The following is a 56,635-nucleotide window of genomic DNA, read 5'->3' on the forward strand; positions in this document are numbered from 1 at the left end:
CGTACAACGAACACGGCACGCTGATCAATTCCGGTGAGTTCGACGGCCTGGACTTCGCTGGCGCCTTCGACGCCATGGAAGTGGCCCTGCTGAAGAAAAACCTCGGCCAGTCACGCACCCAGTTCCGCCTGCGCGACTGGGGCATCAGCCGTCAGCGTTACTGGGGCTGCCCGATCCCGATCATCCACTGCGACAGCTGCGGCGATGTGCCGGTGCCGGAAGACCAATTGCCCGTCGTGCTGCCGGAAGATGTGGTGCCGGACGGCGCCGGTTCGCCCCTGGCACGCATGCCCGAGTTCTACGAGTGCAGTTGCCCGAAATGCGGCGCACCGGCCAAGCGTGAAACCGACACCATGGACACCTTCGTCGAATCGTCGTGGTACTACGCCCGCTACGCCTCGCCGCACTATGAAGGCGGCCTGGTGGAAAAATCGGCAGCCGACCATTGGCTGCCGGTGGACCAGTACATCGGCGGTATCGAACACGCCATCCTGCACCTGCTCTACGCGCGCTTCTTCCACAAGCTGATGCGTGACGAAGGCCTGGTGAGCTCAAACGAGCCATTCAAGAACCTGTTGACCCAAGGCATGGTGATCGCCGAGACCTACTACCGTCGTGAAGCCAACGGTGCCTACACCTGGTTCAACCCGGCGGACGTCGAACTCGAACGCGACAGCAAGGCCAAGGTCATCAGCGCCAAGCTGATCGCGGACGGCCTGCCGGTGGAAATCGGCGGCACCGAGAAGATGGCCAAGTCGAAGAACAACGGCGTCGACCCACAGTCGATGATTGACCAGTTCGGTGCTGACACCTGCCGCCTGTTCATGATGTTCGCCTCGCCACCTGACATGAGCGCCGAATGGTCGGACTCAGGCGTGGAAGGCTCGCACCGTTTCCTCAAGCGCGTCTGGCGTCTGGCTCAAGCTCATGTCACCCAGGGCCTGCCGGGCACACTGGACATCGCCGGCCTGAACGACGAGCAGAAAGCCATTCGCCGCTCGATCCACCAAGCTATCAAGCAGGCCAGCCACGACGTGGGCCAGAACCACAAATTCAACACCGCCATCGCCCAGGTGATGACGCTGATGAACGTGTTGGAAAAAGCCCCGCAAGGTACCGAGCAGGATCGCGCACTGGTTCAGGAAGGTCTGGAAACCGTGACCTTGCTGCTGGCGCCGATCACCCCGCACATCAGCCACGAGCTGTGGAATCGCCTGGGTCACGCCGACCCGGTGATCGACGCCGGCTGGCCGGTGCTGGATGAAAGCGCGCTGGTGCAGGACAGTCTGCAACTGGTGATTCAGGTCAACGGCAAGCTGCGCGGCCAGATCGACATGCCTGCCAGCGCCAGCCGTGAAGAAGTCGAAACCGCGGCACGCAGCAACGAAAACGTGCTGCGTTTCACCGAAGGCCTGACCATTCGCAAGGTCATTGTCGTACCCGGCAAACTGGTCAACATCGTCGCTAGCTAATTGGATCAGGCGGCCGATCCGGGATCGGGCGCCGAACAAAACCTCCGGGGCCGCCACGTCGGCCCACATGGTTTCAAGGGGAGCATTACATGATCAAACGTAACCTGCTGGTGATCGGCCTGGCCGTGATGCTGAGCGCGTGCGGCTTTCAACTGCGCGGCACCGGCAACTCTGATCTGACGATCAAGGAACTCGACCTCAAGGCGCGTGACACCTACGGCGCCACCGTGACTCAACTGCGCCAGGCCCTACAAAACAGCGGTGTCAGCGTCCACTCCGGCGCGCCCTACACGCTGTCGCTGGTCAGCGAGCAAGAGTCTCGACGCAGCCTGAGCTACACCAGTGGCGGCCGCTCTGCCGAGTATGAGTTGAGCAGCATCCTCACCTACCAGATCAGCACGCATGACAAACTGCTGCTGCTCCAAGACAAACTGCAAGTGCAGAAAGTCTATCTCCACGACGGTAACAACCTCACCGGCTCCGACCAGGAATCGGCGGAAACTCGCAAGGAAATGCGTCGTGACCTAGTGCAACGGATGATCCTGCGCCTGCAACTGCTGACCCCGCAACAACTGGAAGAAATGCAGCAAGTTGCCCAAGCCAAAGCCAAAGCTGAAGCCGATGCATTGGAAGCAGCACAGAAGGCTGAAGCGGAAACCCCGCAACAGTCGCCTATGCAACTGCCGAATCAGTAAGCCGTGTGGGGCGCCCAGGCGCCCCGCTCGCAAACTTCTATGAAACTCGCCCCCGCCCAAATCAGCAAACACCTGCAAGGTAACCTCGCGCCGGTCTACGTGATCAGCGGCGACGACCCGTTGCTGTGTCAGGAAGCCGCCGACGCCATCCGCACTGCCGCTCGCCAGCAGGGCTTTGACGAACGCCAGGTGTTCAGCGCCGACGCCAGTTTCGACTGGGGCACGCTGCTGCAAGCCGGCGCCAGCATGTCGCTGTTCGCCGAAAAGCGCCTGCTGGAACTGCGCCTGCCGTCCGGCAAACCCGGGGACAAGGGCGCTGCGGCGCTGATCGAATACTGTTCACGCCCCGCCGAAGACACCTTGCTGCTGATCAGTCTGCCCAAGCTCGACGGCAGCGCGCAAAAGACCAAATGGGGCAAGGCCCTGGTCGAGGGCGCGCAAACCCAGTTCGTGCAGATCTGGCCGGTGGACGCCAACCAACTGCCGCAGTGGATTCGCCAACGCCTGTCCCAGGCCGGACTCTCGGCCAGCCAGGACGCGGTGGAACTGATTGCAGCCCGGGTCGAAGGCAACCTGCTGGCCGCCGCCCAGGAAATCGAAAAGCTCAAGTTGATGGCCGAGGGTGGCCAGATCACCGTCGAGACGGTGCAGGGCGCCGTGGCCGACAGTGCGCGCTTCGATGTCTTCGGCCTGGTGGACGCAATCCTCAATGGCGAGGCGGCCCATGCCCTGCGCATGCTCGAAGGCTTGCGCGGTGAGGGTGTCGAACCGCCAGTGATTCTCTGGGCCCTGTCTCGGGAATTGCGCCTATTGGCCAACCTCTCGTTGCAATTCAGCCAGGGCGTGCCGCTGGACAAAGTGTTCAGCCAGGCCCGCCCACCCGTCTGGGACAAACGCAAACCCCTGATGAGCAAGGCTCTGCAGCGCTACTCGGCGCAGCGCTGGGGCCTGCTGCTGCTAGATGCCCAGCGTATTGATGCACAGATCAAGGGGCAGGCCGCAGGTTCGCCATGGAGCAGCCTGAGCCGCCTGTCGCTGTTGATGGCAGGCCAGCGCCTGGCCTTGCCAGCCGAGTAATCCCGACGCCCCCTTGCCACTGCTGACAGGCCCCAAAAGGGACTGGACAGCGACCGCAGTCTGGCCGATGATTTGCGCCGCACTCCCCTCCCCATAGAGAGATACCAGCATGAGCAAGCCATCCAAGCATGGCCCCAACAAGGCCAAATCCATCATTGCCCAGCCCTTGTTCCGCAGCCGCCAGGAACAACCGGCCAAAGGCAAAGGCAGCTACCGCCGCGAAGCCTTCCAGTCTAAAAGCTGGGAGGCTTCTTACTTTCTGGCCGCCTGAAGCCCAGAACCCCATTGGCGTGATAAGGTCTGCACCTGATTCGTATTCTCTGGACCTGTGCATGCCCTTTTGTCTTTCCCGTCGTTGGCACCTACGCCAACTGATTGCTGCCTCCAGCCTGATTCTGCTTGTCGCCTGCGCGGAAAAGCCTACCGCCGCAGATGCCCAGCCTTTGCCAAACATTCAAGCCGCGCCCCTGGTCGCTCCCGCCACCGTTGCCCCTCTCAACGTCGACAACCTGGATATCCAGCCGACCCAGACCTTCGCCGAGTGGCAGGCCGCTTTTCGCGTCGAAGCCCTGAATGCAGGCATTCAAGCCGACCTGTTCGACCGCGTATTCACCGGCATTACCCCGGACATGGGAGTGATCAAAGCCGACCGCAGTCAGCCAGAGTTCAGTCGCCCGGTCTGGGAGTACCTGGACGGTGCCCTGTCGCCCGTACGCGTGCGTAAAGGCCAGGCCCTGCTCAATCAATACGCCGATATCCTGCAACGGATCGAGCAGCGTTATGGCGTTGATCGCCAAGCGTTGGTGGCGGTCTGGGGAATGGAGAGCAATTTCGGCGAGTTCCAGGGCAACAAATCGGTGATTCGCTCCCTGGCCACCCTCGCCTACGAAGGCCGGCGCCCGGGCTTCGCCAACAGCCAACTGATCGCAGCCCTGCAGATCCTCCAGCACGGCGACATTCTGCCCGAGAAAATGCTCGGTTCCTGGGCCGGCGCCATGGGCCAGACCCAGTTCATCCCCACCACCTACAACACCCACGCTGTGGACTTTGACGGTGACGGCCGACGGGATATCTGGAACAGCCCTGCCGATGCCCTGGCCTCGACAGCCCATTACCTGCAAAGCTCAGGCTGGCAAAAAGGCCAGCCCTGGGGATTTGAGGTGCAACTGGCCAGCGGCTTCGACTACGCCCTGGCCGATGGCGTGATCCGCAAGCCGGTGGCGGAATGGATGCGCCTGGGCCTGACACTGCCCAACGATCGACAGGTTCCCGCCGGTGCCGAGCACCTGTCGGCTACCCTGCTGTTGCCGGCGGGCTATCGCGGCCCGGCATTCCTGCTGTTGGATAATTTCCGCGCAGTGCTCAAGTACAACAACTCATCGTCCTACGCCCTGGCGGTGAACCTGTTGTCCGAGCGGTTCAGTGGTTCCGGCCAGATCAATGGCAGTTGGCCAAAAGACGACCTGCCCCTCAGCCGCTCCGAACGGATCGACTTGCAGACCCTGCTCAACGCCAATGGCTACGAGGCCGGCAACCCCGACGGCATCATCGGCGCCAATACCCGCAAGGCCATTCGCAGCGCCCAACAATCCCAGGGCTGGCCGGCCGATGGCTACCCGACCCACAAGCTCCTGGAAAGCCTGCGCAACCGCTAAGCGTCATTGCAGCGAGGGTACGCCCTCGCTGCAGAGGCGGGCCATCAGCGAACCACCACGTCCTGCGCCAGGGCAAGCTCCTTGGCCCCGGCATCCAGCCTGACCAACGCGCCCAGGGGCAAGGTCAGGTTCGGATCGCAGTGACCACTGCGCCAACCGGCCAGCACCGGTATCTGCAAGCCGCCAAAGGTCTGCTTGAGCAGCCGGTACAGCGCCTCCGCCTCCACACCGGCCACATCCCCGACCAACACACCCCGTAACGGCTCAAGCTTGCCGGCCAGACGCAGGTGGGTGAGCAACCGATCAACGCGGTACAACGGCTCGTTGACGTCTTCAATAAACAGAATGCCGCCCGCAGTGTCGATTTCGTAAGGCGTGCCCATCGTCGCTGCAATCATCGACAGGTTGCCCCCTACCAACGGCCCCTGGGCAATTCCTGGCTCAAGGGTGATCAACGGGTAGGCCACGGGGTGGTTCAGGACGCTTCCGGCCTTCACCTGCCCCCGGAGCATGTTGAGAAAAGACGCTTCGGTCGGCGCTTGCTTGCCCCCGAGCAAATCCGCATTGAGCATGGGCCCGTGGAAGGTCACAAACCCTGCATAGCGATTGATGGCCATATGCAATGCCGTGATGTCGCTGTAGCCCACAAACGGCTTGGGGTTGCGTTTCAGCAGGTCGAAGTCGATCCGATCCAGTAACCGCGGGCTGCCATAACCGCCGCGCAGGCACAGGATGGTGGCGACCTCCGGATCGGCAAAGGCCGCATGCAAATCATTGAGCCGTACGTCATCGCTGCCGGCCAGGTACCCGGCCTGCTCGCTGACGCCAGGAAAAACCCGCAAGCGATAGCCTCGGGAGCGCATCCATTGCGCAGCCTTTTCAGTGTCGAGCGCGGCCGGGCCGGCGGGTGCAATCAAGCCGATGACGCCTTCAGCAGCCAAGGCCGGCACGGGCAGCAGCCCATGAAGAGCAACGGTGGTTTGGACAGTCATCCATGGTTCTCCCTGTGTGGTTTCAAGCATGCACAGTAGACAGGAACGAGGTTAAACAGAAGAGGCTGGACAGCCAGCAGCGCTGCAGGAATGCGCTGAAAGGACGGGAAGAAAGGTCATGAAAAACGCCCGCAAGGCATAAAGCCTTGCGGGCGATCAACATCAGGACAGCAGGCTTTTCGCCAGCTTCGCTTGCTCATCGGCGTGGTACGAGGAACGTACCAGCGGGCCGGAAGCCACGTTCTTGAAGCCCATTTTGTAACCTTCCTCGGCGAACCAGGCGAAGGTATCCGGGTGCACAAAACGCTGCACCGGCAAGTGGCTGCGGGACGGTTGCAGGTACTGGCCGAGGGTCAGCATGTCGATGTCGTGTTCGCGCATGCGCTTCATGACTTCGATGACTTCCTCGTCGGTTTCGCCCAGGCCCAGCATCAGGCCGGATTTGGTCGGAACGTGGGGCACCATCTGCTTGAACTTCTGCAGCAGAGTCAGGGACCACTGATAGTCCGAACCCGGACGCGCGGCCTTGTACAGGCGCGGTACGGTTTCCAGGTTGTGGTTGAACACATCCGGCGGCTCGGCGGCAGTGATTTCCAGAGCCACGTCCATACGGCCGCGGTAATCGGGAACCAGAGTCTCGAGCTGTACGTTCGGCGACAACTTGCGGATTTCGCGGATGCAGTCGGCAAAGTGCTGGGCACCGCCGTCACGCAAATCGTCACGGTCCACCGAGGTGATTACCACATACTTCAGGCGCAGGTCAGCGATGGCGATCGCCAGGCTTTCCGGCTCATTGACGTCCAGGGGTTTCGGACGGCCATGGCCCACATCGCAGAACGGGCAGCGACGAGTGCAGATGTCACCCATGATCATGAAGGTCGCGGTGCCACCGGAGAAGCATTCCCCCAGGTTCGGGCAGGATGCCTCTTCGCACACGCTGTGCAGCTTGTGCTTGCGCAGCAGTTGCTTGATCCGGTCGACTTCTGGGGAGACTGGAATACGCACGCGAATCCAGTCGGGCTTCTTCGGCAGTTCGGTGGTCGGAATGATCTTCACCGGAATACGCGCAACCTTCTCGGCGCCGCGCAGCTTGACGCCGGCCTCAACCTTGGCACGTGGGGCCGGGCGCTCGGTAACATCCAGCGTCGGGATCATGGTTTGCACAGCGTCTTGCGCAGTAGTCATATCAGTCGATTCCGCCCGTTAGGGTCGTCTGCTCAGCGTAGTCGAGGTGTTTGACGAGCTGCGCACGCAGCCGGGCACTTACCTCGGCAAATTCAATCGGCCCTGTGTGCTCGCGCAGCTGGGTCATCGCCAGGCCGGCGTAGCCACAGGGGTTAATCCGTCGAAACGGCTCCAGGTCCATGTCCACATTCAGGGCCAGGCCATGAAAGGAACAGCCGCGACGTATGCGCAGGCCCAGGGAGGCAATCTTTGCCCCGTCGACGTAAACACCCGGGGCATCAGGCTTGGCCGCCGCGCTCACGCCATAACTGGCCAATAACTCGATCAGGCACTGCTCCATGCGGCTGACCAGTTCGCGCACGCCAAAGCCCAGGCGGCGGACATCCAGCAACAGGTAGACCACCAACTGCCCGGGACCGTGATAGGTCACCTGGCCGCCACGGTCGGCCTGCACCACCGGAATGTTGCCCGGGATCAGCAGGTGTTCCGCCTTGCCCGCCTGGCCTTGAGTGAAGACCGGAGGGTGCTGCACCAGCCACACCTCATCCGGGGCGTCGCTGCCGCGTTCGTTGGTGAAACGCTGCATGGCCTGCCAGACCGGCTCGTAGGCCTGCTGGCCCAGCTCGCGAAAGCCCAGCGTTTGCGGCATCACAGCACCATGTGCACGACACCGGTAGCGCGCAGGGCACTATTGATGTCACGCAGTTGGTCTTCGCCGGTGGCCGTAATGTGCAGTTGTACGGTGGTGTACTTGCCGTTGCTGCTCTGGCGCTCGGCCAGGGACTTGATGTCCAGCGTGGCGTACTTGGCAAGAATCTCGATAACGGTGTCCTTGAAGCCGACACCCGTGTCGCCGATCACCTTGATCGGGTAGTCATCGACGGGGAACTCAATCTTGTGCGACTTAACGTCAGTGTCTGTCATGGCAGTAACGGCCTCGTAAGCCGTGGCGACGGACATGGCCCCCGCTCTACTTCAGAACGAGGGCCATGCAGGTCGACAATATCAGTTGAACAAGCCGTAGAAGAATAGACGGATGCTATCCCACATGCGGCGGAAGATACCACCTTCGTCGACCGCGTCCAGAGCGATCAGGTCGGCGCTGTGCACCACCTTGTCGTCCAGTTTGACTTCGACTTTACCAATCACGTCACCCTTGGCGATCGGCGCGACCAGTTGCGGGTTCATGGTCATGCTGGCGGCGAGCTTTTTCAGCTGGCCTTTTGGCAGGGTCATGGTCAGGTCTTGAGCCAGGCCGGCCTTGACTTGGTTGGTGGTGCCCTTCCAGACCGGCGCTTGAGCCAGTTCGGTGCCCTTCTGATAGAAGGTCTGGGTTTCGAAGAAACGGAAGCCGTAGGTCAGCAGCTTCTGGGTTTCAGCAGCACGAGCCTGTTCGCTGTTGGTGCCAAAGACCACGGCGATCAAGCGCATACCGTCACGCACGGCCGAAGACACCATGCAGTAGCCCGCTTCATCGGTGTGACCGGTTTTCAGGCCATCAACGGTCTTGTCGCGCCACAGCAGCAGGTTGCGGTTAGGCTGCTTGATGCCGTTCCAGAAGAACTCTTTCTGCGAGTAGATCGCGTAGTGGGCCGGGTCTTCGTGGATGATCGCGCGAGCCAGCACGGCCATGTCGTGGGCCGACGAGTAATGCTCCGGGTTCGGCAGCCCGGTCGGGTTCATGAAGTGACTGTTGCTCATGCCCAGGTCGGTAGCCGTCTTGTTCATCATGTCGGCGAACGCGTCTTCGCTGCCGGCGATGTGCTCGGACACCGCTACGCTGGCGTCGTTGCCCGACTGAATGATGATCCCGTGCAGCAGGTCGCTGACGGTGACTTGCGAACCCACCTTGATGAACATCCGCGAACCACCGGTACGCCAGGCGTTCTCGCTGACGGTCACCGGATCGTTTTCGCCGATCTGGCCGCGACGGATTTCCAGGGTCGCGATGTAAGCCGTCATCAACTTGGTCAGGCTGGCCGGTGGCAGGCGCTGGTCACCGTTGTTCTCCACCAGCACGTTACCGCTGCTGGCGTCCATGAGCACATAGGACTTGGCGGCCAATTGCGGTGGCGACGGCATGGCTTCGACCGCCCAGGCAGCGGGCGTGATGATCAGCGGGACAAGCAGGCACAGGCGTTTGGCAAAGGTGGTGATGTTCATCCGTCTCTCGAAGTTGCTAATGGAAACTTGCCCTGACGGGCAAAACTATTCAGACAGCCGGCTAAAAGGCTGTCACGTATTCAGTTGTTCACTCAGACCCTTGCCGGGCTTTTGTTGTTCGGCGAGCCAACAACTTGGGTCCACCCCGCAATACTGCAGGCGAACCCTAAATTTTCAGAGTAGTTACTCAGCAGTGACCACGCTCGGTTGCCCCAGGTTGGCCAGGCGCACACTGTTCTGCGCTTGCTGAGCCTCACCCGGCGTACCAAACGGCCCCAGGCGCACCCGATGCAGGGTCTGTTGGTTGCGCACGATCGAGCTGATAAACACCGGAGCGCTCACCATCCCGCTGAGTTTCGAACGCAGCAGCTCGGCAGCGTCCGGGTTGGCGAAGGCGCCGACCTGGAGATACTGGCCAGAGGCGGCAGATGCGCTTTTCTTGGTATCAAGCTGCACCGGCACGACGGCGGCCGCATGCTGCTGGGGCGGTGGCGTCCATTGCTCAACCGTACCGGTCGAAGCCGTTACCGTCGGCGCGCTGTTCTGCGCCACCTTGGGTTCGTTGAGCATCAACGGCGCTGGACGACCACGTTGGGCCCACCATTCCTGAGGGTCGATGCCCTCGACCTTGACCCGGGCAGTGCCGGTCTCGGCATAACCAAGCTTCTTCGCGGCGGCGTAGGACAGGTCGATAATACGGTCAGAGTAGAACGGCCCACGGTCGTTGACCCGCAGAATCACGGTCTTGTTGTTGTCCAGGTTGGTCACCCGGACATAGCTCGGCAGCGGCAGGGTCTTGTGCGCGGCACTCATGCCGTACAGGTCGTAGACTTCGCCATTGGCGGTGTTCTGGCCATGGAACTTGGTGCCGTACCAGGACGCCGTGCCCGAAGCCACGTAGCTCTTGGACTCGGCCATCGGGAAGTAGGTCTTGCCCAGCACCGTATACGGGTTGGCTTTATAAGGACCGGTATGCAGGGTCGGCGTGGCGTCGGGAATCCGCGAGACATCGACGTCCCACCACGGCGCACCGTCTTTGTGGGCGCGGTTGATATCCAAACCGGGGGCCGAACGGACCGCAGTCGATGATTTCTGCTGCGGCGCCCGACTCGTCGAGCAACTGACCACCAGCAAGGACAACGCGGCAAAAGCCACCAGCTTCAGGGGTTTGTGAATTGGCGATGCCCGCATTACTTGACGCCCCGTGCTTGGACCAGCTGTTCAGACAACTGATGTACGGCCATGGCGTACATCACGCTGCGGTTATAGCGAGTGATCGCATAGAAATTCTTCAGGCCCATCCAGTATTCCGGGCCGTTGTCACCTTCCAGGCGGAAAGCGGTGACCGGCATATCATCGCGCAGCGCATCATGACTCGACCAGCCCAGGGCTCGCAACTCCCCGACGGTTTTCGTCGGCTCGATGCCCGTGGTCAGGCCTTCGTCCACTTGATCGCCTCGCACATCGGCGCGGCTGACCACCGGTTCCCCGGAGACCCAGCCATGGCGCTTGAAGTAACTGGCAACGCTGCCGATGGCATCGTCCGGGTTGGTCCAGATATTGATGTGACCATCACCGTCGAAATCCACCGCGTAGGCGCGAAAGCTGCTCGGCATGAATTGCGGCAAGCCCATGGCACCGGCGTACGAGCCCTTGAGGGTCAGCGGGTCGACCTGCTCTTCACGGGCCAGCAACAGGAACTCGCGCAGTTCCTTACGGAAGAACTCGGCCCGCGGCGGGTAATCGAAGCCCAGGGTCGACAAGGCGTCGATCACCCGATAATTGCCAGTATTGCGGCCAAAAAAGGTCTCAACGCCGATGATCGACACAATCACCTGGGCCGGAACGCCGTATTCCTGTTCGGCACGGGCCAATACGGCCTCGTGCTGACGCCAGAAGTCCACCCCACGGGCAATGCGCGCGTCGGTGATGAACATCGGGCGGTATTCTTTCCACTGCTTGACCCGCTCAGCCGGACGGGAAATCGCATCGAGGATCGCCTGTTTGCGCTCAGCCTCGCGGAACACCCCCATCAGCTGCTCACCGGCGAAACCGTAGTCGCGGGTCATCTCGCCAACGAACTCGGCCACTTGCGGCGAACCTTCGTATTCGCCGGCCAACGCGTGCTGCGTTGCACCCAGGATGCCTACCAGACCGACCCACGGTGTGTACCGAGCGGCCCAGCCACGCACTGCTTGCATTGAATTCTTCACCTTAATCAAACCTGCGCGATCCACTTGCGATGGGTATGGATCGACATCAAAACCCCAAACGCTGACAGTAGTGTCACCAACGAAGTTCCTCCGTAGCTAATGAACGGCAACGGAACCCCCACAACCGGCAACAGGCCACTGACCATACCGATGTTGACGAAAACGTAAACAAAAAACGTCATGGTCAGGGCACCGGCGAGCAGTTTGCCGAACAACGTCTGCGCCTGGGCCGTGATCACCAGGCCACGGCCGATCAGCAACAGGTAGATCAGCAACAGCGCGCAAATGCCTACCAGGCCGAACTCCTCGCCCATGACCGCAATAATAAAGTCGGTGTGGCTCTCTGGCAGGAAGTCCAGGTGGGACTGGGTCCCCAGCAACCAGCCTTTGCCGAAGACACCGCCGGAACCGATGGCGGCCTTGGACTGAATGATGTTCCAGCCCGTGCCCAGCGGATCGCTTTCCGGATCGAGGAACGTCAGCACCCGCTGCTTCTGATAGTCGTGCATGACAAAGAACCACATGGCCACCGCCACCGGCACGGCCGCCGCCAGCACGCTGAGGATCCAGCGCCAGCGCAGGCCACCCATGAACAGCACGAAGGCGCCACCGGCAAGAATCAGCAGGCCGGTACCGAGGTCCGGCTGGCGCACGATGAGGATAAAGGGAATACCGATCAACGCCAGGCTGATGCCCACATGCTTGAGCTGGGGCGGCAAGGTGCGCTTGGCCAGGTACCAGGCAATGGTCGCCGGCATGATGATCTTCATGAATTCCGACGGCTGGAAGCGAATGACCCCGGGGATATTGATCCAGCGGGTCGCGCCCATGGCGTTGTGGCCCATGACGTCCACCACCACCAGCAACACCACGCCGAACACGTAGGCCAGGGGCACCCAGCGCGCCATGAAGCGCGGTTCGAACTGCGCGATGACCACCATTGAGACCAGGCCGATACCGAAGGACGTGGCCTGCTTGGCCAGCAAGTCCCAGCTTTTGCCACTAGCCGAATAGAGGACAAACAGGCTGCCTGCCGCCAGGGTCAGCAACAGGACCAGCAACGGTCCATCGATGTGCATGCGTTGCAACAGCGTCGCGCGGCGACGCATCACATCCTCGCTGGAGAGGATGCGATCGAAATTACTCTTCACGGGCCGTAGCCTCCGCGCTGATAGGGCTGCCGAACTCGGGTTTGATCAGGCCGTCCTGGCCGAGCAGCCAGGCATCCATGACCTGACGAACCACCGGAGCCGCCACACCGGAACCCGACTCACCGTTCTCGACCATCACCGAGACCACGATTTTCGGGTTATCCGCCGGGGCGAAGCCGACGAACAGGGCGTGGTCGCGGTGGCGTTCCTGGACCTTGGAGCGGTCGTACTTCTCGCCCTGCTTGATCGCGACCACCTGAGCGGTACCGCTTTTGCCGGCGATGCGGTACTGGGCACCGATCGACGCTTTGCGCGCGGTACCGCGGGCACCGTGCATCACCTGCTGCATGCCATGATTGACCTTCGTCCAGTCCGACGGATCACGCAGGATGATGTCGGCAATCGGGTTGTGGTCCACCGGCTTCTCGCCTTCGATGGTCTTGGCCAGGTGCGGGCGGTTCCATTTGCCTTTATTGGCCACCAGGGCCGTGGCCTGGGCCAGTTGCAGCGGCGTGGATTGCATGTAGCCCTGGCCGATCCCGAGAATCAGCGTCTCCCCCGGGAACCAGGCCTGACGCCGGGTGGCACGCTTCCACTCCCGGGACGGCATCAGCCCCGGGGACTCTTCGAACATATCCAGGGAAACCTTCTGGCCGATGCCGAACTTGTTCATGTAGGCCGACAGGCGATCAATCCCCAGCTTGTGGGCCAGGTCATAAAAATAGGTATCGTTGGAGCGCATGATCGCGGTGTCCAGATCGACATAGCCGTCACCGGTGCGGTTCCAGTTCCGGTACTTATGGTCGTAATTGGGCAATTGGTAGTAGCCCGGGTCGTACACCCGCGTCGACGCCGTGACCACCCCGGCATCCAGGCCGGCAATCGCCACCGCCGGCTTGATGGTCGAACCTGGCGGATACAGACCGCGCAGCACGCGGTTGAACAGCGGCCGGTCGATGGAGTCGCGCAGTTCGGCATACGCCTTGAAGCTGATGCCGGTGACGAACAGGTTGGGGTCGAAACTCGGCTGGCTGACCATCGCCAGCACTTCACCGGTGCTCGGGTCCAGTGCCACCACCGCGCCACGCCGCCCACCCAGGGCCAGTTCGGCCGCTTCCTGCAGCTTGATGTCCAAGCTCAGGACAATGTCCTTGCCGGGAATCGGATCGGTGCGCTTGAGCACCCGCAGTACCCGGCCACGGGCGTTGGTCTCGACTTCCTCGTAACCCACCTGCCCGTGCAGTTCCGGCTCGTAGAAACGCTCGATGCCGGTCTTGCCGATGTGGTGGGTGCCGCTGTAATTGACGGGATCGAGGGTCTTCAGCTCTTTCTCGTTGATCCGCCCCATGTAACCCACCGAGTGAGCAAAGTGCGCACCCTGGGGGTAATGCCGCACCAACTGCGCCACCACCTCGACACCGGGCAGACGGAACTGATTCACCGCAATGCGGGCGATCTGCTCCTCGGTCAGCTCGAACAGGATCGGCACCGGTTCGAACGGCCGGCGCCCCTGTTTCATGCGCTTCTCGAACAGCACGCGGTCTTCCGGCGTCAGCTCCAGCACCTCGACAATCACGTCGAGTACCTGCTGCCAGTCGCCGGAACGCTCTCGGGTCATGCTCAGGCTGAAGCTCGGCCGGTTGTCCGCAATCACCACACCATTACGGTCGAAGATCAGGCCACGGGTCGGCGGAATCGGCTGCACGTGCACCCGATTGTTCTCCGACAGCGTCGAGTGGTACTCGTACTGGATCACCTGCAGGTAATACAGGCGCGCGATCAGCACCCCAATCAGGCACACCACCGCAATGGCGCCGAACACGACGCGGCCACGCACCAGACGGGCGTCTTTTTCGTGGTCCTTGATGCGGATCGGCTGAGACATTAGGGGCGCGGGCTACTTGTGGTAAGGGTGCCCGGACAGAACTGTCCAGGCGCGATACAGCTGTTCACCGATCAGGATCCGCACCAGCGGGTGGGGCAGGGTCAGCGGCGACAGCGACCAGCGCTGATCGGCCCGGGCACAGACTTCCGGCGCCAGCCCTTCCGGGCCACCGACCATGAAGTTCACCGTGCGCGAATCCAGGCGCCAGCGATCCAGTTCCACCGCCAACTGCTCAGTGCTCCAGGGCTTGCCGTGAACCTCAAGGGTCACGATGCGCTCGCCGGGCCCGACCTTGGCCAGCATGGCTTCGCCTTCCTGGCGGATGAAACGCGCCACGTCGGCATTCTTGCCACGGGTATTGAGCGGTATTTCCACCAGTTCCAACGCCAGTTCGGATGGCAGACGCTTGGCATATTCATGCCAACCCTCTTCCACCCACTTGGGCATGCGCGAACCGACAGCAATCAGGCGCAGGCGCACAGCCGTTCCTTATTCCTGGTCTTTGTTGAGCTTGTTGAAATGCTCGTGACCGACCTCAGGGCTGTGGTGTTTGCCATCAGCGGCACGGCTCTGCTCGGCACCTTCCCAAAGGCGCTCCAGGTCGTAGAACTGACGGGCGTTGGAGGTCATCATGTGGACGATCACGTCGTCCATGTCCAACAGCACCCAGTCGCTGTCGCCCTTGCCTTCTTCACCCAACGGCTTCACGCCCAGGGCCTTCACGGCTTCGCGGACCTTGTCCAGCATCGCGCCGATCTGGCGGTTGGAGGTACCGGTGGCGATGATCATGTAATCAGTGATGCTTTGCTTTTCACGGACATCAATCACCAGCACGTCCTGAGCTTTGACGTCTTCCAGGGCGGCTACAGCAACCTTGACCAGCGCTTCACCCTTCAGGGGCTCGCCACTGATGACTTTTTCCGGCAGCGGGGCACTCTTGAACGTGCCTTTACGCTTAACTTTGCTTACGTCGTTGTTCGTCATATAAAACTCGTTTTGCTCGTATGTTCGGGCGCTTCAATACACGACTATTCGTGCTTTCAAGCGCGCCTTTTCAGTTCGACGCACGGTAAAGTCCGTGCGCATCGATGTAGGCCAGGACCGCGTCAGGCACCAGGAAACGTACCGACTTACCGCTGGCCAGCAGTTGACGGATCTGGGTGGCGGACACCGCAAGCGGGGTCTGCCAGACGAATGCAATCTGTCCGCTCGGCCCCTTGAGGGCCAATGGATCACTCTCCGAGCGCGCCGCCAGCAGGTTGCGCAAGGCATCCGGCGGTTCGCTATCGGCATCCGGGCGTTGCAGCACCAGGATGTGGCAATGCTGGAGCAACTCTTCCCAGCGATGCCAGGTGGGCAGGCCGCAAAATGCGTCCCAGCCCAGTAACAAGAACAACTGGTCATCCGCGGCCAGTTCGGCCCGCATCAGTTCCAGGGTGTCGATCGTGTAGGACGGCTTGTCCCGCTGCAGCTCACGGGCATCCACCACCAGAGGGGCCACACCCGCCACCGCACATTCGACCATCGCCAGGCGATCCAGCGCCGACACCTGCGGCATATCCCGATGAGGCGGCCTGGCACTGGGTGCCAGGCGCAGCTCATCGAGATTCATGGATTCGGCGACTTCCAGCGCACCGCGCAAGTGGCCGATGTGCACAGGATCGAAAGTACCGCCCAGCAGACCGATGCGTTTGCCCATCAAGTGCGCACGTGACCGTCGCCGAAGACCACGTACTTCTCGCTGGTCAGCCCTTCCAGGCCTACCGGGCCACGGGCATGCAACTTGTCGGTGGAAATGCCGATTTCCGCGCCCAGGCCGTATTCGAAGCCATCGGCAAAACGGGTCGAGGCATTGACCATGACCGAACTGGAATCCACTTCATTGAGGAAGCGCCGGGCATCACTGAAGTTTTCAGTGACGATGGCGTCCGTATGGTGGGAACCATAGGTGTTGATGTGCTCGATCGCCTGATCGAGGCTGTCCAGCACACGGATCGACAGGATCGGCGCCGTGTACTCGGTGCGCCAGTCCTCTTCCGTGGCCTCCAGCACGCCAACACCGAGGATGGCGCGGGTTTGCGGGCAGCCGCGCAACTCCACGCCCTTGTCGCGATAAATCGCGGCCAATGGCGGCAGTACACGCTCGGCGATGCTGGCGTGAACCAGCAGGGTCTCCATGGTGTTGCAGGGGGCGTAACGGTGGGTCTTGGCGTTGTCGGCGATACGAATCGCCTTGTCCAAGTCCGCCGCAACGTCGATAAATACGTGGCAGACGCCATCCAGGTGCTTGATCACCGGTACCTTGGCGTCGCGGCTGACGCGCTCGATCAGGCTTTTGCCGCCACGAGGCACGATGACGTCGACGAACTCCGGCATGGTGATCAGTGCACCGACAGCGGCGCGGTCAGTGGTTTCCACCACTTGCACCACCTCGGCCGGCAGGTCGGCCACGGCCAGGCCCTGCTGGATGCACAGGGCAATGGCGCGGTTGGAATTGATCGCCTCGGAACCGCCACGCAGGATGGTGGCATTGCCCGACTTCAGGCACAGGCTGGCCGCATCGATGGTCACGTTCGGACGGGACTCGTAGATGATGCCGATCACCCCCAGGGGCACGCGCATCTTGCCCACCTGGATACCCGAAGGCAGATAACGCATGTCGCGGATTTCACCGATGGGGTCAGGCAGCTTCGCCACCTGACGCAGGCCCTCGATCATGTCGTCGATACGCGCCGGGGTCAGCGCCAGGCGATCCAGCAAAGCGGGTTCCAGACCATTGGCCCGGCCGTTGGCCAGGTCCAGCTCATTGGCCGCCGTCAGCTCGGGTCGAGCGGCGTCCAATGCATCGGCAGCAGCCAGCAGCGCGCGGTTTTTCTGCACGGTGGTGGCACGGGCGATCACCCGGGAAGCTTCGCGGGCAGCGCGACCCAAACGGGTCATGTAGTCAAGAACGGACTCAGTCATGGTCTGGTGTGGTCTTGGCAAAGAGGAAAGCTGCTGATTATAGCTGTCGCGCCCGTCCACGGACAGCGGTCACAGGCGGATGGTCGAAATGGAGTGCAAATACCGAGCGTTAAGGGTGGTTTAAGCCTGGAGTTGCTATGATTCCGCCCCATTTCCGCCACAACCCTTCACCACCATGCCCAATCTGACCACCGCGAAACGGCCCACAGCCCTGCCTGACTGCTTTTTCGACCGTGATGCTCAGCGCGTGGCCCGGGAACTGCTCGGCAAGATCATCCGCCACAAGGTCGGCGATCTATGGCTGGCGGCGCGCATTATCGAGACCGAAGCCTATTACTGCGAGGAAAAAGGCAGCCACGCTTCCCTCGGCTACACAGAAAAACGTAAGGCTTTGTTTCTGGATGGCGGCCACATCTATATGTATTACGCCCGCGGTGGCGACTCCCTGAACTTCAGCGCCCAAGGCCCGGGCAATGCGGTCCTGATCAAGTCGGGCTACCCCTGGGTCGACGCCTTTTCCGGCCCCGCCAGCCTGACGTACATGCTCTCGAACAACCCGGACGCCCGCGGCCAGCCGCGCCCCGAACACAAGCTATGCGCCGGGCAAACCCTGCTGTGCAAAGCCCTGGGGCTCAAGGTTCCGGCCTGGGATGCCAAGCGTTTCGACCACGAAGCGCTCTGGGTCGAAGACATCGGTGAACCGATCGGCACGATCATCCAGACCACGCGCCTGGGGATTCCCAAGGGACGCGACGAACACCTGATGTATCGCTTCGTCGACGCCGCCTACGCCCCGTACTGCACGCGGAACCCTCTGCGCAGGGGCCAGGTCGAAGGACGCGATTACTACCTGATCGATTGAGCGCCCCCAGGCATCCGCCCCACGTTTAGAACCACGTATTCAGAACAATGGAGTTGAATTTATGGGCCCATGGCTCGATGGCCTGACCGGCTGGTTGACGGCGAACCCGCAGTGGCTGGCCGCTGCAGTATTCATAGTGGCCTGCATCGAATGCCTGGCGATTGCCGGGCTGATCGTGCCCGGTACGGTGCTGCTGTTCGCCATCGCCGTATTGGCTGGCAACGGCGCCCTGCCCCTAGGGGAAACCTTGTTGCTCGGGCTGCTCGGCGGGCTGCTGGGGGATCTGGTGTCGTACCTGCTGGGACGACGCTTCCACCAGGGCATCCGGCGACTGCCCGGCTTGCGCCATCACCCAGAATGGATCAGCGGTGCCGAGGCTTATTTCCAGCGTTACGGCATCGCCAGCCTGCTGGTGGGGCGCTTTATCGGCCCGCTGCGCCCCATGCTGCCCATGGTCGCCGGCATGTTCGACATGCCTTTTATGCGTTTCTTGGCGGTCAGCGCCCTGGCCGCAACGGGCTGGTCGGTGGCCTACCTGCTGCCCGGCTGGGCCACCGGGGCGGCGATTCGCCTGCCCTTGCCGGAAGGCTTCTGGCCTCAGGCGGCGGTCGTGGCCGCGAGTCTGGCCGTCTTGCTGGGACTGGGCATCGCCGGCACCCTGCGCCGCCATCGCCTGGCCACCTTAATGATCGCCGGCCTGAGCCTGTTGATTCTGCTGGGGCTGTTTATCGGCTATCCCTACCTCAGCCAGTTCGACCAGGGCCTGATCGCCCTGGTGCAAGAACACCGCAGCGAGCCACTGGACCGGATCATGGTGCTGCTGACACAGGTCGGTGAATTCCACGCCATGCTGATCATCAGTGCCGCCCTGATCCTGCTCTTGCTGGCCACCCGGCAATGGCGCCAGGCGCTCTTCGCCGGCGCCACCCTGCTGCTCACCGCCCTGGCCAACACCGGCAGCAAATGGTTCTTCGCTCGGGTGCGCCCTGAAGTCCTGACCGAACCATTGACCACCTACAGCATGCCCAGCGGCCACTCTTCCGGCGCCTTCGCTCTGTTTCTAACCTTGGCGGTACTGGCCGGGCGCGGCCAGCCGCCGCGCATGCGCCTGACCTGGCTGCTGCTGGGCTGCCTGCCGGCGGCGTCGATCGCCCTCTCGCGGGTCTACCTCGGCGCCCACTGGCCCAGCGACATTCTGGCGGGCACCATGCTCGCCGCCTGTATCTGTGCCGCCAGCCTGAGCCTGATCCAGCGCCAAGCCCCCTTGGCGCCCATGCCGGCCAAAGCCTGGTGGCTGGTATTGCCGGCGATGATTGCCCTGTGCGGATTCATGTCGATGCGCCATTTACCCCACGCCCTGATGCGCTATGCCTATTGAGGGCCGTGGACACCGCAGATAACGGCGGGCCACTCAGGTGAACAATTCGCCCTGTAACTGATCCAGCAATGCCTGAATCGCATCCAGGCGTTGCTGGGGATCGTCCAGTTGCAACAGGTCGATCTTGTCCAGTTCCGAAAAAGGCAACAGATAGGCCAACTGATTGGCCAATGATTGCTGGCCGCTGGCCTCACCGCCCATGTTCAGGGCTTCGACCATCGGGTGTTCGGCCAAGGCCTTGAGCAACGCGATCAGGTCGGCGTCTTCATCCAGCAGCGCACGCTCCGGCACCTCATCCAGCCACTGCACCTGGGCCAGGATCAGTTGGTCTTTCTGCACCTCACTGCTCAGCACCCGAAAACGCCGCCCGCCCTTGACCCGAATCCCCAGCAGCCCGTTGCCCTGCTGGTGAAAATCGGTGATCCGCGCTTCACAACCAATCAGCGCATGGCCCTCGGGGGCCAGGCCGACTTCCTGCCCTTCCAGGATGCAGACCACGCCAAAGCCGTCGCCCTGCTTCATGCAGCGGCCGATCATGTCCAGGTAGCGCGCCTCGAAGATCTGCAAATCGAGGATGCAGTCGGGAAACAGCACCGTGTTCAACGGGAAAAGCGCCAGGCTCATACACACATCCTTAAACCACCAATGACACCGCCAACGGCAGCAACACTGCCGTGGCCACCCCCATCAAACTCATGGCCAGCGCCGCGAAGGCGCCGCACTCGTCACTTTCCTGCAGGGCCACCGAGGTGCCCACCGCGTGCGCCGTCATGCCCAGGGCCATGCCCCGCGCCTCCGGACTATGGACGCCCAGGCGATTGAGCAACGCTGGGCCGACAATCGCCCCCACCACCCCGGTGATCAGCACAAACACCGCCGCCAGCGCCGCCACGCCGCCGATCTGCTCAGCCACCAGCATGGCAATGGGCGAAGTGACCGACTTGGGCGCCATGGTCATCAAAATCATGTGCTCGGCACCGAACCACCAGCCCAGCAGCACACCCAACCCGGTGGCCACCACCCCACCCACCACCAGCGTAGTAAAAACTGGCCAGAACAACTGGCGAATCCGTCGCAGATTGAGGTACAGCGGCACCGCCAGGGCCACCGTGGCCGGCCCCAGGAGAATGCTCAGAATCTCGGTGCTCTTGCGGTACTCGGCGTACGTCAGGCCGCAGCCGAGCAACACGCCAATCACCAGCAACATGGACACCAGCACCGGCTGCAGGAAGATCCAGCGGGTTTTCTCGAACGCCGCCAGCACCAGTTGATAGGCACCCAAGGTGATGCCGATGCCAAACAGCGGGTGATGAATCACTGCAGCCCAGGCGCCTTGCCAGTCGAGGGTCATTGCTCGCCCTCCTTGTGCACCTGGCGTTTGACCAGTTTCTGCATCAGCACCCCGACAAACCCCATGGAGATCACCAGGGACAACACCAGCGCCCCAGTGATTGCCCAGAAGTCCGCGGCAATGTCCCGGGCATAGACCATCACCCCCACTGCCGGCGGCACCAGCAGCAATGGCAGGTAACGCAGCAAGCTGCTGGCCGCTTGGTTCAGCGGCTCTCCCACTTCACCGCGGACCACCAGGTACACCAGCAATAGCAGAAGGCCGATGATCGGCCCCGGCAGCACCGGCACTATCAGGTGATTGAGCGCCGTGCCAAGCAATTGAAAGAGCACCAGCCATGTCAGACCTCGTAACAACATCCCGCGTCCCTCGCAAAAACCGTCGCGCATTATAAGCACGCGCCCGCTATGCACCGGCATTCGCCAAAAGCATGGAGGGTTGACCCGACCCAATGGCCATGTTGATCTAAAGTGGATGTCTGGGGCTCAGGCCCACGCCGCTTGAACACTACAAAAGCCGATGAACCAAGGAGAGTCTCAATGCCCTATGTTCCTGTTGCAGAGCTCAAAGATTATGTCGGGAAGGAACTTGGACGTTCCGAATGGCTCACCATCGATCAGGAGCGTATCAACCTGTTTGCCGAAGCCACGGGGGACTTTCAGTTCATCCACGTGGACCCGGTCAAGGCCGCGCAAACCCCATTTGGCAGCACCATTGCCCACGGTTTCCTCTCGCTGTCACTGATTCCGAAATTGATGGAAGACATCCTCGTCCTGCCGGAAAACCTGAAGATGGTGGTCAACTACGGCCTGGACAGCGTGCGCTTCATCCAGCCTGTGAAAGTCGACTCCAAGGTACGGCTCAAGGTCGAACTGACCGAAGTCCTGGAAAAGAAACCCGGCCAGTGGCTGCTCAAGGCCACCGCCACCCTGGAAATCGAAGGCCAGGAAAAGCCCGCCTATATCGCCGAGCCCCTGTCCCTCTGCTTTGTCTGAAGCCCCTGGGTGCGAACAGCCCGCGCTGTTTCGCACCGCCTCTCTATATATAAGTCACAAGCCTGCGGCATACTCGGTCCCCTAATTACCCGGATCCCCCTATGCGCTCACTTGTACCCCTGACGCTGACCCTGTTGCTTGCCGCTTGCGGCGATGGCGAATCCCTCCTGCCGCCCGATGCTCGGCTGCCGGACGGCGGGCGCTATCGCGGCGAGTTGGTCAACGGGTTGCTCCAGGGCCAGGGACGCATCGACTACCCCAATGGCAGTTGGTACGCCGGCCAGTTCGAAAACGGTCAATGGCATGGCCAGGGCGAATGGCACGGCAGCAACGGCGAGGTCTATCGCGGCCAGTTCCAACAGGGCCTGTTTCACGGCCAGGGCAGCCTGACCACCAAGGACAGCAGCTACAGCGGCGGTTTCAAGCTGGGCCGGCGTGACGGCGAAGGCACCCTCAAAGAAGGCGGCATGACCTATCGCGGCGAGTTCAAGGCCGACCTGTATTCGGGCCTCGGGCGCCTCGAACTGGAAGACGGCAGCCAATACCAGGGTCAGTTCACCCGGGGCAAACCCAACGGCGAGGGCCAACGCAGCGACGCCAGCGGCAACCAGTTCAGCGGCCGTTTCGTCAACGGCCAGTTGGAGGGCCCCGGCACCTTCAACAGCGCCGAAGGCGACATCTACGTCGGCGGATTCAAACAAAACCAGCTCAATGGCAAAGGCCGTTATGAAAACGCCGACGGCGACGTCTGGATCGGGCAGTTCAAGGAAGGTGCCCTCAGCGGTCGCGGCGAACTGATCGGTGTCGACGGCAGCCACTACGTGGGCCAATTCAGCGACTGGCGCTTCAGCGGCCAGGGACGCCTGAACCTCACCGACGGCAGCTTCTACATCGGCGGCTTCGACAGCGATAACTATCAGGGCCACGGCGTGCTGGTGCTGCGCGACGGCTCGGTGCAAAGCGGTGACTGGATCAACGGACTGCGGGTCCGCGACGCCGACGGCAAGCTGCTGCCCGACCCGCTGGAGCTCGGTTTACTGGCCCAGGGCCGCCTGCTGGACCAGGCCCTCACTGGCCTGCCCGCATCTACCCCGGCCATCGAACTCTACAGCCTGACCCTGGCCGGTGACGGCAAACAAAGCGTGTTCCTGCGTGAGGCCGACTACGTCAGCAACATGCTGGCCTCACGCTTCGGCGCCTACGGCCAGGTGCGCCTGGTGAACCATCGCGACCACCTGGCCGACCGGCCCATGGCCACCCGAGAAAACCTACACCGTGCGGCCCAGGCCCTGGCAGAACGCAGCGGCCCGGAAGACCTGGTGTTCATCTACCTGACCAGCCACGGCACCAGCGCCCATGAACTGGTGCTCGACCAGCCGCGCCTGGAGCTGGCCGACCTGCCGGCGGACGAGCTGGCCACCGCCCTCGCCCCGCTGAAGAACCGCGACAAGATCGTGGTGATTTCTGCCTGCTATTCCGGCGGTTTCATCCCCGCGCTGAAGGACGAACGAACCCTGGTCATGACCGCCTCCAAGGCCGATCGAGTGTCCTTCGGCTGCTCCGAGGAGGCGGACTTCACCTACTTCGGCGACGCCCTGTTCGCCCAGGCGCTGAACCAGACCGACGACCTGGAGCAAGCCTTCAAGCTGGCCCGGGCCACCGTCGCCGAACGTGAACAGGCCGACAACTTCGAAGCCTCCGAACCACAAATCTGGGCCCCAAAAGGCGTGATCGCCCATTGGCAACAGTTACGCAAACAGCAAGCACGAAAGGCACTACAAAGTGTCTCTATAGGCAGCACGGAAGCGAAGAGCAACTAAGCTGAAACTGTATCAAGGGGGAACTCATCATGTACTTGACGCCTCAGCACATTCTGCTCGCGGGGGCCTCCGGCCTCACCGGTGAGCACTTGCTCGACCGCCTGCTCAACGAACCCACCGTCACCCGCGTCCTGGCACCCAGCAGGCGCCCACTGGCCGAACATCCGCACCTGGAAAACCCGGTCGGCGACCCCGCCGTCTTTCTGCCACAACTCAGCGGCCGGGTGGACATCGCCTTCTGCTGCCTGGGCACCACCATCAAGCTGGCGGGTTCGGAAGCGGCGTTCCGCGCCGTGGACCTGGACATGGTAGTAGCCTTCGGCAAACGCGCACGGGAAATGGGCGCACGGCACCTGATCGTGATCAGCGCCTTGGGCGCTGATGCCAAGTCGTCGATTTTCTATAACCGCGTCAAAGGTGAAATGGAGCAGGCGCTGAAGGCCCAGGGCTGGCCACAACTGACTATTTGCCGACCTTCGTTGCTGCTGGGCGAGCGGATCGAACCACGCCTGAGTGAGCAATTGGCCGGCCCGTTGTCACGCCTGATTCCCGGTAAATACCACGGCATCGAAGCCTGCCAACTGGCCCGGGCCATGTGGCGCCTGGCCCTGGAAGAGCAAGACGGCGTGCGGGTCATCGAGTCGGATGAGCTGCGCAAACTGGGCAAGTGATGAAAGTGAGTTGAGGCTATCGCCGGCAAGCCGACTCCTACGAGGAGGCGGTTTGTCGGAGTAGCGCATTAAAGTCGTCCGTTATAGGCCGCCCGTGGCCTGAAACCCCACCCCCAAGACCGTCAAGACCGACAGCGGCAACAGCAGCGTGTCGAGCAAGGCGCTGGCCGGCAGATCTAGGCCCGGATAACTCGGCGCTTCGGCACCAAACCTGTCCATGGCGCAGCAACCGCCCTGCATCGCGTAGAGGTCCAGACGGGTTCCCGAATACACCACCGGCGCGCCCGGCTGCGCCGCATCGAGCGTACGCACCGTGGCACAACCGCCCAGTTGCAGGGCGATCAAGGCCAGCAACAGGCCCTTATTCATCGCTGCTCAAATGGTGCTCGCCCCAGCGCGGCAGCATGTCTTGAGGGATGTTCAGCAGGTTGAGAATCCGCGCCACCACAAAGTCCACCAGGTCGTCGATGGTCTGCGGCTGGTGATAGAAGCCCGGCGACGCCGGCAGGATGGTCACCCCCAGGTTCGACAGCTTGAGCATGTGCTCCAAGTGAATACTGGAGTACGGCGCTCGCGAGGCACCAGGATCAACTGGCGGCGCTCCTTCAAGGTCACGTCGGCGGCGCGTTCGATCAGGTTGTTGCACGCCCCCGTGGCAATGGCCGACAAGGTGCCCGTGGAGCACGGCACCACCACCATCGCTGCCGGCGAACCGGAGCCGGACGCCACCGGGGACATCCAGTCTTCCTTGCCGTAGACACGAATCTGCCCCGCCGCCGCACCGGTGTACTCGGTGAGGAAGGCCTGCATCATCTGGGTCTTGGGCGGCAGCGAGACATCCGTCTCGGTGGCCATCACCAACTGCGCAGCCTTGGAGATCAGAAAGTGCACCTCGCGGTCTTCCCGCACCAGGCAATCCAGCAAGCGCAGGCCGTACTGGGCGCCCGAAGCACCGGTCATGGCCAGGGTGATGCGTTCCGGACCGTTGTTCATCTCAAGGCCTCAGCCAGTTTGCCGTGCAGGCCGCCGAAGCCACCGTTGCTCATGATCACCACTTGGGTGCCGGGCTTGGCCTGGCTCTTGACCCGCTCAATGATGCCTTCCAAGGAGTCACTGACAATCGACGGCACCGAGCACAAGGCCGCCGTTGCGCCCAGGTCCCAACCGAGGTTGGCGGGGGCGTACCAGATCACCTGGTCGGCCTGGCTGACGCTCTCCGGCAAACCATCGCGGTGGGCACCGAGCTTCATGGAGTTGGAGCGCGGCTCGATGATCGCAATCAGCGGCGCTTCACCAATGCGTTTGCGCAGCCCATCCAGGGTGGTAGCAATGGCCGTCGGGTGGTGAGCGAAGTCGTCATAGATGGTGATGCCGTTGACCTCGGCCACCTTTTCCATGCGCCGCTTCACGTTCTTGAACGCACTCAGCGCGGCAATGCCCATGGACGGCACCACGCCCACATGGCGGGCAGCGGCCAGGCACGCCAGGGCGTTGGCGACGTTGTGCTGGCCGGTCAACGACCACTCCACCACGCCCTGGGCAACACCGTCGAACATCACTTCAAACTCAGAGCCGTCTTCGCGCAGCAGCTTGACCTGCCACTGCCCGCCGGCGCCAGTGGTTTGCACTGGCGTCCAGCACCCCATCTCGATCACCCGCTGCAGGGCCGGTTCGGTGGTTGGATGGATCACCAGGCCTTCACTGGGGATGGTCCGCACCAAGTGATGGAACTGCCGTTCGATTGCCGCCAGATCCGGGAAGATGTCGGCGTGATCGAACTCCAGGTTGTTCAGGATTGCGGTGCGCGGGCGGTAGTGAACGAACTTCGAGCGCTTGTCGAAGAAGGCGCTGTCGTACTCATCGGCCTCGATCACAAAGAACGGCGTGCCGCCCAGGCGGGCCGACACGGCAAAGTTCTGCGGCACGCCACCGATCAGGAAGCCGGGGCTCATGCCCGCGTGCTCCAGCACCCAGGCCAGCATGCTGCTGGTGGTGGTCTTGCCGTGGGTGCCGGCCACGGCCAATACCCAACGCCCCTGCAGCACATGGTCCGCCAGCCATTGCGGGCCGGAAACATAAGGCAGGCCTTTGTTCAGCACATATTCCACCGCCGGGTTACCACGGGACATGGCGTTGCCGATCACCACCAGATCCGGCGCCGGGTCCAGCTGGGCCGGGTCGTAGCCCTGGGTCAACTCAATGCCCTGAGCCTGCAATTGCGTGCTCATTGGCGGATAGACGTTGGCGTCGGAACCGGTGACGTGATGGCCCAGCTCTTTGGCCAGAACCGCCATCGAGCCCATGAAAGTGCCGCAGATACCCAGAATATGAATGTGCATAGTCGACCTCGTAAAACATCGCGGCAGGTTAGCCTAGAGGGCCGAAAATCGCACTCTTTAGCTGACCGGGAGGCCGATTAGCCGCCGCTGCGAGCCGGCCCACGATCGCAGGCAGGATCAGGCCGATGGTACCGCCCGCCTAGACCGACTGGCGGGCGATCCCGTGCTTGCGCAGCTTTCTATACAGGGTGTTGCGGCTGACACCCAACTGCTCGGCGCTGTGGGTCATGTGCCAGCGCTGCTGTTCCAGGGTCGCGAGCAGCGTCAGGCGCTCGGCATCGTCCAGCGGGTACTCGGACGGTGCGGCAGCGGGCTGCGGCGGGCGCGCTTGGCGAATGGACAGCGGCACATCCTCCAGCACGATCAGCCCGTCATCGCACAGGGCGGCCAGGGTTCGCAGCACCGTGCGCAATTGCCGGACATTGCCCGGCCAATCGAACCCCAGCAGGGCCTGGCGCGCCGCATCGTCAAGCTGCACTCGCTGTTCCCCCGCTTCTTGCGCCAGGAGAAAGTCCAGCAACTGGGATTTGTCGGTGCGCTCGCGCAACGCCGGCAAGGCGATTTCCAAGCCATTGAGACGGTAATACAAGTCTTCACGGAAACTGCCCTCGCGCACCCGCTCCAGCAGGTCGCGGTGGGTCGCGCTGATAATCCGCACGTCCACCGCCTGGGGCTCGCCGCCGATGGGCACCACCAGGCGATCCTCCAGAACCCGCAACAGGCGAGTCTGCAAGGCCAGGGGCATATCGCCGATCTCATCCAGGAACAGGGTGCCGCCATCGGCCTGCTGCAGTTTGCCGCGCATGCCTTCCTTGCGCGCCCCGGTGAAACTGCCGCCGCGATAACCGAACAACTCGCTCTCGATCAGGCTTTCCGGAATCGCCGCACAGTTGAGGGCAACAAAGGCTTTGTCCGAACGCTGGCTACCCTGGTGCACAGCCTTGGCGAACGCCTCCTTGCCGGAACCGGTCTCGCCATTGATCAACAGCGGCACGTCCCGCTCGAAGACCCGCAAGGCCTTGCGCAACCCTTCCTGCAACACCGCATCCCCCAGGCAAAGGGCACCCGGAGCCGGGCTTGGCGCCAGATCGACGACCTGAACCTGGGGTGCGGCCACCCGCGGCACACCCCGCGGCTGACCGCGCAACAAGGCGAACAAAGCACGCCCATCCCGGGTGCGCAGCGGCCAACTGGCGCTGGCATTGACGCTGGCCCGCCCCAGCAGTTCGTCGAGGGAGCAGTCGAACAGCGACTCCACCGGTTTGCCCAACAGACCGCCACGCCCATGGCCCAACAGGTTCAACGCGCTCTGGTTGACCGCGCAAACCCGCCCGTCGCCGTCAAACGCCAGCAGCCCCTCGCTGAACAGGCCCACGGACTCGGCCTGCAAATGGAAGCGCAGCAGCCACTGGTTGTCGAAGTAACGCAGGAAATAACAGCTCTCGATCATCTTCGCCGAGAGGTTGACCAGGGCCATGGTGTGGAACTGGCTCTGCCGGGAAACGTCTTGGCGCGCCGAGGACACGTCCAGCACCGCCAGCAGTTCGCCATGGGGATCGAACACCGGGCTGGCGGAACAGGTGAGGCCGGTGTGGCGACCGCGGAAGTGTTCATCCTGGTGAATGGTCAGGGATTGGCGCTCCACCAGGCAGGTGCCGATGCCGTTGGTGCCTTCGCAAGCTTCACTCCAGTTGGCGCCCAGCCACAGGCCGGCATGCTCGAAGATCTTGCGCTCGGTGGGTGCGGTGATGCAGTTGAGGATGACGCCCCGGGCATCGGTCAGCAGCACGGCGTGACCGGCGCCTGAGAGCTGCTGGTGCAGGCTGGTCATTTCGTTGCCGGCAATCTGCAGCACCGCCTGCAAGCGCTCGCGGCTTTCCAGCAAACGGCCGTGTTCCAGCACCGTAGGCGCCATGGCTTGGGCCGGATCGAGGTGGTAGTCCTCCAGGCAACGCAGCCAGGAACGGGCAATGGACGGGTCGCGACCCGGGCCCTGTAAATGGGCTTTGCCCTGGGCCACGGTCAACACTTGCTGGGCGTGGCGACTCAGATGATTGCTGTGCATTTCTTATTATTCTCCCCGTAGGGTCCGGTTGCAGAGCCGGCGTCAGGCGTCGGCACTCACAACTGCAAACCTGGACAACGCCCAGGTTTGCGGGGGTTTACGACTGCTGGGTCCGCACCTGGACCGGACCGAAAAGCACCTGAGGCAGCGGCGGCCAATCGGTATCGAGCAATCCCGTGGAAACGAGCATCCTCCTGCGCCGTCGGTATTGCAATGCTGGCGCGACCGGCAAGTCACAGACTGCGCCACAAGCGGTACAAAGTGTCACCCTGGCCGTACCACATCCGTCACGCGGTGCCGTTCCAGAGTCCTCCGAAACGCAGCTAAGCCCTTGATTCATCTGGCTCGCAACGCACTGGCCCGACCTTTGCTCTACGCTATTCAAGCGCAACAGCGCGTCCTCCCCAATAAGCACAAAAGCCAGGAGTTACCCACCATGCGTTACGCACACCCCGGTACTGAAGGCGCTATCGTTTCGTTCAAGGCCAAGTACGGCAATTACATCGGCGGCGAATTTGTAGCGCCGGTCGATGGCAACTATTTCACCAACACCTCGCCGGTCAACGGCAAGCCGATCGCCGACTTTCCGCGCTCCACCGCCAAAGACATCGACAAGGCGCTGGACGCCGCCCACGCCGCCGCTGACGCCTGGGGCAAGACCTCGGCCCAGGACCGCTCGCTGGTGCTGCTGAAAATCGCCGACCGCATCGAACAGAACCTCGAACTGCTGGCCATCACCGAAACCTGGGACAACGGCAAAGCGGTCCGCGAAACCCTCAACGCCGATATTCCCCTGGCTGCTGACCACTTCCGCTACTTCGCTGGCTGCATCCGCGCCCAGGAAGGCAGCAGCGCCGAAATCAACGAACACACCGCCGCTTATCACTTCCACGAGCCATTGGGCGTGGTCGGCCAGATCATCCCGTGGAACTTCCCGCTGTTGATGGCCGCCTGGAAACTCGCGCCAGCCCTGGCCGCCGGTAACTGCGTGGTGCTCAAGCCGGCCGAGCAGACGCCACTGGGCATCAACGTGCTGATGGAGCTGATCGGCGACCTGCTGCCACCGGGCGTACTGAACGTGGTTCACGGTTACGGCAAGGAAGCGGGCGAAGCCCTGGCCACCAGCAAGCGCATCGCCAAAATCGCGTTTACCGGTTCCACACCGGTGGGCTCGCACATCATGAAATGCGCCGCCGACAACATCATTCCGTCCACCGTGGAATTGGGCGGCAAGTCGCCGAACATCTTCTTCGCCGACATCATGAAAGCCGAGCCGCAGTTCATCGAGAAAGCCGCCGAAGGCCTGGTGCTGGCGTTCTTCAACCAGGGCGAAGTGTGCACCTGCCCATCCCGCGCACTGGTGGAAGAATCGATCTACGATGACTTCATGAAAGTGGTGATGAAGAAGGTCGAGTCGATCAAGCGTGGCGACCCGCTGGATACCGACACCATGGTCGGCGCCCAGGCGTCCGAGCAGCAGTTCGACAAAATCCTCTCCTACCTGGAAATCGCCAAAGGTGAAGGCGCGCAGCTGCTGACCGGCGGCAAGGTGGAGAAACTCACCGGCGACCTGGCCACCGGCTATTACATCCAGCCAACCCTGCTCAAGGGCACCAACGAAATGCGGGTGTTCCAGGAAGAAATCTTTGGACCGGTGGTGAGCATCACCACTTTCAAGGACGAAGCCGAAGCCCTGGCCATTGCCAACGACACTGAGTTCGGCCTGGGTGCCGGCCTCTGGACCCGCGACATCAACCGTGCCTACCGCATGGGCCGCGCCATCAAGGCCGGGCGTGTGTGGACCAACTGCTACCACCTGTACCCGGCACACGCCGCGTTCGGCGGCTACAAGAAATCCGGCGTTGGCCGTGAAACCCACAAAATGATGCTCGACCACTACCAACAGACCAAAAACCTGCTGGTGAGCTACGACATCAATCCACTGGGCTTCTTCTGATCTGCTCTCCCGGCGACCTCGGTCGCCGGGAAGCCTTCCCCGCACCACTCACCCATCCCTGCTCCCCGGCGCCCTTGAGACCGCCGGACGGGCACCTGCTGGCAAAACATCAGCCACTCGCCACACCGTCGTGCACAAAGCCCCGAGGGCTTTGCTAAAAAAATAAGAAGGGAGATCGCAATGGATCAGATCGGCAACTACGTGCTCTACCTCATCATGCTCTGCGCCGTACTGGGCGCCTTTGCCGCCATCTACGACAGCGAGCAAGGCCTGGGCAAAGAATTCATGGAAGGCATCCACGCCACCGGGCATATCTTCGTGCCCGCGGCGGGGATCATGGCCTCCATCCCCTACCTGACCTTGGTCATCGAAAGTGTGTTCGGCCCGTTTTTCAACGCCCTGGGCGCCGACCCGGCCCTGGCGGCGACCATGATCATCGCCTCGGACATGGGCGGGTATCAGTTGGCCTCGGCCTTGGCCGCCAGCAAGGAAGCCCTGGTCATGGCCCTGATCACCGGTTTCATGGGCGGCGCCACCATCGTGTTCTCGATTCCCATGGGCTTGGCCATGCTCGACAAACGAGACCACAAATACATGGCCTTGGGCATCATGTCCGGCATCCTCACCATCCCCATCGGCGTACTGATCGCCAGCGTGATCCTGGCGTTCAGCAACCCGTTGGTACGGGACCTGGTCAGCACCAATGGCGAAGCGGCTTATCAGCTGGCCTTGGGCCTGAGCCACATTTACGCCAACCTGCTGCCCATCGTGATCTTCGTCGTCGCCCTGGCCCTGGGCCTGCGCTTTCTGCCGGACATGATGATCAAGGGCTTCATCATCTTTGGCCGTGGCATGGACGCGGCGATCAAGCTGGTGCTGGTGTTCTCCATCGTCGAGTACTTCACTGGGTTCTTCTCCCTGGTGTTCGGCGGCTGGGGGTTCCACCCGATCATCGCCGACGCCGAGGACCAGACCCGCGCCCTGGAAACAGCCGGCTACATCGGCATCATGCTGGCGGGGGCCTTCCCCATGGTTTACCTGCTGCGCAAATACCTGGGCACGCCTTTGGAAAACCTCGGCGGCAAGATCGGCCTCAGTGCCGTCGGCAGCGCCGGCATGCTGGCCACCATTGCCAATATCCTGGCCATGTTCCGCCTGGTGCGCTTCATGCCGCCCAAAGACAAAGTGATCAACATCGCCTTCGGCGTGTGCGCGGCGTTCTTGCTGGGCGATCACCTGTCGTTCACCGCCAACTTCCAGCCGACCATCATCCTGCCGGTGCTGATTGGCAAGCTCAGCGCCGGCTTTATCGCCGTCGGCCTGGCCTACTGGCTGTCGGTGCCCAAGGCCCTGCAACTGGAGGCCCAGGACCGGGCAGCGGGGATCATCGCCGCAGGGGAATACTTGGGCGCGCCAGCGGCCGATGCGCCACTGCCCGTCGGCCAGAAAGCCACGGTTTGACCTCGACAGCGGCAGGCGCTCATGGCAAAACCAGAGCCTCTGCCGGTGATTCCTGACGCCAGCGCCCGAGCCACAGGGCTGGCATCCTGATTGCAGCCTTCGGCATTGCACTTTCATCGTTGGAACGGAGACTGAGATGGCAAGTTTTTCCCACAGCGTCGGCACCCAGACCTATCGCTTCGATGGCCTCAAGGACGTCATGGCCAAGGCCAGTCCGGCACGCTCCGGGGATTATCTGGCCGGGGTCGCCGCCCTCAATGACGGCGAGCGGGTGGCCGCGCAAATGACCCTGGCGGACATTCCCTTGAAGCACTTCCTTGAAGAGGTGCTGATCCCCTACGAAGCCGACGAAGTCACCCGGCTGATCATCGACACCCACGACCCTCTGGCCTTCGCCACCGTCAGCCACCTGACCGTCGGCGGCTTTCGCGACTGGCTGCTCAGCGACGCCGCCGACGAGCAGAGCCTGCGGGCCCTGGCGCCGGGCCTGACCCCGGAAATGGCCGCGGCGGTGTCGAAGATCATGCGCGTCCAGGACCTGGTGCTGGTGGCACAGAAAATCCGTGTGGTCACCCAGTTCCGCGGCACCCTGGGCCTGCGCGGGCGCCTCTCCACCCGCCTGCAACCCAACCACCCTACCGACGAGCCGGCAGGCATCGCCGCGAGCATTCTCGACGGCCTGCTGTACGGCAACGGCGACGCCATGATCGGCATCAACCCGGCTACCGACAGCATTGCCTCGATCTGCGCCTTGCTGGAAATGCTCGACGCGATCATCCAACGTTATGAAATCCCCACCCAGTCCTGCGTGCTGACCCACGTCACCACCTCCATCGAGGCCATCAACCGTGGGGTGCCCCTGGACCTGGTGTTCCAGTCGATTGCCGGCACCGAGGCGGCCAACGCCAGTTTCGGCATCAACCTGAATGTCTTGCAGGAAGGCTATGACGCCGGCCTAAGCCTCAATCGCGGGACCCTGGGGCAGAACCTGATGTACTTCGAGACCGGCCAAGGCAGCGCGCTGTCGGCCAACGCCCACCACGGCATCGACCAGCAGACCTGCGAAACCCGTGCCTATGCCGTGGCCCGGCACTTCAAGCCGTTTTTGGTGAACACCGTGGTCGGCTTTATCGGCCCCGAGTACCTGTACAACGGCAAGCAGATCATCCGTGCCGGCCTGGAAGACCACTTCTGCGGCAAACTGCTGGGCGTGCCCATGGGCTGTGACATCTGCTACACCAATCACGCCGAAGCCGACCAAGACGACATGGACACCCTGCTGACCCTGCTGGGCGTGGCCGGAATCAACTTCATCATGGGCATCCCCGGCTCCGACGACATCATGCTCAACTACCAGACCACGTCCTTCCACGATGCGCTCTACGCCCGGCAGACCCTTGGCCTGAAACCTGCACCTGAGTTCGAACAGTGGCTGGCCAAGACCGGGATCTTTACCCAAGCCGACGGCAAGGTACATTTTGGCCACAACCTGCCGCCGGCCTTCCGCCAGGCCTTGGCACAGCTGGGATAAGGAACAGGTTTATGGATAAGCACCCTACCGACAGCCAGAACCCGTGGCTGGAACTGCGCCGCCTGACCCCGGCGCGCATTGCCCTGGGCCGCACCGGCACCAGCCTGCCAACCCAGGCCCAACTGGATTTCCAGTTTGCCCACGCCCAGGCCCGGGATGCCGTGCACTTGCCGTTCGAACATGGCGCACTGGCCAGCCAATTGGCCGAGCGCGGCCGCGACAGCCTGCTGCTGCACAGTGCCGCCACGGATCGCCACACCTATTTGCAGCGCCCTGATCTGGGGCGTCGACTCAGCGATCAATCGGCACAAACCCTGCGCGACCATGCCGCGGCCCATCCGGGCGGGGTCGATCTGGCAGTGGTGGTCGCGGACGGCCTGTCGGCGCTGGCCGTGCATCGGCACACCTTGCCGTTTCTCGCTCGCCTGGAAGAACAGACCGCCGCCGAAGGCTGGTCGCTGTCGCCGGTGATCCTGGTGGAACAGGGCCGAGTGGCGGTGGCCGATGAAATCGGCGAATTGCTGGGGGCCAAGATGGTGGTGATTCTGATCGGTGAACGCCCGGGCCTCAGCTCGCCGGACAGCCTGGGGCTGTATTTCACCTACCAGCCGAAAGTCGGCCTCACCGACGCGTACCGCAACTGTATTTCCAACGTACGCCTGGAGGGCCTGAGCTACGGCATGGCCGCCCATCGCCTGCTGTACCTGATGCGCGAGGCCTGTCGACGGCAACTGTCGGGGGTCAACCTGAAAGACGAAGCCCAGGTGCCGACCCTGGACAGCGATGCATCGGCAGCGCTCACGGGCAACTTCCTGCTGGGCCCGCCGCCCGGGTGATTTTGCAAGACGATTGCGCTTTTTACGCGCTTTGGGCAGCATCCGAGCACGGCTGCACCGAGTAATGAACCGTTTGCCGTCACATCCACTTGAAGTTGAGAGCCACCATGCGGATTACTCAAGCAACCCTCGAACACTTGGATTTGTTGACCCCGTTATTCGTCAAGTACCGCGAATTCTATGGCGCCCTGCCCTATCCGGACTCGTCCCGGGCCTTTCTGGAAAAGCGCCTGCGCCGCAAAGAGTCGGTGATTTACCTGGCACTGTCCGATGACGACAACAAACTGCTCGGCTTCTGCCAGCTGTACCCGAGTTTCTCGTCCCTTTCACTCAAGCGGGTGTGGATTCTCAACGACATCTACGTCGCCGAGGATGCCAGGCGCCAATTGGTGGCCGACAACCTGATGCGTACCGCGAAGAAGATGGCCAAGGAAACCAACGCCGTGCGTCTGCGGGTATCCACCAGCAGCAACAATGAAGTGGCACAGAAAACCTACGAATCCATGGGTTTCCGTGAAGACACCGAGTTCAAGAACTACACCTTGCCCATCGGCGAAAACTGACCCCAAGCGGCGCCGAGGGGCTCTCTGCCTCGGCGCCGGACCCCACGCCACGCGACATCCCCCGCTACAATCTCAACGCGCAATTCACATCTCAGTCTTTATAATGCCGACCTCTTCGGACTGTAAGAAAACCTACATCCCCCTTGTAGTCCCTTACTCCGACTTATCGCACAGGCCCGCTGAGCCGGGCTGTCACCACAGGTGCCTGCATGGATTTCAACCCGATCGACCTCATCCTCCATCTCGACGTCTACCTCGACATGCTGGTGAACAATTACGGGCCGTGGATCTACGCCATCCTGTTTCTGGTGATCTTCTGCGAAACCGGCCTGGTGGTGATGCCCTTCCTGCCGGGCGACTCCCTGCTGTTTATCGCCGGCGCCGTCGCAGCCGGGGGCGGCATGGACCCGGTGCTGCTGGGCGGCCTGCTGATGCTCGCCGCCATCCTCGGCGACAGCACCAATTACGTGATCGGCCGAACGGCGGGCGAACGCTTGTTCAGCAACCCCAATTCGAAAATCTTCCGCCGCGACTACCTGCAGAAAACCCACGACTTCTATGACAAGCACGGCGGCAAGACCGTCACCCTGGCGCGTTTCCTGCCGATCATCCGCACCTTCGCGCCCTTCGTCGCCGGCGTAGCGAAAATGCCCTACCCGCGCTTTGTCTTCTTCAGCGTCGCCGGCACCATCCTCTGGGTCGGTGGCCTGGTAACCCTGGGCTACTTCTTCGGCAACGTGCCCTTTATCAAGAAGAACCTGTCGCTGCTGGTGGTGGCCATTATCCTGCTGTCCCTGGTGCCGATGATCATCGGCGTGTTCCGCAGCCGCTTCAGCCGCAGCCCAGCCAAAACCGAAAGCCACTGACGGCCATGTGGTCCCTCAGCGCCTGGCGGCGCAAGCGCACCCTGGCCAAGCACCCGGTCGCCGATGAAACCTGGCAGCGGGTGCGAGACCACCTGAGCTTCCTCGACGGCATCAGCGCCGCCGAAGACCAGTGGCTGCGCGAAGCCAGCGTGCTGTTCCTAGCGGACAAGCACCTGACGGCCTTGCCCGGCGTCGAACTGCACCAGGAACAACGCCTGCTCCTCGCAGCCCAGGCCCAATTGCCGTTGATGTACCTGGGCGACCTGAACTGGTACCAGGGCTTCCACGAAATCATCCTGTACCCCGACGACTTCCTCAGCCCCCAGCGCCATCGCGATGCCAGTGGCATCGAACACGAATGGGACGGCGAACACAGCGGCGAAGCCTGGCAACAGGGCCCGGTGATCCTGGCGTGGCCCGGGGTCATGGCCAGCGGCGGCTGGGAAGGCTACAACCTGGTAATCCACGAGCTGGCGCACAAGCTGGACATGCTCACCGGCGACGCCAACGGCTTGCCGCCGCTGCACAGCGACATGCGCGTCAGCGACTGGGCGCAGGTGATGCAAGAGGCCTACGACGACCTCGACCAGCAGTTGGAGCTCAACCCCGACGCCGAAACCGCCATCGACCCCTACGCGGCGGAGAACCCTGCGGAATTCTTTGCCGTGACCAGCGAATACTTCTTCAGCGCTCCGGACCTGCTGGTGCAGGCCTATCCGAAAGTCTATGAACAGTTGCAGCTGTTTTACCGTCAGAATCCACTCGCCCGACTCCGGCAACTTCAGGCCAGCGATCCGGTCTATCAGCCACACGATCAAGTGTTGTAGGTCGGTACGAAAACTCGTCGAGCAAAGGTCAGCCTGTTTCTGCTGGATGCCGAAGACACCCGACGGGCAGCATGATCGACGCGCAGGCCATTTTCGTGCAGAACCTACGACCCTTGGTACGTGGCGTCGGTAGCGGAGTACGTCTATAATCGCCGCCACTTTTTGGTCAATCCGGCCAAGTCATTTGGTCAACTAACGGGGGCAAAGCCCAATGAGCTACAGCAAGATTCCGGCTGGCAAAGACCTGCCGAACGACATCTACGTCGCGATCGAAATTCCGGCCAACCACGCGCCGATCAAATACGAAATCGACAAAGACAGCGACTGCCTGTTCGTTGACCGTTTCATGGCCACCCCGATGTTCTACCCGGCCAACTACGGCTTTATCCCCAACACCCTGGCCGACGACGGTGACCCCCTCGACGTGCTGGTCGTGACCCCTTACCCAGTGGCCCCGGGCTCGGTAATCCGTGCGCGTCCGGTCGGCATCCTGCACATGACCGACGACGGCGGCGGCGATGCCAAAGTCATCGCTGTTCCACACGACAAGCTGTCCCAGCTGTACGTGGACGTGAAGGAATACACCGATCTGCCAGCCCTGCTGCTGGAACAGATCAAGCACTTCTTCGAGAACTACAAAGACCTCGAAAAAGGCAAGTGGGTGAAGATCGAAGGTTGGGGCGACGCAGAAGCAGCCCGCGCCGAGATCCTGAAGTCGGTTGCGGCTTACAAGGGTTAAGAGCAGTATCTAGCGCTTAGCCATAAGCGTTAAGAGAAAGCCCCGGTGATTCGGGGCTTTTTTGTGGGCGCCAGAAAGCGGCCCAGCCACCCTTCCTTGCACTTTTTCCACCTCCAAGCCCTCTGGAGCGCGCTTCGCACTGGGAATCCCCGGCAAATATGCGTATGCTGCGCACCACATTTGCGCATCGACCCGCCCTGCGGCCAGATCGCTCGACGAAGCGGATGATTTTCTCGCCCAGTCCCACAGCCAGCCGCAAGAGCTGGATGTACGTTTTGAAGGCTGGTGCGGTTTACCAAAAATGAACCAAGCCAGTCCCCGAGAAGCCGGCCACAAGCCGGCTTTTTAATGCCCGAAGCAAATTCACCCGCCCCGCAGGTGTTCAGCGCGGCAAATCGGGCATTCACGAAAGAAAAGCTTTCGCATATTGATCCGCCATATGAAAACATGAGCCCTTCAGCGAATTGCCAACGTGCAGTTCCCCAGGACGGGATGAATCTCCAATGGATGGATATGCAATGAACGCCTACCCAGAAAATGCCTTGCAACAGGCTGGATTCAGCAACAGCAGTGCCAAGCAACGACCCGAATTCTGGGTCAAGCGCTCGCTTATCGGCTCACTGCGCATTCGTTTCGATGGGGGCCCTTCGTACCCGAAAATGGTCGAGGACCTGCGCCAGGCCCTGAACAACCATGGTCGCCTGGTACGTCGCGGGGAACGGCTGTCCGGCTCGGACTGGGTGCACCGGATCAAGAAGCACCAGGGCCCGCTGAGCGAATGCCAGGCGTCGGCCATCGAGACCTTGATGGCCAAATAGCCAGCCTCGGCGACTCAGATCTCCGCCGTTCTTCTTGCTCTCTTCAGGCGCCCCATGAAAAACACATTGATATCGGCATTCGCGCTGATCAGCCTGAGCGGTTGTGTCGGCGCCTGGGTAGAGATGCCCATTAAAGTCACCAGCAAAACCCCGGCCCACACCCAGCTCACCTACCGCGAGCAAACACCGGTGATCACCCGCACGGTGCGCTTTTCCGAGCAGCGCGAATGGTGCGGCACCACCGTCTGGGCCCTGCTCGTCCCGATCCCGCTCAAACTGCCGGTGTGCCATTCCTACACCGAGTATGCCTACGGCAACGACATCAACGGTCAGGAAGCAGAACTGCTTTACACCCAGCAAAGCCTGTCCGACCCGTTTTACGCCTGCGGCCCTTTCATGTTCTTGGGGCCGCTGATGCACACCTACGACGGCAATGCGCTCTGCGGACAATTTCGCTGAGGACGTGGCCTATTAGCGTTGCCGAGGATGTTCGCTGACGGCCGCACCTGAAAGTCACCAGCTTGCCAACGCACCCTTTGCCCCTGGTGCATATCACCGTCTATTGCGGACAAGAGCCATCACTGAGCTTGCTCACGCCAGAGCAAGCCACATAGAATGATAATCCTTCCCATTTGAACCGTTGAGTGCGTCATGCCGAGCCAGGATCCCGTGCTGCAGGAGCAAGTCAGCAGGATTTACCAGGAGCAGCACCGCTGGCTGCAGGGCTGGCTGCGACCGCGGGTTGCCTGCCACCACTTGGCTGCCGACCTGGTACAGGACGTGTTTGTGCGCATCCTCGGCACCCGCGACGCCTCGAGCAAGTTGAGTGCGGTGCGCGAACCACGGGGTTACCTGGCAACTATCGCCAAGCGCATGATGATCGATTATTTCCGCCGCCAACGCCTTGAACGGGCCTGGTTGCAGGTGCTGGCCGAGCAACCGGAAATCAGCGCCATGTCTCCGGAAACCCGCTTGATCTTGCTGGACACCCTGTATGAGCTGGATGCCATGCTGGCGGCGCTGGGGACCAATGTGCGCAAGGCTTTCCTGCTGTCGCAACTGGATGGCATGACCTACAAGGCGATTGCCGAAACCCTGGGAGTGTCCCTGGTCACGGTCAATCGTTACATCGCCAAGGCCGTGCAGCATTGCATGCTCTACAGCCTGCGCAACGAGCTCGAACTCTAAACATGCCACCCATCAGCGCCGCCCAACTGACCGCCCTGGAACAAGCCGCCCATTGGTACAGCTGCCTCAATGACGAGGCCGCCACCGAGGCCGACCGACTGGCCTGGCAAACCTGGTTGCAGGCCGCACCGCTGAACGCCTGGGCCTGGGAACAGGCCGAACGCTTGCAGCAACGCATGCTGCGCGTCCCCGGCCCCCTGGCCGAACGCACCCTGGACTTGGCCGGACGTGAACGCCAGACGAGCCGGCGTGGTGTGCTCAAGGGCTTGGCCCTGGTGATCGGCGGCAGCACCCTCGGCTGGGGCGGCTATCGCCAGGCCAGCCAGGGCCCGTGGCTGGCCGACTACCGCAGCCAGGTGGGCGAACGCCTGCCCGTGACCCTGGAAGACGGCAGCCAACTGCTGCTCAACAGCGACAGCGCAGTGGACATTGTGTTTGATGGCCAGCAACGCCTGGTGCTGCTCAAGCAGGGGGAAATCATGGTGACCACCGCCGCCGATCCCCACCAGCGCCCATTCAGCGTGCAGACCCGCCAGGGCCGGGTATTGGCATTGGGCACGCGCTTCACGGTCAGGGAACAAGACACAACCACGACCGTGGCCGTGTTCGAGCACAAGGTGCAGATCACCACCCACGAAGGCCAGACCCAACTGCTGACGAGTGGCCAGCGGTGCCAGTTCGATCGTCAGGCCGTACACGCCCCCACCACGCTGGATTTCGCCGAAGGTGCCTGGAGCCGTGGCTTGCTCGTCGCCAACGATCAGCGTCTGGAGGCTTTCGTCGCCGAACTGGGGCGCTACCGCCGAGGTTGGCTGCGCTGCGATCCCGCTGTGGCCGACTTGCGCATCAGCGGCACTTTTGATCTGCGCGACACTGACCAGATCCTCCGTGCCTTGTCCGGTTCGTTGCCGGTGCGTGTGGTGCAACGCACCCGTTACTGGGTCAATCTGGTACCCGCCTGACGCGTCTGACGAAAAAATCTTCAACGCCAATGATATTAATTCCACTTCTCGTTCGACTTATGGAGAACGGCCTATCTGTGCGGCCCGACACCTGAAGAGAACCACGTCCATGACAGCCCTGCTTCCACCCGCATTGCCCCCTCTCTCCACCCACCCTCTACACCTGAGCCTGCGCCGTGCACTGCTCTGCGGCGCCGTCATGTTACCCCTGGCCCTGTCGGCAAACGCTTATGCAGAGCCTGCCGGCGAGCAGGCCTATCACTTGGCCCAGGGGGATCTCAGCCAAGTGCTGACTCGCTTCGCGGCCGAGGCCGGCGTGGTGTTGTCGTTCGATGCCAACCTGACCCGTGGTCGCCAGAGCCCAGGGCTCGAAGGTCGCTACAGCATCGATGCGGGCCTGAATCGGTTGCTCAACGGCAGTGGTTTACAGGCCATCCGCGAGAGCGACGGCCGTTATAGCCTGGCGCCGCTCACCGAGGCCAAAGGCGCGCTGGAACTGGGGGCGACCACCGTGACCGGCCAGCAATTGGGCGCGACCACCGAAGACAGCGGCTCCTACACCACCGGCAGCATGCAGACAGCCACCAAGCTGCCGCTGTCGATTCGCCAGACCCCGCAATCGGTCAGTGTGGTCACTCGCCAGCGCATGGACGATCGAGGCATGCAGACCATCCATGACGTGGTCAAGGACGTTCCCGGGCTGACCCTGTCCAACGATGGCCCGGAACGCCCCACCTATTACGCCCGGGGATTCAGCGTCGACAACATCCTTTACGACGGCTTGCCGACCACCGTCGCCAGCTACACCTCTCGGGACACCATCGCTGCCACCGAAACCGCCATGCTCGACCGAGTGGAAGTGGTTCGCGGCGCTACCGGGCTGATGACCGGTTCCGGCAGCCCTTCAGCGGCCATCAACCTGGTGCGCAAACGGCCGACCAAAGAAGCCATGGCGAGCATCAGCGCCGGCGCCGGCAGTTGGGACAACTACCGTGGCGAGCTGGATGCCTCCAGCGCCCTCAACGACGCGGGGACGGTACGTGGGCGCGCCGTCACCAGCTATCAGGTCAAGAACAGCTTTCAGGACGTGGTGAACAAGGAACACAGCCTGTTCTACGCCATTACTGAGTTCGACCTGACGGACGCCACCCTTTTCACCTTCGGTGCCTCCAACCAGAACCTGAACAACAACACCGCCTGGGGCGGCGTGCCCACCGGCAGCGACGGCCGCGACCTGAAGCTGTCACGTTCGACCTTCCTGGGTAACGACTGGGGCCGCTGGGACCAGGACAACAACAGTGTGTTCGCCGAGTTGGAACAGCGCTTCGACAATGACTGGAAGCTGCGCCTGGCCGCGACCAAGAGTTGGTCCAAGCTCGACCTGTTCGCCTCCTATGCCACCGCAGGCACTGGCAACACCTTCGACCAGATGACCGGCAAATTCCGCTACGAGAATGACCAGAGCAGCTACGACGCCTTCGCCAGCGGGCCGTTCCAGCTCCTGGGACGCGAACACGAACTGGTGCTGGGAGCCAGCCATCGCCGGGAAACCTTCGAGGGCTACGGCACCACGGTAGTCAGCGCCAGGGACATCGACATCTACAACTGGAACCCCCATACCGTGGCCAAGCCTGCCGTCAACATGAGCGCTTGGCAGCAACAAAGCGAGACCGAGCAGACCGGCACCTACGTCACCGGCCGCTTCAGCCTGGCAGACCCTTTGCACCTGATCCTCGGCGCCCGCCTGGACTGGTACGACTACCAGATCGACACCCTGGGCAGCAACACCAAGACTGACAAGGTCACGCGCAATGTCACTCGCTACGCGGGGCTGATCTACGACCTGAATGACACTTACTCGGTGTATGCCAGCTACACCGATATCTTCAGCCCGCAAGGGGTGGTGGACGCTGACAACTCGCCCATCAAACCCATTACCGGCAAGAACTACGAAGCTGGGATCAAAGGTGAATATTTCAACGGCGCCCTCAACGCCAGCGCAGCGGTGTATCGCATCGACCAGGAGAACCGCGCCTCCATCGTCAATGTGGGGTGCACCCCGGCCGGCACCACGTGTTACGTGGCCTCGGGAGAGGTTCGCAGCGAAGGCCTGGAACTGGAAGTCAACGGCGCCCTGACCAACCGTTGGCAGCTATCCGCCGGCTACACCTACAACTCGGCCAAGTACCGCAAGGACGCCCAGGCCAGCAATGAAGGAAAACTGTTCAACAGTGACCTGCCGCGGCACCTGTTCAAGCTCAACACCACGTACACCTTGCCGGGTGCATTGGAGCGCTGGCGGGTCGGCGGTGGCCTCACCAGCCAGAACACCACCTACAACAAGGGCGACGGTTATCGCATCGAGCAAGAGGGCTACACCCTGGTGGACCTGATGCTGGGTTACAAACCCACCGACCACCTCGACCTGCGTTTAAACGTCAACAACGTCTTCGACAAGAAGTACTACCAGAGCATCAACAGCAACACCTGGAACGCCTTCAACGTATATGGCGATCCACGTAACTTCATGCTTTCGGCCAAGTACAGCTTCTAAGGCCCCACCACCCTGTCGACACGCCGAAGCCCGAGGGTTTCGGCGTTCGCATGTCCGCACTGCCATCTGCGGACGCCGGGCTCGACTCCTCGCTTTAAACCGCTGCGTTGATGGGCCACCGCCCCATCAACGGGAACCCACGCCCTCACGGGTAGTTAAAGGTCTTCACCAGTGTCAGCTCGCCCGGGGCGCGCATGGGGACGATGAAGGATTCGATCTTTTCGCTCGGAGTGCCTTCTTCGGTAATAACGGTGACTTGGGCGGTGGTCAGGGCTTGCACCGCGTTGCTCTGGCCGCCCTCCTCGTCGTCATCGCTGCGGTAGCCGCCGCCGTAGTAGTTCACATAGACCAGGTACTGGCCCTTGAGCGGCGCGGGCATGGCGGCGATTTCCGGGCCGTAGCCGGTGGTCACGTCCACGTCCAGGGTCGCACCGTTGGGCACCACCCGGTCGCCGTACCAGACATGGGCGCCGTCCGGGGTGATCAGGTGCAGGTCGAGGTCGGTGTTGTCACTGTCCCAGGACAGCAGCACGCGCAGCTTCGGCGGCGTGGCTCCGCCGCCGCTGTTGAGGAACTGCACGCGCTTGCGCTGTTGGCCGTCAGGGCTGCGCACTTCCACGCTGTTGCTGCCATTGGGGAAGGAGAACGGCCGATCGAAGCCACCGGCACTGTCGATTTTCAGCGGCATGCTGATGCCGTTGACGATCAGCTTGCCGGGCTCCCGTGCATCCTTGGGCGCAGCTTTGATCTGCCCGCTAATGCGCGCGGTGTCGGCCTGCCCCTGGGGCGTGTTGACCGATGAGGCCGGGTAGTTGACGGTCTGGGTGAACTGCTCGCCATCGGCCGAGCCGCTGCGCCAACCGCCCTTGGGGGTGTCGAGTCGAATACCGCTGTCGGCCAGGGCCGACGGCAGGCTGAACAGTCCACAGAGGAACAGGAGGACCGGGGGAGCAGGAAATTTCATGGCCTATTCCAGTAAAAGGTGACGGGCAAGCCCTTCGATGTAGGTTTCATCCTGGCCGTTGGGGTGGGCTTCAAAAGCCAGGTGCAGGTATTCGTGGGTCAGGTCCAGGCGGTCCTGCAGCGACAGCACGCCACGCACATAGATACGCTGGCGTTCGCGGTCCACATAGGGCCGGCCGAAGGCCAGGCGGCACACGGCGAATTGGCTGACTTCGTTGTAGCCGACTTCGTTTTGCAGCGGCTGGCGCCAGCGCGGACGTTGCTTTTGCAGCCAGTCCTGGGCCGCCGGCAGGGGTTCGCAGGACGCCACCGGATTGTCCCAGCGGCTGAGGCTGGCGCGCGGGTAAGCATGCAGCAGGATGCTGTCGTAGCGCTGGCCGGCTTGAGCCTGTTCCACGGCCTGCTGCCAAGAGAGTTTGTCCGGGGCGCTCAGGTCAGAGTGGTAAGTGACTTGAGTACCCGCCAGCACCAGGTCGCTGGTCCAGGCGGCGATGCGCCGGGCGTCAGCCGTAGCTGGGCGCGGGGCGACCCGTTGCTTGCCGCTGCTGTCGTCGATGCTCAGGCATTCGCCACGGCGCCCAGCGTTCTGCAGCAGGTAGGTGCGGATGGCCACGGCCAGGGCCTTGGCCGCCTCAACCGGCTCGCTGCTGGCTTCACGCTGCAAGACCCGGGCGACGTATTCCTCCCGGTCCAGGCGGGCCACCAGACGCGACGCTCCCGCCTCCTGCAGCAGGAACAACTCACCGGCGCTGTGGATATCCAACTGGTTGCCATTGGCAAACTCAACCCGGTAATCGCCTTGCAAGGCACCGGCTGGCACCGCCCGGCCCTGTTGTGTCAGGCGTTGCAGCGGGTAGCGGGCGAACAGACTGACTTCCACGCAGCGCCCTTTATCCATAGGCGGGTTGGTCGGCAACAGGCTGGCGAGGGCCTCGACATGGTCCTTCAGCACTCGCTGGCTGGTGCCCCGGCCGCCCGCCCAGAGCGGCGTGCCATCCACCAGCCAGCCGGCAAAACCGCCCTGGCGCGATTGCACGTCCTGATCTCCCAGCCAGCTCCAGGTCTTGACCCGCAAGCGCCCACCGAGGGCGCCGACCAGCCTGCCGTCTGCGGCATTGAGCACCACGTCCAGCAGCACCCGGCGCGCCTGATCCTGGGCCGGCATCAGCGCCAGCATGCGCAACAGCTCGTGCACCGGCACCCGGGTTTGCGGCTGCAATTGCTCAAGGTCCAGCAACCACTCAGGGGCCTGACGCGTCTGCCAGTAGTGGCGCCAGTCGGCCGCTTGAAGGTTCAAGCGCCGGGGTTCGAAGTACAGGCCGCAGGAGCGCACCAGCGCCTGGTCGCGGGCGATGCTGCCGCCCACGGTGCAGCAGTAGACTTCTTCCTTGCTCTGGCCCAGGCAGTCGTAGGCCGGCTCATGGGCGCCGGTGTCCACCAGCCAGGCATAGACGAAGAGTTTCCACACACTGCCCAGCGGGGTTTGCAGGTCGGTCGGCAAGGGCTCGCGGGCCAGTACCTGGGTCGTGCCCAGTTGCACCAGCTCGCTGCCCTGGCCGCTTTGCCAGGCCAGGCGCAGCGGCTCGTCCTGGGCTGTTGCCAGCACCGGGATCAAGCACAACCACAACCAGGCCAAACGCCGCGTCATGTTATTTGACCGTGACCTGGCCCAGCGCTGACGGCTGCTCCAGGGCCTGATGCTCTGGGGCATAGACCTGGAAGAAACGCGCCGCAGGCAGGTTGAACTGCCCCTTCTGCGAGAAGCGGATCAGGTGCCGCAGGCGCACTTCACCGTTCGGGTTGAGGCTGTCCAGCGGTACGGCGTAAGCCATCTGGCCCGGCTCGAAGCGCGCTTTCTCCAGGGATGCCGCTTCGGCACCGGCCGGCCCGGCCAACTTGATGCCCCAGGTGGTGCGCTCGACGTCGGCGCCCGGCGGCAGCGGCACTTCGAGCATGCCGTACGCCAAGCCCCGCGCCCCACGGTTGGCGATGATCACCTCGTCCAGGTACAGGCCATCGCTGGCGATCGGCTTATTGCCCACGGCTTCCAGCTTGAAGGTGAAGGCCTCATCCCCTGGCACCAGGCGCAGCAGGCGACGGCTGATGGTCACCGGCAGCGGCGTCGCTGGCGCTTGCTTGCTGAGGTAGCTCAGGGACGCCTGCAACGGACGCTCCGGCGCATTGGCCAAGGTCAGCACGCTGGGCACCTGCGGCCCCTGCCAGACCCAGGAAGTTTCACCGCTGGCGCCCTGCTGCACCTGCCAACCCGCCCCAGGACTCAAGGTCGCGGCCGGCGCGGCCTGGGCAATGCTGTGTTGCAACCAGGTCAGGGCCAGGGCCCGCTCCAGGGTCGATTGCGACGGCAGCAACCGCTGCAACAAGGCCCGAGCAGTACCTTGATCAAAAGGTTTCAGGGACAGGCTCAAGGCCTGGACGAAAGGCTGCGAACTGACGTCGAGGCGCTGCTGTGCGGCGTCCAATTGACGAACAAAGGCCACCGGCGGCGTAACCTTGGCGTCCCGCGCCAGGGCCGCCGCAAGCACTCGGGCACTGGCCAGGCCGAGGGCCGAATCCGGATCTTCCATCACCAGGCTGGCGCCGCCATCGTCCTGCACGTCGGCATCTCGGCCCTCACCGGCCTTGGCCAGGTCATCCATCAAACCGCTGACCAGGGTGTTGATCGGCAATTTCATTTCCCGGGCAAACGACAGGATCAGCGCACGCTGCAACAGCGGCGTATTGCCGGCCTGCTTGGCGTAGACCTCCAGCACCCGCTGCCAATGTTCCGGCGGTAGGTTCAGGTCCAATACCTTGCTGGCATTCCAGTCGGCGTAATAGGCGTAGGCGGTGAGGAAGGCGTCCGGTTCGGCGTCTTCGCCCCACCAGGTAAAGGCCGCCTCGGGGCCGGCCATCTGCACCAGGCGCAGGCGGCTGTTCTGCATCATCAGGCGCAGGCGATCGCGCACTTGCGGGGTATTGGCCAGGGCCGGATACGCCACGCTCAGCGGCAACAACTGGCTGGCCGTCTGCTCGACACCGCCGTAAGGGTATTCGAGCAAATCGTCCAGGGCCGAACGGAACAGCGCTTGCGGGCTGTCGTCCAGGTGCAGGTGAATGTCCGCGGCATCGGCCGGCAGGCCCAGCGGCGTGTCGCCCGTGACCACGTCCAGGCGCTCGGTCTGCACGGTCTGCCAGCCGGCCCCCTGGGTGGCCAGACGCACCGCCAGGGCATCCACGGCCTTGCCGCCCTGCACCAGCTCGGCCGTCCATTCACCGTTACCCAGGGTGATGGCAGGCAAGGCCACATAATTGATGCCCTGTTTCAAGGTCAGGGGCAGGCGCTGGGTTTCACCGGCGTAATGAATCACCAGTTCGGCCTTGACCTCCTTCTCCGACTGGCTGAACGCAAAGACCCCAAGGTCCGGCTTGTCGCCCGAGCGGAAGCGCGTTGGGCCACTCCACTTCAGGTACAGCGCCTTGTCGGAGCGGACGAACTGTTTCTTCTGCCCCACTTGGCCGGCGTCGGCAATCGCCCGCGCGGTGATGCGCCAGCGGGTCAGGGAGTCAGGCATGCGGAAGCTGAAACGGACCTTGCCACTGGCATCGGTCAACAACTCCGGCTGCCAGGCAGCGGTGTCCACTTCTTCACGCCGCGGACGCTCCAGCACCTTGACCCCGCGCTCGCTGCGGTTGGCCTTGCCCGGGGCCGTCGGGCTGCCCGGCAGGGCCACGTCGTAGCTGATGAACGACAGGCTGGCGCTGGTGCGCACGTTGTTGCGCCGTGGGTGATAGAAGAACTGATCGATGCTCGGGGCCACTTCCGGTTGCAGGGCGTAGACCATTTCGTCCACCACGCTGACCGTCAAATGGGCCGGGATCGGCTTGCCGGCGAACTGCGTGGACAGGTCCACGATCACCGTTTCGCCCGGCTGGTAGCTGTCCTTGTCGGTGGCGATGGCCACATCGATCTGCGGCGTGACCACCTTGATGCCAGCATTCTGGAAGCTGTATTCGCCGCCCTTGGTGTACAGCACGGAGAAGGTCAGGTTCGGCGCGAAGCGGTCTTTGACCGGCACCCGCACGCGGTATTGGGTGGGGCTCAGGGCCTCGACTTTCAGCCAGTCGCCGCCTTTGGACAGCAGCGCGGTGGCCTCGACCTTGTCCCGTTCCAGGGACAGCAAGGCATCGCTCACCGGTTCAGGGAAAGTGATCAGCGCCAGGGCTTCGTCACCGGCCTTGTACTCCTGCTTGTCGAGGACGATTTCCACGGTGCCCGGCACCGCCTTGACTCCGTCACCGGTGACCGAGTGGCTGGTGCCGCCCAATACCCGGTCATGCTCGTCCTTGAGGGTCAGGTTGTAAGTCCCCGGACGCTCGAAGGCCAGGCTGAACCCGCTGTCGCCGGCCGCCAGCTTGCCTTCGCCGGTGCTCTGGTCTTCCAGGCGTACCCAGCCGTAGCGGTTGGGCTTGAGGGTCTTGGCTTGCTCGCTGGTATTTTCATTGGCGTAGCTGAATTGCACCTTGTCGCCCACCGCACTGAAGCGTTGCGGGGCTTTCAGGCTGAAGCTGGCAGCGCCGCGCTCGATCAGGATTTCCTTGGTGGTCTTGACCCGGTAGGCCGCGCCGTCGCTGGCAAAGACCGTAAGCATGTAGCGGCTGGGCTTGTCTGCCGCAGGCAAATCCAGGGTCGCACTGCCCTTGGCGTCGGTGGTCAGTTCAGTGCTGGTCAGCTCCACCGGGAACTGCCCCATGTATTGCAGCTCGTTATCCACCATGGACAGTTGCTGGGCCCGCAGGCTCAGTTGCAGCTTGGCGTTGGCCACCGGCTTGCCGTCCGGGTACAGCAGTACCAGGCTGCCCTTGACCGGCTCGTTGGTCTTGAAGTCCTGCTTGGCCAGGGCCAGGGAAATTTCAAAGTGCGGCTTGATGTACTCGGCAACGCGGAAGGCGCTGCTGTAGACCTGATCCTTGTAGCTGAAACGCAGTTCGTAACCACCGGCCACGGCATTTTCCGGCAACTGAAAACGCGCCTGGGTACCGGCCTTGGAATCCAGGTTCAGGGCCAGGGTCTGCAAGGCGGTGCCCGTGGCATCGAGCACACTGACATTGACCGCCGCGGCGCCAGGCTGCACCGAATCCCGGGCGTTCTTGAACTCGCGACCGACGATCTTCAGCGACACCCAATCCCCCGGCCGGTACAGCGGCCGGTCGGTAAAGGCATAGAGCTTGGTGTCGTAGATTTCACTGTCGTAATAGAAGTTCTCGGAAACGAAGACCCCGCCCTCCTCGTCTTCACCGATCACGTAGGATCGTTCCGGGCTGACGTGCTTGAGGCGCAGCAGGCCCTCAGCGTCCGTGGCGCCGCTGCTCATCACGCCGAGGCCGTCGGTCCACAGCACATTGACCTTGGGCACCGAGCTGCCTTCGTGTTTGCGCGCGGCCCACACCAGCAACTCGTCACCGGCAATCTTGCTCACCGCCACGGTGTTGGAAACGAAGACCATGGTGGTTGCGCGGTACTTGCCGACCAACGCCTCCACCAGGTACAGGCCCGGCTTGAGGTTGCCCAGGGGGATGTAGACGTTACCTGGGGAAACGCTGACAAACTCGCTGGACGAACCGGCCAGGTTCACGCCCTCGGGCGGCTGGATCGGCCGGGCCTGCCACAGCGGGTAACGGAACTGGGTGACCAGCGGCAGGCCCGGCATCAAGGCGAACTGCGGATGCGTGTCATAAGGCGTCGGCGCCAGCATGGAGTTGCCCATGCGCAGCTCGGGGACTTCGTCGATGACTTGCTTGCGCGACTCGTAGGAGAACGCACGCTGCATCACCCGACGGGATTTGCGGTACCAGTTGTCCCACAGGTACGACAGGGTGTTGGACAGGCCCTCGCCCTTGAACTGACCGTCACTGACCACCCGGTGCAGGTTCTTCTGGCGCTTGAGGAAATCCAAGGGCTGGTTGATCCGATACACGCGGATATCCGCACCGCCATAGGGCTCCATGCGAAACCGCCGGTAATCCCGGCCCGGGGCTTCCAGGCGCACCATGGCTTGCTCGTCACTGGCGAAGCTGCTGTCGGCCAGGAGGAAGAAGCTCTCACCGGACAGCGGCGTGTAATCGCTCGGCCGCACCGTGTCTTCGGCGTTGGCGAGCGACACCGGCAGCACCAGGGTCAGGAGCACAGTCAGGCGAAACAGAAAACGGGACATACGGGATTCGCTCATTGGGTGAGGAAGTTCAGTCGATAGATGCCGATGAAGTTGGGGTTGGCTGAGTCGGGTATCCATCGGGTGTCCTTCCATGTCATCAGTTGCTGCACGCTAGCCGAGCGCATGCCGTTGTCGGTGGGGGTAGTGGTGCCGGTGTGATAGGCGATGTTGCGGCCCATCCAGATCATCAGGTGCTGGTCGTCACCCTGGTCGAAGAACAGCAAGTCGCCGGGGCGCGCCTGACCCAGGTCGCGGCTCACCAACTGGCTGTTGAACTGGATCAGCTTGATGGCGTTGACGTAGGGCCCGACCTTGCCGCCGCCCTGCTGCCACTGCTGGGCCAGGCGGCGCTGGCCTTCGCTCAATTGCAGCTCCGGCGGCAGGTAGCGGTTGGACAGGCCATTGGCCCGCAGCCATTTGTTGTCGTGGACCTTGAGCGCTTCATTGGCTGCAAAGCGCACCAAGCCCGCACAGTCCTGCTGGTACCAGCGCGGGCTTGGGCCTTGGCTCAGTTGCTCCTGGGCAATGCGCACGAACCAGGCACGGAACACCTGGGACTGCTGCACGTCCAGCGGCGAAACCTGGGTCGCGCCCACCGCATTGCTCAGCAGCAGGGCCAACAGGCCAAGGCTGCCGAGGTGGTTGCGCCATACACTCACAACGCGCGCCATTGCAGGGGCAGCCATTGCCAGTGGCCATTGGGCTCGCTGCCCTCCGGCAGGGTCAGGGCGTACTTGCCGTAGCCACCGAGCTTGCGCAGCTTGGGCACCAGGTAGGTTTGTGCGGCGTTGTTGAACACCGGTTCCATGTCCTGGGGCAGGCTGTCGAAGGTTTCCTGCTGCATCAGTTGGGCCAGGGAGTCCGGGCCCAGGTACACCGGCATCAGCACGTCCTTGGGTACCACGTCAGCCAGGGGCGGGAAACGCTTGTCCAGGGTGCCCAGGGCCTTGCCCACCAGTTTGTCGTCGAGGGAGAACAACAGGGTGGAGCCATGGCGGGCCAGGCTCACCTGCATAAAGGCACGGCCGGTAATCGCCTGCGGATCCTTGGCCTGGTCGGCTGGGTACTGGCCAAAATTGGAGCTGACCTGGCGCTGCCACTGATGGCTGTCGCCGTTCTGCTGCTCGGTCACCGGGAACACCTTCTCGGGCACCTTGCCTTCCAGCGAACCGACCATGGAGCCGAACAGCTTGCCCAGTTCAGCGTCGAGCTTGGCGTTGTCCTGATCTTTCAGGCTGGCCACCAGCAGCGGCGTGTACAGCCGCGAGTCGGCGTACCAGCAGAGGCCGGCGGCACCGGCCATCTGCTCGGTCAGGGCCTTGGCAATCGAGGCGTCGGCGCCCAGTTTCACCAGCAGCGGTTGTTGCTGCTCGGCGGCCAGGGGCAGTGCCACGCAGGCGCTGGCGCCCATGGGCATGGCTTGCCAGATCGGCTTGAAGTCAAAGTCCGGCTGGTCTTCCAGCTCATCCATGGCCAGATAGCTGTGCCAGCCCTTGTCGTCCATGTCGAAGCGCAGGCCGGAGAAGTTCGGGATAAACCGTTGGTACCCCATGGCCAGGACACTGGCGTTGACCGTCAGGCGCTGCTGAACCTCGGGCTTGCGCGCTTCCAGGCCAAAGGCTTCGGGGAAGAGTTTGTCGCCCTTGAGCAAGGCCTCCAGGGCGGTGGTGGAGACACTGCCCGGCTCATCACTGGGGCCACTGGCCGGGTCGTAGAGCTTGGTCGGGTTGGACAGCACCACCAGCTTGTCGCCGTAGGAAGCGAACGCCAGCGAACGGCTGGCGTTGTAATTGAGCTGGTACAGCGCCACTTCATCGCCGGAAACTTTCAGGTCCGCCAGCTTGCTCAACTGGGTGTCGTCCAGGGCCGCTTTGGCCAGGGGCTCCAACAGCTTCGCCAGGCCGCCGCGGTCCATCACCAGCAGGAAGTCTTTCAGGCGACCGTCGGCGCCGCGCCACAGGGCCACGTCCGCCGGCTGGTCGAAGAGCTGCTCGATCAGGCTGTCCTGCAGCTTCAGGTCATGCTCGTAGATGATTCGTCGCAGGCTGCCGATCAGGCCCAGGCGATCCGCGTGGGTTTCGTAATAGAAAACGAAGTCCTCGGTCAGCGTTTCCTTGAGGAACGGCACTGCCAGCAGGTCCTTGGGCAATTGGGTCAGGGAGTGGGTTTCCAGCAGGCCGTCGGGCCGGCTCAGGCCCAGCTTGTCACCGGCCAGTTCCGCCACCGGCGCCTTGGGCTTGCAACCCAGGCCGCTGGCGACCGCGGCCACCAGGCACAGGCCCATGACCAGGGCCGGCCAGCGCCGCGGCTTGCCGGGTTGTTCTGTGCCGGGCACGCCGGCCGACGGGGATGCAGTGTTTTCGCTCATGATTCACAAAGCCCAATTCATCCGTGGAGCGGGATGTTCAATAGGTGAAAGACTTGACCAGCAACAGGTCGCCAATGGCGCGCATCGGAACAATAAAGGTCTCGCGTTTTTCGTTGACGGTGTTTTCGTTGAGCACCAGGTTGATCTGCGACGTGATCATCTCGTTCTGGTTACTGCCCGCCTCGAAGTTATAGCCGCCACTGCCGAAGTTGCCCCAGTAGTTGACGTAAATCAGGTAGGTGCCGTGCAGGGGCGCGGTCATGGTGAACATTTCCGGGCCGGGGCCGTCGACGCCATCCGGGTCGAGGCCACCGCCATTGGTCAGGCCCGGGTGGCCGAAGAATGCATGCTGCCCGTCGGGCGTAATGATGTGCATGTCCAGCTCAGCCTTGGGGTCGTCCCAGCCCAGCACCACGCGGATACGCGCCGGAGTCTTGGAGTCGTTGGCTTCGTAGAACTGCACACGCTTGAGGGACTTGCCCTCGGAGCTGCGCACTTCAACGCTGTTGGAGCCGGCGCCAAAGGCATAGGGGCGACCGAAACGCCCCTGCTCATCGGTGTACAGGTTCAACGGATTGCCGTTCACCGACAGGCTGTGGGGCTGGCGCAAGTGCCCGATGGCCTTGAGCTGGCCTTCGATCATGGTGCGATTGCGCTGGATGCCGCGGTCGATGGGTGGCGTCGGGTAGGCCACTTGCGGGTTTTCGCTGCGGTCCAGCAACCCGGAATAACGCCAGCCGGCCAGCGGTTCCTGCAGTTCGGCGGAAGGCTCGGCGAACGCCGTCGCGGCCACGCCCAGGGCCAGCAGAAGGGAGGATAGAGCGCGCATGTACTGCGTCCTGCCATGCATGGGAAAACCCTGGCGCCAGGTCCGCGGCGCAGCTGCAAAGATTCAGAAAAGAGCCCAGCGACAGTGGGCCCTGGAAAGGCGGCAGATTAGCGACTTGGCGTCTGTTACACAATTGGCGAAAGGGGATTTTGCGAGGGAATCGGCAATGCCCTGAAAACCCCGCCACACGTGCCATTACGGCGACATCACCGACCCGGAATCCCGTCACCATCGCTTGCGCAGAGTGAGTCTTGCCAAGCCCCATCAAACGTCCCGGATTCAGGCTTGAATCAGCCCACGAAGAGTGCTGGCAGGTAGGCGCCAGCAAGCGCTTCTCATTTGCCCCAAAACCCTCTGTCTGCTAGTGTCGCGCCGGTTTAACGTCAACCGGGATAGCCGCCATGGCCCGCAAAAAAGCTGCCTTAGATTTCGAACAATCCCTCGCCGACCTGCAAACCCTGGTCGAGCGCCTGGAGAACGGCGAGCTGTCGCTGGAAGACTCGTTGACCGCCTTTGAACAAGGCATCGGCCTGACCCGTGACTGCCAGGCCGCCCTGGCCCAGGCCGAGCAGAAAGTGCAGGTCCTGCTGGAGCGCGATGGCGAACTGGCGGAGCAACCTTTCGATGCGGAACAGCCAGAATGATTGCCGCCTATCAGGCCAGCAGTCAGGCCCGCGTCGACGCCGCCCTGCAATCCCTGTTCATCGCTCCAAGCCCCGAACTCGCCCGCCTTTATGAAGCCATGCGCTACAGCGTGATGAATGGCGGCAAGCGCGTGCGCCCATTGCTGGCCTACGCCGCCTGCGAGGCCCTGGGCGGCAAGCCCGAGCAAGCCAACGGCGCGGCCTGTGCGGTGGAGCTGATCCACGCCTATTCCCTGGTCCACGACGATTTGCCGGCCATGGACGATGACGACCTGCGTCGCGGCCAGCCCACCACCCACAAAGCCTTCGATGAAGCCTGCGCGATCCTCGCCGGCGACGGTTTGCAGAGCCTGGCCTTCAGTGCCCTGCTGGACCCGAACCTGAGCCAGGCCAGCACCGAGATCCGCCTGCAGATGGTCAGCGCCCTGGCGCTGGCGGCAGGCCCGGCAGGCATGGTCGGCGGCCAGGCCATCGACCTCGGCTCAGTGGGCCTCAAGCTGGACCAAAAGGCCCTGGAGTACATGCACCGGCACAAGACCGGCGCGCTGATCGAGGCCAGCGTCAAGCTCGGCGCCCTGGCCAGCGGTGTGGCGCAGAAAGACGAACTCAAGTCCTTGCAGACCTACGCCCAGGCCATCGGCCTGGCGTTCCAAGTGCAGGACGACATCCTCGATGTGGAAAGCGATACCGCCACCCTGGGCAAACGCCAGGGCGCCGACATCGCCCGTGACAAACCGACCTACCCGGCCCTGCTCGGGCTCGAAGCGGCCAAGGCCTACGCCCTGGAGCTGCGGGACCAGGCACTGCATGCCCTGCGACCCTTTGACGCGGCGGCCGAGCCGTTGCGCGAGCTGGCGCGTTATATCGTCGAACGCCGTAACTGAAAGGCCGCGCTGCACAGGCTGCATATCGGCCAAGTTCGGCGCTCCGCGTGGGCAGCTTGCGATGCTTAAGGTAAACTGCCGCCTCTTCTATACCTATAACGATTCGCCTGATGCCCACGACGTTTCATGAGATTCCCCGCAAACGCCCGACCACGCCCCTGCTCGACCGTGCCAACACGCCGGACGGCCTGCGCCGGTTAGGTGAAGCCGAGCTGGAAACCCTGGCCGATGAGTTGCGCCTGGAATTGCTCTACACGGTCGGTCAGACCGGTGGGCATTTCGGGGCCGGCCTCGGAGTCATCGAGCTGACCATCGCCCTGCATTACGTCTTCGACACCCCGGACGACCGGCTGGTGTGGGACGTGGGTCATCAGGCTTATCCGCACAAGATCCTCACCGGACGCCGCGAGCGCATGGCCAGCCTGCGCCAGAAGGACGGCCTGGCCGCCTTTCCGCGACGCTCCGAAAGCGAGTACGACACCTTTGGCGTCGGTCACTCCAGCACCTCCATCAGCGCCGCCCTGGGCATGGCCATTGCCGCCCGCCTGCAAGGCAGCGAGCGCAAGGCGATTGCGGTGATCGGTGATGGCGCGCTGACCGCCGGCATGGCCTTCGAGGCGCTGAACCATGCGCCGGAAGTGGACGCCAACATGCTGGTGATCCTCAACGACAACGACATGTCGATCTCGCGCAATGTCGGCGGGCTGTCCAACTACCTGGCCAAGATCCTCTCCAGCCGCACCTACGCCAGCATGCGCGAGGGCAGCAAGAAGGTCCTGTCGCGCCTGCCCGGCGCCTGGGAAATCGCCCGCCGCACCGAAGAATACGCCAAGGGCATGCTGGTCCCCGGCACCCTGTTCGAAGAACTGGGCTGGAACTACATCGGCCCCATCGACGGCCACGACCTGCCGACCCTGATCGCCACCCTGCGCAACATGCGTGACCTCAAGGGGCCGCAATTCCTGCACGTGGTGACCAAGAAAGGCAAAGGTTTCGCCCCGGCGGAAGTCGACCCGATCGGCTACCACGCCATCACCAAGCTGGAACCCCTGGACGCTCCGGCCGCTGCGCCGAAGAAAGCCGGCGGGCCGAAGTACTCCGGCGTATTTGGCGAATGGCTGTGCGACATGGCCGCCGCCGACCCGCGCCTGGTGGGCATCACCCCGGCGATGAAGGAAGGCTCCGACCTGGTGGCCTTCAGCGAACGTTTCCCGCTGCGCTACTTTGACGTGGCGATTGCCGAACAACACGCGGTGACCCTCGCGGCCGGCATGGCCTGCGAAGGCGCCAAGCCGGTGGTGGCGATCTATTCGACCTTCCTCCAGCGTGGCTACGACCAACTGGTCCACGACGTCGCGGTGCAGAACCTCGACGTACTGTTCGCCATTGACCGTGCCGGCCTGGTGGGCGAAGACGGCCCGACCCACGCCGGCAGTTTCGACCTTTCTTACCTGCGCTGCATCCCCGGCATGCTGGTGATGACCCCGAGCGACGAGAACG

The 56,635-nt window shown here is 62.8% G+C and carries 51 protein-coding genes and 1 pseudogene (2 of these 52 running past the window's edge); 26 read left to right on the forward strand and 26 right to left on the reverse strand.

All coding sequences use genetic code 11. The features are described from left to right. From leuS to M1B35_RS11325, 5 genes are all read left to right on the forward strand, one after another. Positions 1–1,472 carry the 3' portion of a leucine--tRNA ligase gene (leuS, locus tag M1B35_RS11305; protein WP_123334696.1) on the forward strand. 1,135 nt of this gene lie to the left of the window's left edge, so 1,472 of the gene's 2,607 nt are visible here — the last part of the coding sequence; its start codon lies off the left edge, out of view; it ends in the stop codon at positions 1,470–1,472. An 89-nt stretch (positions 1,473–1,561) separates the two neighbouring features. Beyond that, a complete protein-coding gene (locus M1B35_RS11310; RefSeq protein ID WP_123334694.1) occupies positions 1,562–2,167 on the forward strand; it encodes an LPS-assembly lipoprotein LptE in 606 nt (201 codons plus the stop codon). Between the two features lie 39 nt (positions 2,168–2,206). Beyond that, the gene (gene holA, locus M1B35_RS11315) at positions 2,207–3,244 is read left to right on the forward strand and encodes a DNA polymerase III subunit delta (RefSeq protein WP_123334692.1); all 1,038 of its coding nucleotides are present in this window, start codon (positions 2,207–2,209) and stop codon (positions 3,242–3,244) included. Positions 3,245–3,353: 109 nt separating this feature from the next. After that, on the forward strand, positions 3,354–3,515 hold the full coding sequence (gene arfA / locus M1B35_RS11320) for an alternative ribosome rescue factor ArfA (RefSeq protein ID WP_020295286.1): 162 nt from the start codon (positions 3,354–3,356) through the stop codon (positions 3,513–3,515). A 61-nt stretch (positions 3,516–3,576) separates the two neighbouring features. Continuing rightward, complete coding sequence (locus tag M1B35_RS11325) at positions 3,577–4,899, forward strand: lytic murein transglycosylase (protein ID WP_268261967.1); 1,323 nt, start codon at positions 3,577–3,579, stop codon at positions 4,897–4,899. A gap of 44 nt (positions 4,900–4,943) precedes the next feature. Here the strand turns inward: M1B35_RS11325 and M1B35_RS11330 are convergent, their stop codons facing one another. From M1B35_RS11330 to M1B35_RS11390, 13 genes are all read right to left on the reverse strand, one after another. Beyond that, positions 4,944–5,891 (reverse strand): S66 peptidase family protein, encoded by a 948-nt coding sequence (locus M1B35_RS11330; RefSeq protein WP_268261968.1) that lies wholly within the window; start codon positions 5,889–5,891, stop codon positions 4,944–4,946. A 162-nt stretch (positions 5,892–6,053) separates the two neighbouring features. Then, on the reverse strand, positions 6,054–7,046 hold the full coding sequence (gene lipA / locus M1B35_RS11335) for a lipoyl synthase (RefSeq protein ID WP_185039335.1): 993 nt from the start codon (positions 7,044–7,046) through the stop codon (positions 6,054–6,056). A gap of 31 nt (positions 7,047–7,077) precedes the next feature. Then, a complete protein-coding gene (lipB, locus tag M1B35_RS11340; protein ID WP_123334684.1) occupies positions 7,078–7,725 on the reverse strand; it encodes a lipoyl(octanoyl) transferase LipB in 648 nt (215 codons plus the stop codon). Next, complete coding sequence (locus tag M1B35_RS11345; protein ID WP_123334996.1) at positions 7,725–8,000, reverse strand: DUF493 domain-containing protein; 276 nt, start codon at positions 7,998–8,000, stop codon at positions 7,725–7,727. The genes lipB and M1B35_RS11345 overlap by 1 nt, the downstream gene beginning before the upstream one ends. An 81-nt stretch (positions 8,001–8,081) precedes the next feature. Continuing rightward, positions 8,082–9,239 carry a D-alanyl-D-alanine carboxypeptidase family protein gene (locus tag M1B35_RS11350; protein ID WP_123334682.1) on the reverse strand — a complete coding sequence of 386 codons (1,158 nt, stop codon included), beginning with the start codon at positions 9,237–9,239 and terminating at the stop codon, positions 8,082–8,084. Positions 9,240–9,422: 183 nt separating this feature from the next. Next, on the reverse strand, positions 9,423–10,430 hold the full coding sequence (locus M1B35_RS11355) for a septal ring lytic transglycosylase RlpA family protein (protein WP_123334680.1): 1,008 nt from the start codon (positions 10,428–10,430) through the stop codon (positions 9,423–9,425). Continuing rightward, the gene (mltB, locus tag M1B35_RS11360; protein WP_123334678.1) at positions 10,430–11,440 is read right to left on the reverse strand and encodes a lytic murein transglycosylase B; all 1,011 of its coding nucleotides are present in this window, start codon (positions 11,438–11,440) and stop codon (positions 10,430–10,432) included. The genes M1B35_RS11355 and mltB overlap by 1 nt, the downstream gene beginning before the upstream one ends. Positions 11,441–11,457: 17 nt before the next feature. After that, positions 11,458–12,561 (reverse strand): rod shape-determining protein RodA, encoded by a 1,104-nt coding sequence (rodA, locus tag M1B35_RS11365; RefSeq protein WP_185039334.1) that lies wholly within the window; start codon positions 12,559–12,561, stop codon positions 11,458–11,460. A gap of 31 nt (positions 12,562–12,592) precedes the next feature. Further along, positions 12,593–14,488: a penicillin-binding protein 2 gene (gene mrdA / locus M1B35_RS11370; RefSeq protein WP_268261969.1), complete on the reverse strand. Its 1,896-nt coding sequence runs from the start codon at positions 14,486–14,488 to the stop codon at positions 12,593–12,595. 12 nt (positions 14,489–14,500) lie between these two features. Further along, a complete protein-coding gene (rlmH, locus tag M1B35_RS11375; protein ID WP_003444191.1) occupies positions 14,501–14,968 on the reverse strand; it encodes a 23S rRNA (pseudouridine(1915)-N(3))-methyltransferase RlmH in 468 nt (155 codons plus the stop codon). Positions 14,969–14,977: 9 nt separating this feature from the next. Next, positions 14,978–15,472: a ribosome silencing factor gene (rsfS, locus tag M1B35_RS11380; RefSeq protein WP_123334672.1), complete on the reverse strand. Its 495-nt coding sequence runs from the start codon at positions 15,470–15,472 to the stop codon at positions 14,978–14,980. A 70-nt stretch (positions 15,473–15,542) separates the two neighbouring features. Then, positions 15,543–16,187, reverse strand: a complete 645-nt coding sequence (nadD, locus tag M1B35_RS11385) for a nicotinate-nucleotide adenylyltransferase (RefSeq protein WP_123334670.1) — start codon at positions 16,185–16,187, stop codon at positions 15,543–15,545. Then, on the reverse strand, positions 16,187–17,452 hold the full coding sequence (locus M1B35_RS11390) for a glutamate-5-semialdehyde dehydrogenase (RefSeq protein ID WP_123334669.1): 1,266 nt from the start codon (positions 17,450–17,452) through the stop codon (positions 16,187–16,189). The genes nadD and M1B35_RS11390 overlap by 1 nt, the downstream gene beginning before the upstream one ends. Before the next feature lie 175 nt (positions 17,453–17,627). Between M1B35_RS11390 and M1B35_RS11395 the strand changes: the two genes are divergently transcribed. Both M1B35_RS11395 and M1B35_RS11400 read left to right on the forward strand, forming a co-directional pair. Continuing rightward, positions 17,628–18,314 carry a DNA-3-methyladenine glycosylase gene (locus tag M1B35_RS11395; protein WP_123334667.1) on the forward strand — a complete coding sequence of 229 codons (687 nt, stop codon included), beginning with the start codon at positions 17,628–17,630 and terminating at the stop codon, positions 18,312–18,314. Between the two features lie 61 nt (positions 18,315–18,375). Then, a complete protein-coding gene (locus tag M1B35_RS11400) occupies positions 18,376–19,692 on the forward strand; it encodes a bifunctional DedA family/phosphatase PAP2 family protein (RefSeq protein ID WP_268261970.1) in 1,317 nt (438 codons plus the stop codon). 33 nt (positions 19,693–19,725) lie between these two features. Here the strand turns inward: M1B35_RS11400 and M1B35_RS11405 are convergent, their stop codons facing one another. The 3 genes from M1B35_RS11405 to M1B35_RS11415 are packed head-to-tail and all read right to left on the reverse strand — an operon-like array spanning position 19,726 to position 21,402. After that, complete coding sequence (locus M1B35_RS11405) at positions 19,726–20,316, reverse strand: LON peptidase substrate-binding domain-containing protein (RefSeq protein ID WP_268261971.1); 591 nt, start codon at positions 20,314–20,316, stop codon at positions 19,726–19,728. Between the two features lie 10 nt (positions 20,317–20,326). After that, the gene (locus M1B35_RS11410; protein ID WP_123334661.1) at positions 20,327–21,043 is read right to left on the reverse strand and encodes an LrgB family protein; all 717 of its coding nucleotides are present in this window, start codon (positions 21,041–21,043) and stop codon (positions 20,327–20,329) included. Beyond that, entirely contained in the window at positions 21,040–21,402 is a 363-nt protein-coding gene (locus M1B35_RS11415) for a CidA/LrgA family protein (protein ID WP_123334659.1), read from the reverse strand. The genes M1B35_RS11410 and M1B35_RS11415 overlap by 4 nt, the downstream gene beginning before the upstream one ends. Positions 21,403–21,582: 180 nt before the next feature. Between M1B35_RS11415 and M1B35_RS11420 the strand changes: the two genes are divergently transcribed. The 3 genes from M1B35_RS11420 to M1B35_RS11430 all read left to right on the forward strand — a co-directional run bounded on the left by M1B35_RS11420 (position 21,583) and on the right by M1B35_RS11430 (position 24,529). Beyond that, positions 21,583–22,038, forward strand: a complete 456-nt coding sequence (locus M1B35_RS11420) for a MaoC family dehydratase (protein WP_123334657.1) — start codon at positions 21,583–21,585, stop codon at positions 22,036–22,038. A 101-nt stretch (positions 22,039–22,139) separates the two neighbouring features. Then, on the forward strand, positions 22,140–23,858 hold the full coding sequence (locus M1B35_RS11425; RefSeq protein ID WP_123334655.1) for a C13 family peptidase: 1,719 nt from the start codon (positions 22,140–22,142) through the stop codon (positions 23,856–23,858). Between the two features lie 29 nt (positions 23,859–23,887). After that, complete coding sequence (locus M1B35_RS11430; RefSeq protein WP_123334653.1) at positions 23,888–24,529, forward strand: oxidoreductase; 642 nt, start codon at positions 23,888–23,890, stop codon at positions 24,527–24,529. Between the two features lie 81 nt (positions 24,530–24,610). Here the strand turns inward: M1B35_RS11430 and M1B35_RS11435 are convergent, their stop codons facing one another. From M1B35_RS11435 to M1B35_RS11450, 4 genes and pseudogenes are all read right to left on the reverse strand, one after another. Next, positions 24,611–24,898, reverse strand: coding sequence for a YceK/YidQ family lipoprotein (locus M1B35_RS11435; RefSeq protein WP_123334651.1), 288 nt, complete (start codon positions 24,896–24,898; stop codon positions 24,611–24,613). Further along, positions 24,891–25,522: pseudogene (ubiX, locus tag M1B35_RS11440) on the reverse strand (flavin prenyltransferase UbiX). The gene M1B35_RS11435 and the pseudogene ubiX overlap by 8 nt, the downstream one beginning before the upstream one ends. Next, positions 25,519–26,868 (reverse strand): UDP-N-acetylmuramate:L-alanyl-gamma-D-glutamyl-meso-diaminopimelate ligase, encoded by a 1,350-nt coding sequence (mpl, locus tag M1B35_RS11445; RefSeq protein WP_268261972.1) that lies wholly within the window; start codon positions 26,866–26,868, stop codon positions 25,519–25,521. The pseudogene ubiX and the gene mpl overlap by 4 nt, the downstream one beginning before the upstream one ends. Before the next feature lie 139 nt (positions 26,869–27,007). Continuing rightward, positions 27,008–28,933, reverse strand: a complete 1,926-nt coding sequence (locus tag M1B35_RS11450) for a sigma-54-dependent Fis family transcriptional regulator (protein ID WP_123334646.1) — start codon at positions 28,931–28,933, stop codon at positions 27,008–27,010. A 436-nt stretch (positions 28,934–29,369) separates the two neighbouring features. Here M1B35_RS11450 and exaC point away from each other — a divergent pair, with 436 nt between their 5' ends. From exaC to M1B35_RS11515, 13 genes are all read left to right on the forward strand, one after another. Continuing rightward, complete coding sequence (gene exaC, locus M1B35_RS11455; RefSeq protein WP_123334644.1) at positions 29,370–30,890, forward strand: acetaldehyde dehydrogenase ExaC; 1,521 nt, start codon at positions 29,370–29,372, stop codon at positions 30,888–30,890. A gap of 180 nt (positions 30,891–31,070) precedes the next feature. Beyond that, a complete protein-coding gene (eutH, locus tag M1B35_RS11460) occupies positions 31,071–32,351 on the forward strand; it encodes an ethanolamine utilization protein EutH (protein WP_123334642.1) in 1,281 nt (426 codons plus the stop codon). 136 nt (positions 32,352–32,487) lie between these two features. Beyond that, positions 32,488–33,882 (forward strand): ethanolamine ammonia-lyase subunit EutB, encoded by a 1,395-nt coding sequence (locus tag M1B35_RS11465; RefSeq protein ID WP_123334640.1) that lies wholly within the window; start codon positions 32,488–32,490, stop codon positions 33,880–33,882. Positions 33,883–33,893: 11 nt separating this feature from the next. Continuing rightward, positions 33,894–34,718, forward strand: a complete 825-nt coding sequence (gene eutC / locus M1B35_RS11470; RefSeq protein ID WP_268261973.1) for an ethanolamine ammonia-lyase subunit EutC — start codon at positions 33,894–33,896, stop codon at positions 34,716–34,718. A gap of 107 nt (positions 34,719–34,825) precedes the next feature. Next, positions 34,826–35,281, forward strand: a complete 456-nt coding sequence (locus M1B35_RS11475; protein WP_123334636.1) for a GNAT family N-acetyltransferase — start codon at positions 34,826–34,828, stop codon at positions 35,279–35,281. Positions 35,282–35,490: 209 nt separating this feature from the next. Beyond that, positions 35,491–36,147, forward strand: coding sequence for a DedA family protein (locus M1B35_RS11480; protein ID WP_123334634.1), 657 nt, complete (start codon positions 35,491–35,493; stop codon positions 36,145–36,147). A 5-nt stretch (positions 36,148–36,152) separates the two neighbouring features. Then, positions 36,153–36,974, forward strand: coding sequence for a M90 family metallopeptidase (locus M1B35_RS11485; protein ID WP_123334632.1), 822 nt, complete (start codon positions 36,153–36,155; stop codon positions 36,972–36,974). Between the two features lie 211 nt (positions 36,975–37,185). Beyond that, the gene (ppa, locus tag M1B35_RS11490; protein WP_123334630.1) at positions 37,186–37,713 is read left to right on the forward strand and encodes an inorganic diphosphatase; all 528 of its coding nucleotides are present in this window, start codon (positions 37,186–37,188) and stop codon (positions 37,711–37,713) included. 518 nt (positions 37,714–38,231) lie between these two features. Continuing rightward, on the forward strand, positions 38,232–38,531 hold the full coding sequence (locus M1B35_RS11495) for a hypothetical protein (RefSeq protein ID WP_268261974.1): 300 nt from the start codon (positions 38,232–38,234) through the stop codon (positions 38,529–38,531). A gap of 54 nt (positions 38,532–38,585) precedes the next feature. Beyond that, positions 38,586–38,990 (forward strand): hypothetical protein, encoded by a 405-nt coding sequence (locus M1B35_RS11500; RefSeq protein ID WP_123334625.1) that lies wholly within the window; start codon positions 38,586–38,588, stop codon positions 38,988–38,990. 192 nt (positions 38,991–39,182) lie between these two features. Further along, complete coding sequence (locus tag M1B35_RS11505) at positions 39,183–39,719, forward strand: sigma-70 family RNA polymerase sigma factor (protein WP_268261975.1); 537 nt, start codon at positions 39,183–39,185, stop codon at positions 39,717–39,719. Positions 39,720–39,721: 2 nt separating this feature from the next. Beyond that, positions 39,722–40,681 carry a FecR domain-containing protein gene (locus tag M1B35_RS11510; protein ID WP_268261976.1) on the forward strand — a complete coding sequence of 320 codons (960 nt, stop codon included), beginning with the start codon at positions 39,722–39,724 and terminating at the stop codon, positions 40,679–40,681. Between the two features lie 109 nt (positions 40,682–40,790). Further along, positions 40,791–43,235, forward strand: coding sequence for a TonB-dependent siderophore receptor (locus M1B35_RS11515; RefSeq protein WP_268261977.1), 2,445 nt, complete (start codon positions 40,791–40,793; stop codon positions 43,233–43,235). Between the two features lie 145 nt (positions 43,236–43,380). On the opposite strand, the gene M1B35_RS11520 is transcribed toward M1B35_RS11515, so the two are convergent. From M1B35_RS11520 to M1B35_RS11545, 6 genes are read right to left on the reverse strand one after another with little or no spacing between them, the layout of a single operon-like run. Next, positions 43,381–44,199, reverse strand: a complete 819-nt coding sequence (locus M1B35_RS11520) for a YfaP family protein (RefSeq protein WP_123334623.1) — start codon at positions 44,197–44,199, stop codon at positions 43,381–43,383. Between the two features lie 3 nt (positions 44,200–44,202). Then, positions 44,203–45,846, reverse strand: a complete 1,644-nt coding sequence (locus M1B35_RS11525) for a DUF2300 domain-containing protein (protein ID WP_268261978.1) — start codon at positions 45,844–45,846, stop codon at positions 44,203–44,205. A gap of 1 nt (position 45,847) precedes the next feature. Then, the gene (locus M1B35_RS11530) at positions 45,848–50,425 is read right to left on the reverse strand and encodes an alpha-2-macroglobulin family protein (RefSeq protein ID WP_268261979.1); all 4,578 of its coding nucleotides are present in this window, start codon (positions 50,423–50,425) and stop codon (positions 45,848–45,850) included. Next, a complete protein-coding gene (locus tag M1B35_RS11535) occupies positions 50,422–51,081 on the reverse strand; it encodes a DUF1175 domain-containing protein (protein WP_425273403.1) in 660 nt (219 codons plus the stop codon). Before M1B35_RS11535 ends, M1B35_RS11530 begins: the two co-directional genes overlap by 4 nt. After that, positions 51,066–52,778, reverse strand: a complete 1,713-nt coding sequence (locus M1B35_RS11540) for a DUF2138 domain-containing protein (RefSeq protein ID WP_123334615.1) — start codon at positions 52,776–52,778, stop codon at positions 51,066–51,068. The genes M1B35_RS11535 and M1B35_RS11540 overlap by 16 nt, the downstream gene beginning before the upstream one ends. Before the next feature lie 37 nt (positions 52,779–52,815). After that, entirely contained in the window at positions 52,816–53,607 is a 792-nt protein-coding gene (locus M1B35_RS11545; RefSeq protein ID WP_123334613.1) for a YfaP family protein, read from the reverse strand. A gap of 401 nt (positions 53,608–54,008) precedes the next feature. Here M1B35_RS11545 and M1B35_RS11550 point away from each other — a divergent pair, with 401 nt between their 5' ends. The 3 genes from M1B35_RS11550 to dxs all read left to right on the forward strand — a co-directional run. Further along, the gene (locus M1B35_RS11550; protein WP_022641260.1) at positions 54,009–54,251 is read left to right on the forward strand and encodes an exodeoxyribonuclease VII small subunit; all 243 of its coding nucleotides are present in this window, start codon (positions 54,009–54,011) and stop codon (positions 54,249–54,251) included. Continuing rightward, entirely contained in the window at positions 54,248–55,135 is an 888-nt protein-coding gene (ispA, locus tag M1B35_RS11555; RefSeq protein ID WP_123334611.1) for a (2E,6E)-farnesyl diphosphate synthase, read from the forward strand. The genes M1B35_RS11550 and ispA overlap by 4 nt, the downstream gene beginning before the upstream one ends. A gap of 110 nt (positions 55,136–55,245) precedes the next feature. Then, positions 55,246–56,635, forward strand: the 5' portion of a protein-coding gene (gene dxs / locus M1B35_RS11560) for a 1-deoxy-D-xylulose-5-phosphate synthase (protein ID WP_123334609.1). 509 nt of this gene lie beyond the right edge of the window; only the first 1,390 of its 1,899 coding nucleotides appear in the window; its start codon is at positions 55,246–55,248; its stop codon lies beyond the right edge, outside the window.

The sequence above is a fragment of the Pseudomonas morbosilactucae genome (genome assembly GCF_023241665.1).
GTDB classification, from domain to species: Bacteria; Pseudomonadota; Gammaproteobacteria; order Pseudomonadales; family Pseudomonadaceae; genus Aquipseudomonas; species Aquipseudomonas morbosilactucae.

What these genes read in the sequence shown, in the direction of transcription:
- M1B35_RS11520 (WP_123334623.1), bottom strand. Translation starts at nt 44,199, where the DNA reads ATGAAATTTCCTGCTCCCCCGGTCCTCCTGTTCCTCTGTGGACTGTTC.
- M1B35_RS11325 (WP_268261967.1), top strand. Translation starts at nt 3,577, where the DNA reads ATGCCCTTTTGTCTTTCCCGTCGTTGGCACCTACGCCAACTGATTGCT.
- lipA (WP_185039335.1), bottom strand. Translation starts at nt 7,046, where the DNA reads ATGATCCCGACGCTGGATGTTACCGAGCGCCCGGCCCCACGTGCCAAG.
- M1B35_RS11450 (WP_123334646.1), bottom strand. Translation starts at nt 28,933, where the DNA reads ATGCACAGCAATCATCTGAGTCGCCACGCCCAGCAAGTGTTGACCGTG.
- lipB (WP_123334684.1), bottom strand. Translation starts at nt 7,725, where the DNA reads ATGCCGCAAACGCTGGGCTTTCGCGAGCTGGGCCAGCAGGCCTACGAG.
- nadD (WP_123334670.1), bottom strand. Translation starts at nt 16,187, where the DNA reads ATGGGCAAACGCATCGGTCTGCTGGGCGGTACTTTCGATCCTGTGCAC.
- M1B35_RS11420 (WP_123334657.1), top strand. Translation starts at nt 21,583, where the DNA reads ATGCCCTATGTTCCTGTTGCAGAGCTCAAAGATTATGTCGGGAAGGAA.
- ppa (WP_123334630.1), top strand. Translation starts at nt 37,186, where the DNA reads ATGAGCTACAGCAAGATTCCGGCTGGCAAAGACCTGCCGAACGACATC.
- M1B35_RS11355 (WP_123334680.1), bottom strand. Translation starts at nt 10,430, where the DNA reads ATGCGGGCATCGCCAATTCACAAACCCCTGAAGCTGGTGGCTTTTGCC.
- M1B35_RS11550 (WP_022641260.1), top strand. Translation starts at nt 54,009, where the DNA reads ATGGCCCGCAAAAAAGCTGCCTTAGATTTCGAACAATCCCTCGCCGAC.
- M1B35_RS11530 (WP_268261979.1), bottom strand. Translation starts at nt 50,425, where the DNA reads ATGAGCGAATCCCGTATGTCCCGTTTTCTGTTTCGCCTGACTGTGCTC.
- M1B35_RS11515 (WP_268261977.1), top strand. Translation starts at nt 40,791, where the DNA reads ATGACAGCCCTGCTTCCACCCGCATTGCCCCCTCTCTCCACCCACCCT.
- M1B35_RS11535 (WP_425273403.1), bottom strand. Translation starts at nt 51,081, where the DNA reads ATGGCGCGCGTTGTGAGTGTATGGCGCAACCACCTCGGCAGCCTTGGC.
- eutH (WP_123334642.1), top strand. Translation starts at nt 31,071, where the DNA reads ATGGATCAGATCGGCAACTACGTGCTCTACCTCATCATGCTCTGCGCC.
- ispA (WP_123334611.1), top strand. Translation starts at nt 54,248, where the DNA reads ATGATTGCCGCCTATCAGGCCAGCAGTCAGGCCCGCGTCGACGCCGCC.
- M1B35_RS11465 (WP_123334640.1), top strand. Translation starts at nt 32,488, where the DNA reads ATGGCAAGTTTTTCCCACAGCGTCGGCACCCAGACCTATCGCTTCGAT.
- M1B35_RS11495 (WP_268261974.1), top strand. Translation starts at nt 38,232, where the DNA reads ATGAACGCCTACCCAGAAAATGCCTTGCAACAGGCTGGATTCAGCAAC.
- M1B35_RS11505 (WP_268261975.1), top strand. Translation starts at nt 39,183, where the DNA reads ATGCCGAGCCAGGATCCCGTGCTGCAGGAGCAAGTCAGCAGGATTTAC.
- M1B35_RS11545 (WP_123334613.1), bottom strand. Translation starts at nt 53,607, where the DNA reads ATGCGCGCTCTATCCTCCCTTCTGCTGGCCCTGGGCGTGGCCGCGACG.
- mrdA (WP_268261969.1), bottom strand. Translation starts at nt 14,488, where the DNA reads ATGTCTCAGCCGATCCGCATCAAGGACCACGAAAAAGACGCCCGTCTG.
- M1B35_RS11480 (WP_123334634.1), top strand. Translation starts at nt 35,491, where the DNA reads ATGGATTTCAACCCGATCGACCTCATCCTCCATCTCGACGTCTACCTC.
- M1B35_RS11310 (WP_123334694.1), top strand. Translation starts at nt 1,562, where the DNA reads ATGATCAAACGTAACCTGCTGGTGATCGGCCTGGCCGTGATGCTGAGC.
- arfA (WP_020295286.1), top strand. Translation starts at nt 3,354, where the DNA reads ATGAGCAAGCCATCCAAGCATGGCCCCAACAAGGCCAAATCCATCATT.
- M1B35_RS11410 (WP_123334661.1), bottom strand. Translation starts at nt 21,043, where the DNA reads ATGACCCTCGACTGGCAAGGCGCCTGGGCTGCAGTGATTCATCACCCG.
- M1B35_RS11435 (WP_123334651.1), bottom strand. Translation starts at nt 24,898, where the DNA reads ATGAATAAGGGCCTGTTGCTGGCCTTGATCGCCCTGCAACTGGGCGGT.
- M1B35_RS11475 (WP_123334636.1), top strand. Translation starts at nt 34,826, where the DNA reads ATGCGGATTACTCAAGCAACCCTCGAACACTTGGATTTGTTGACCCCG.
- M1B35_RS11400 (WP_268261970.1), top strand. Translation starts at nt 18,376, where the DNA reads ATGGGCCCATGGCTCGATGGCCTGACCGGCTGGTTGACGGCGAACCCG.
- mltB (WP_123334678.1), bottom strand. Translation starts at nt 11,440, where the DNA reads ATGCAAGCAGTGCGTGGCTGGGCCGCTCGGTACACACCGTGGGTCGGT.
- M1B35_RS11540 (WP_123334615.1), bottom strand. Translation starts at nt 52,778, where the DNA reads ATGAGCGAAAACACTGCATCCCCGTCGGCCGGCGTGCCCGGCACAGAA.
- rodA (WP_185039334.1), bottom strand. Translation starts at nt 12,561, where the DNA reads ATGCGTCGCCGCGCGACGCTGTTGCAACGCATGCACATCGATGGACCG.
- mpl (WP_268261972.1), bottom strand. Translation starts at nt 26,868, where the DNA reads ATGCACATTCATATTCTGGGTATCTGCGGCACTTTCATGGGCTCGATG.
- M1B35_RS11500 (WP_123334625.1), top strand. Translation starts at nt 38,586, where the DNA reads ATGAAAAACACATTGATATCGGCATTCGCGCTGATCAGCCTGAGCGGT.
- M1B35_RS11405 (WP_268261971.1), bottom strand. Translation starts at nt 20,316, where the DNA reads ATGAGCCTGGCGCTTTTCCCGTTGAACACGGTGCTGTTTCCCGACTGC.
- M1B35_RS11430 (WP_123334653.1), top strand. Translation starts at nt 23,888, where the DNA reads ATGTACTTGACGCCTCAGCACATTCTGCTCGCGGGGGCCTCCGGCCTC.
- M1B35_RS11390 (WP_123334669.1), bottom strand. Translation starts at nt 17,452, where the DNA reads ATGACTGAGTCCGTTCTTGACTACATGACCCGTTTGGGTCGCGCTGCC.
- M1B35_RS11350 (WP_123334682.1), bottom strand. Translation starts at nt 9,239, where the DNA reads ATGAACATCACCACCTTTGCCAAACGCCTGTGCCTGCTTGTCCCGCTG.
- M1B35_RS11485 (WP_123334632.1), top strand. Translation starts at nt 36,153, where the DNA reads ATGTGGTCCCTCAGCGCCTGGCGGCGCAAGCGCACCCTGGCCAAGCAC.
- M1B35_RS11415 (WP_123334659.1), bottom strand. Translation starts at nt 21,402, where the DNA reads ATGTTGTTACGAGGTCTGACATGGCTGGTGCTCTTTCAATTGCTTGGC.
- M1B35_RS11510 (WP_268261976.1), top strand. Translation starts at nt 39,722, where the DNA reads ATGCCACCCATCAGCGCCGCCCAACTGACCGCCCTGGAACAAGCCGCC.
- M1B35_RS11330 (WP_268261968.1), bottom strand. Translation starts at nt 5,891, where the DNA reads ATGACTGTCCAAACCACCGTTGCTCTTCATGGGCTGCTGCCCGTGCCG.
- eutC (WP_268261973.1), top strand. Translation starts at nt 33,894, where the DNA reads ATGGATAAGCACCCTACCGACAGCCAGAACCCGTGGCTGGAACTGCGC.
- exaC (WP_123334644.1), top strand. Translation starts at nt 29,370, where the DNA reads ATGCGTTACGCACACCCCGGTACTGAAGGCGCTATCGTTTCGTTCAAG.
- holA (WP_123334692.1), top strand. Translation starts at nt 2,207, where the DNA reads ATGAAACTCGCCCCCGCCCAAATCAGCAAACACCTGCAAGGTAACCTC.
- rsfS (WP_123334672.1), bottom strand. Translation starts at nt 15,472, where the DNA reads ATGACGAACAACGACGTAAGCAAAGTTAAGCGTAAAGGCACGTTCAAG.
- M1B35_RS11345 (WP_123334996.1), bottom strand. Translation starts at nt 8,000, where the DNA reads ATGACAGACACTGACGTTAAGTCGCACAAGATTGAGTTCCCCGTCGAT.
- M1B35_RS11395 (WP_123334667.1), top strand. Translation starts at nt 17,628, where the DNA reads ATGCCCAATCTGACCACCGCGAAACGGCCCACAGCCCTGCCTGACTGC.
- M1B35_RS11525 (WP_268261978.1), bottom strand. Translation starts at nt 45,846, where the DNA reads ATGACGCGGCGTTTGGCCTGGTTGTGGTTGTGCTTGATCCCGGTGCTG.
- M1B35_RS11425 (WP_123334655.1), top strand. Translation starts at nt 22,140, where the DNA reads ATGCGCTCACTTGTACCCCTGACGCTGACCCTGTTGCTTGCCGCTTGC.